A 57,671-nucleotide genomic window follows, 5' to 3' on the forward strand; every position below is an offset into this window, starting at 1 on the left:
GCACCGTCGTGGACGGCCAGCCCGTCGACCTGGGAAGCGTCGGCGAGGTCGTCGACGTCAACAGCGCCGCCGTGGCGGACCTGATCGAGGCCGGCCGCATCCCCGTGGTCGCCTCGGTCGCCCCCGACGCCTCGGGCGCGGTGCTCAACATCAACGCCGACACGGCGGCCGCCGCCCTGGCCGCCGGACTGCACGCCGAGCGGCTGCTGGTCCTGACCGACGTGGAGGGCCTGTTCAGCAACTGGCCCAGCACCGACGAGATCATCGCCTCGATCAACACCACCGAACTCCGGGCGATCCTGCCGAACCTCTCCAGCGGCATGATCCCCAAGATGGAGGCGTGCCTGGCCGCGGTGGAGGGCGGCGTCCCGCTGGCCACGATCGTGGACGGCCGCCGCCCGCACTCGCTGCTGCTGGAGATCTTCACGGACGAAGGAGTCGGAACCATGGTGGTGCCCGCATGACCGGCCAGGCGATGCTCGGCCGCTACGAGACGGCCCTGATGAACACCTTCGGGACGCCGCCGCGCGTCCTCGAGCGCGGCGAGGGCCCCTGGGTCTGGGACGTTGACGGAACCCGCTACCTCGACCTGCTGGGCGGCATCGCGGTCAACGCGCTGGGCCACTGCCACCCGCGCCTGGTGGCGGCGATCGCCGAGCAGGCCGGGACGCTCATGCACGTCTCGAACCTCTTCACGACCGCGCCGCAGATCGAACTCGCCGAGCGGCTGGACGCCCTGGTCGGCGGTTCGCTCCCGGCCCGCACGTTCCTCGCGAACTCCGGCAGCGAGGCGAACGAGGCCGCCCTGAAGGTCACCCGGCTCACCGGCCGCAGCCGGATCGTGGCGATGGAGGGCTCCTTCCACGGCCGGACGCTCGGCGCGCTGTCGCTGACCTCCACCGAGAAGTACCGGGCGCCGTTCGAGCCGCTGCCGGGCGGCCCGGTCGTGTGGGTGCCCTACGGCGACGCCGACGCGCTGCGCGCCGCGGTGGACGACCGGACGGCCGCGGTCGTGATGGAGCCGCTGCAGGGCGAGAACGGCGTCGTCGAGGCGCCCGAGGGCTACCTGGCCCTGGCCCGCGAGCTGTGCGACGCCCATGGCGCGCTGTTGTGGTTCGACGAGGTGCAGACGGGCGTCGGGCGCACCGGCGCCTGGCTCGCGTCCGCGGCCCAGGGTGTCCAGGGCGACCTGGTCACGCTGGCCAAGGGGCTCGGCGGCGGGTTCCCGGTCGGGGCCTGCATCGCCGTGGGTCGGGCCGCGGAGCTGATGAAGCCCGGGCAGCACGGCACGACGTTCGGCGGCAACCCGCTGGCCGCCCGAGCGGCGCTGACGGTTCTCGACATCATCGAGTCCGAGGATCTGCTGGCGCACGCCACCCGGACCGGAGAGTGGCTCGCCGCGGCGATCGAGGGCCTGGGCCTGCCGCAGATCGACCATGTCCGGGGGCGGGGGCTGCTGCGCGGCGTCGTCCTGACCGAGGAGATCAGCGCGCGCGTCGCCGCCCGCGCCCTGGAGGCCGGGTTCATCATCAATGCGCCGCGTCCCGGCGTGCTGCGGCTCGCGCCGCCGCTGATCGTCACCCCCGACGAGCTGCAGACCTTCGTCGACGCGCTGCCCGCGCTCGTCGCGTGAGCGATCGCGCGGTGCCCGGGACGAAGGCCGCCCGGCAGGGCAGGATCGTGGAACTGCTGACGCGGCGGGCGATCCGGTCCCAGACCGAGCTGGCCGATCTGCTGGCGGGCGAGGGCTTCGGCGTCAGCCAGGGCACGCTGTCGCGCGACCTGGTCGACGTCGGGGCGGTGCGGCTGCGCTCGGCGTCCGGCGAGCTGATCTACGCGGTGCGCGACGTCGAGGCAGCCGACGTCGGCCGGGCGCAGGCGCGGCTGGCGCGGCTGGCGTCCGAACTCATGCTGAGCGCGGAGGCGTCGGCGAACCTCGTCGTGCTCAAGACGCCTCCGGGCGCGGCGCAGTTCCTGGCCTCGGCCATCGACCGCGCCGGACTGGACGCGGTGCTCGGTACCATCGCCGGGGACGATTCGATACTGCTGGTGAGCCGCGACCCGCTGGGCGGGGCGGCGCTGGCCGAGGACCTGCTCGCGTTCGGCGCGGGCCAGAAGGGGAGCGACGTATGAGCGAGGCCGGTCAGGGACGGCTGTGGGGCGGACGGTTCGACGGGGGACCCGCCGAGGCGATGTTCGCGCTGTCGAAGTCCACGCAGTTCGACTGGCGACTGGCGCACCTCGACATCGCCGGCTCGCGGGCCCACGCCAAGGCGCTGCACCGCGCCGCCCTCCTCACCGACGCCGAGTTGGCCGACATGCTGGCCGCCCTCGACCGGCTGGACGCCGACGTCGCGTCCGGCGCCTTCGTGGCGGCCGACACCGACGAGGACGTCCACGGGGCGCTGGAGCGCGGCCTGATGGAGCGCGCCGGGCACGAGCTCGGGGGACGCCTGCGCGCCGGCCGCTCGCGCAACGATCAGATCGCGACGCTGATCCGCGCCTACCTGCGCGAGGAACTGCTCGTGGTGGCCGCCGGCGTGGCCGACGTGATCGAGGCTCTGGCCGGGCAGGCGCGCACCCACCTCGGCGTCCCGATGCCCGGGCGCACCCACCTGCAGTCCGCCCAGCCGGTGCTGCTGAGCCACCACCTGCTCGCCCACGCCTGGCCGCTGCTGCGCGACCTGGACCGCCTCCGCGACCTGGACGCGCGGCTGGCCCAGTCGCCCTACGGGTCGGCGGCGCTGGCGGGCACCTCGCTGGGGCTGGACCCGGAGTTCGTCGCCGCCGAACTCGGCTTCGCCGGCTCGGTGCCGAACTCGATCGACGGCACCGCCGCGCGCGACCTCGTCGCGGAGGCGGCCTTCGTGCTGGCGATGATCGGGGTGGACCTGTCCCGCATCAGCGAGGAGGTCATCCTGTGGTCCACGGTCGAGTTCGGCTTCGCCAAGCTCGACGACGCGTGGTCGACCGGCTCCTCGATCATGCCGCAGAAGAAGAACCCCGACGTGGCCGAACTGGCCCGCGGCAAGGCCGGACGCCTCATCGGCAACCTGACGGGCCTGCTCGCGACGCTGAAGGGGCTGCCGCTGGCCTACAACCGGGACCTGCAGGAGGACAAGGAGCCGATCTTCGACGGGCTTGACCAGCTCCGCATCCTGCTGCCCGCCGTCGCCGGCATGGTCGCCACGCTGCAGTTCCAGCCGGAGCGGATGGCGGAGCGCGCCCCGCAGGGGTTCTCGCTCGCCACCGACGTCGCCGACTGGCTCGTGCGGCAGCGCGTCCCGTTCGCCTCGGCGCACGAGATCGCCGGCAAGGCCGTCCAGTACTGCGAGGACCGCGGCATCGAGCTCACCGACCTGACGCCGGACGACCTGGGCGCGATCGACGGGTCCCTGACGCCCGACGTGCTGGGGGTCCTGACCGTCGCCGGCTCGATCGACGCGCGCGACGGCCGCGGCGGCACCGCCCGCGTCCGGGTCGCCGAGCAACTGGACGAGGCGGCCGCGGCGCTGGCCGACCACCGCGCGCGGATCGGCGGCTGACGGGACACCGTTCCGGGCGGGCGCGCACGGGCTCCGATAGGCTCGGGCCCCGTGAACGCACTGATCGACGAACTGCAATGGCGGGGGCTCATCGCCCATTCGACGGACCTGGACGCCCTGGGCGCCCACCTCGACGAGGGACCCGTCAGCGCCTATGTGGGCTTCGATCCGACCGCGCCGTCCATCCACATGGGCAACCTGGTCCAGTTGATGCTGATGCGTGCGCTGCAGCGCGCCGGCCACCAGCCGTTCCTGCTGGTCGGCGGCTCCACCGGCCTCATCGGTGACCCGAAGCAGGCCGGCGAGCGCGTGATGAACGACGCCTCGGTGGTTGAGGGTTGGGTCGAGCGGATCCGCGCGCAGGTCGGCGGCCTCATCGACCTGGACGGCCAGCGCGGTGCCCGGCTGGTGAACAACCTGGACTGGACGGGGCGCATCAGCGCGCTCGACTTCCTGCGCGACGTCGGCAAGCACTTCTCGGTGAACCGGATGCTCGACCGCGAGGTCGTGAAGTCCCGCCTCGACTCCGGCATCAGCTACACCGAGTTCAGCTATGTGCTGCTGCAGTCGCTGGACTTCCGCGAGCTCTACCGCACCCACGGGGTCACCATGCAGACCGGCGGGTCGGACCAGTGGGGCAACATCACGGCGGGCATCGACCTGATCCGCCGGTCCGAGGGCGGCAAGGCTCACGGCATCGGGACGCCGCTGCTGACCAAGGCCGACGGGACCAAGTTCGGCAAGACCGAGTCCGGGACGGTCTGGCTCGACCCGGAGATGACCTCGCCCTATGCCTTCCACCAGTACTTCCTGAACGCCGAGGACGCCATGGTGGTCTCCTACCTCAAGGTGTTCAGCGAGCGCCCCCGCGACGAGATCGACGAGATCGCCCGGCAGCAGGAGGAGAAGCCCTTCCTGCGCGTGGCGCAGCGCGCGCTGGCCGACGACATCACCGACCTCGTGCACGGACGCCCCGAGCGGGAGTCGGCCGAGGCGGCGGCGGCGGCGTTGTTCGGACGCAGCGAACTCGCGGAGCTGGACGACCGCACGCTCGCCGCGGTCGCCAAGGAGCTGGGAGCGGCCACCGTCCCGGCGGGGGAGAGCCTGCCCAGCGTGGTCGACGCGCTCGTGACCGCCGGCGTGGTGCCGTCGAAGTCGGCCGGCCGCCGGGCGATCGACGAGGGCGGGGCGTACGTGAACAACGTCAAGGTCACCGACCCCGACGCGGTGCTCAGCCCCGACGACCTGCTCGGAGGCCGGTACGCGATCGTCCGCCGCGGCAAGAAGACCGTCGGGGCGCTGGAGTTCCAGCGCTGAGGCGTCGCCGCACGGCCGATCGCCCACACCCACGCCAGGGGAGGTTCCACGGGAGCCTCCCCTGACGCATATCCGGACGTCGGCCCGTGGCTCCGGCTACTCGGGCATCGGTGCCGGCTGCGACGCCCGTGCAAGCGCTCACCACCAAGGCTCAGGCACGCCCCGTCCGGGCCGTCAAGAGGCTCGGCAACACCGTTGCCCGCTCCCAACGGCGTTTGGATGAGGAGGGCCGCCGCCCGATTGGTGTTGGCGTCCTGGTTCGTGTAATGTTCCTCAAGCACTCGGGGCACCGAGGACTTCGGTCCGAAGGATCTCCGAGGGTCATCCACACCGACAGTGAGCCCTCCACGGGGGGTCGCCGAACGTGGGATGTGCCGGGATCGAGAAACACCGGATTTGCACCGGGATTCACGGGCTGGTAAGTTAGGTCGAGTGCCTCACCGAGGTTCAGGAGCCCTGAAAGGGCGCTGGAACTGGGTGTGTGTGTCGGAAGTTTGAGAACTCAACAGCGTGCTTAGGTCAATGCCAGTGGCCAGACGATCGACCCTTCTGGGTTGTGGTTTTGGTTCATATTTGTTGCACACAACCTTCATGGTTTGTGTGTCCTCGTTGACCAACCTTTTGTGGTTGGTTTTCTTTTGAGATTGATGTAACAACCTTTTTTAGGGTTGGGTTTCATCTCTCATCGTTTTTCGATGGAGAGTTTGATCCTGGCTCAGGACGAACGCTGGCGGCGTGCTTAACACATGCAAGTCGAACGATGATCCCTTCTTCGGTTGGGTGATTAGTGGCGAACGGGTGAGTAACACGTGAGTAACCTGCCCTCCACTTCGGGATAACTGTGGGAAACTTCAGCTAATACCGGATATTCAGCTTTCACCTCATGGTGGTTGTTGGAAAGATTTTTTGGTGGGGGATGGACTCGCGGCCTATCAGCTTGTTGGTGGGGTAATGGCCTACCAAGGCGGTGACGGGTAGCCGGCCTGAGAGGGCGACCGGCCACACTGGGACTGAGATACGGCCCAGACTCCTACGGGAGGCAGCAGTGGGGAATATTGCACAATGGGCGAAAGCCTGATGCAGCAACGCCGCGTGCGGGATGACGGCCTTCGGGTTGTAAACCGCTTTCACCAGGGGCGAATTTGACGGTACCTGGAGAAGAAGCACCGGCTAACTACGTGCCAGCAGCCGCGGTGATACGTAGGGTGCGAGCGTTGTCCGGATTTATTGGGCGTAAAGAGCTCGTAGGTGGTTTGTTGCGTCGGAAGTGAAAACACAGGGCTTAACTCTGTGCTTGCTTTCGATACGGGCAGACTTGAGGAAGGTAGGGGAGAACGGAATTCCTGGTGGAGCGGTGGAATGCGCAGATATCAGGAGGAACACCAGTGGCGAAGGCGGTTCTCTGGACCTTTCCTGACGCTGAGGAGCGAAAGCGTGGGGAGCAAACAGGCTTAGATACCCTGGTAGTCCACGCCGTAAACGGTGGGCACTAGGTGTGGGGGACATTCCACGTTCTCCGTGCCGTAGCTAACGCATTAAGTGCCCCGCCTGGGGAGTACGGCCGCAAGGCTAAAACTCAAAGGAATTGACGGGGGCCCGCACAAGCGGCGGAGCATGCGGATTAATTCGATGCAACGCGAAGAACCTTACCTGGGTTTGACATATGCCGGAAGCATTCAGAGATGGGTGTGCCTTTTTGGCCGGTTTACAGGTGGTGCATGGCTGTCGTCAGCTCGTGTCGTGAGATGTTGGGTTAAGTCCCGCAACGAGCGCAACCCTCGTCCTATGTTGCCAGCGGGTTATGCCGGGAACTCATGGGAGACTGCCGGGGTCAACTCGGAGGAAGGTGGGGATGACGTCAAGTCATCATGCCCCTTATGTCCAGGGCTTCACGCATGCTACAATGGCTGGTACAAAGTGTTGCGATCCCGTGAGGGTGAGCGAATCACGTAAAGCCAGTCTCAGTTCGGATTGGGGTCTGCAACTCGACCCCATGAAGTCGGAGTCGCTAGTAATCGCAGATCAGCATTGCTGCGGTGAATACGTTCCCGGGCCTTGTACACACCGCCCGTCAAGTCATGAAAGTCGGTAACACCCGAAGCCGGTGGCCTAACCGTTGTGGGGGAGCCGTCGAAGGTGGGATCGGTAATTAGGACTAAGTCGTAACAAGGTAGCCGTACCGGAAGGTGCGGCTGGATCACCTCCTTTCTAGGGAGCCTGTACACTCCACCACCTTCTGGGGTGGGGGGTTGTTGTCTTGTTCGTGCCCGTTCGTGGTGCGCAGGATGCCAGGCGATATTTTGTGGAAGCATTGATCGAGTCTGAGGCTTGTTGAGTCCTCGCCGGCTAGTACTACTCCCTTTTGGGGGTGTGGAACGTGGGTGTGGGGGAGGCTGGTCTTGGGTGTGCACGTTGTTGGGTTCTGAAATTTCCGGCCCTGGGCACTGTTTTTGTGTGTCCGGGTGGGGGTTTCTGGGTTTTTCTGTCTCATGGTCGTCGCCGGCGGTTGTTGGTGGTGATGGTGGTGACGGGGTTGTTGTTTGAGAATTGTATAGTGGACGCGAGCATCTTTAAGTAGATTTTTGTTGTTGATCGTTTTGTTTGGTGACAAGCTACTAAGGGCGATCGGTGGATGCCTTGGCATCAAGAGCCGATGAAGGACGTTGTAACCTGCGATAAGCCACGGGGAGCTGGTAAACGAGCTTTGATCCGTGGATGTCCGAATAGGGAAACCTCGAAGATACCGGAGTTATGTCCGGCGACCTCACCCTGAATGTATAGGGGTGTTGGAGGGAACGTGGGGAAGTGAAACATCTCAGTACCCATAGGAAGAGAAAACAAAAGTGATTCCGTGAGTAGTGGCGAGCGAAAGCGGAAGAGGCCAAACCTGGCGTGTGTGATAGCTGGCAGGCGTTGCATGCTGGGGGTTGTGGGAGCATTCGGATCGGGCTGCTGATCGATCGACGAGTGATAAAGGTTGTGCGAAGTTGAACGGTTTGGGAAGACCGACCATAGTGCGTGATAGTCGTGTAAACGTATGTGCAACCCTCGTGAGTGTATTCCCAAGTAACACGGAACTCCTGAAATTCTGTGTGAATCTGGCGGGACCACCCGTTAAGCCTAAATACTCCTTGATGACCGATAGCGGACAAGTACCGTGAGGGAAAGGTGAAAAGTACCCCGGGAGGGGAGTGAAATAGTACCTGAAACCGGTCGCCTACAATCCGTCGGAGCCCTCTTGTGGGGTGACGGCGTGCCTTTTGAAGAATGAGCCTGCGAGTTAGTGGTATGTGGCGAGGTTAACCCGTGTGGGGAAGCCGTAGCGAAAGCGAGTCCGAATAGGGCGATTTAGTCGCATGCTCTAGACCCGAAGCGAAGTGATCTATCCATGGCCAGGGTGAAGCGACGGTAAGACGTCGTGGAGGCCCGAACCCACTTGGGTTGAAAACCGAGGGGATGAGCTGTGGATAGGGGTGAAAGGCCAATCAAACTTCGTGATAGCTGGTTCTCCCCGAAATGCATTTAGGTGCAGCGTCGTCTGTTTCTTACCGGAGGTAGAGCACTGGATGGTCTAGGGGGCCCACAAGCTTACCGAAATCAGCCAAACTCCGAATGCCGGTAAGTGAGAGGACGGCAGTGAGACTGTGGGGGATAAGCTTCATAGTCGAGAGGGAAACAGCCCAGATCACCAGCTAAGGCCCCTAAGGGACTGCTAAGTGGAAAAGGATGTGGAGTTGCGAAGACAACCAGGAGGTTGGCTTGGAAGCAGCCACCCTTGAAAGAGTGCGTAATAGCTCACTGGTCAAGTGATTCTGCGCCGACAATGTAGCGGGGCTCAAGCAGTCCGCCGAAGCTGTGACATTCGCATGTGTACTTGGCCCTTGTGGTCCAGGTGTGCGGATGGGTAGGGGAGCGTCGTGTGTGCGGTGAAGCGGCGGGGTGACCCAGCCGTGGAGCGCACACGAGTGAGAATGCAGGCATGAGTAGCGAAAGACGGGTGAGAAACCCGTCCGCCGAATATCCAAGGGTTCCAGGGTCAAGCTAATCTGCCCTGGGTAAGTCGGGACCTAAGGCGAGGCCGACAGGCGTAGTCGATGGACAACCAGTTGATATTCTGGTACCGGCGTAACAACGCCCGTGTCGAGCACAGTGATACTAAGCACGCAAGATCAATCGTCGGCCGGCTTTGCCGGTCGTGGTTGGTTGAGTCTGTGACCTGAACTGTTAGTAGACAAGCTGCGGAGGGACGCAGGAAGGTAGCCCATCCCACGCGATGGTAGTCGTGGGCTAAGAGTGTAGGACGTCGTGTAGGCAAATCCGCACGATTCATGTCTGAGACTTGATGGCACTGGCATCTACGGATGTTGGTGTGGGTGATCCTATGCTGCCTAGAAAAGCTTCGTGAGCGAGTTGTTAAGCCGCCCGTACCCCAAACCGACACTGGTGGATAGGTAGAGAATACCAAGGCGATCGAGATAATCGTGGTGAAGGAACTCGGCAAAATACCCCCGTAACTTCGGGATAAGGGGGACCTGATCCGTGACCATCCTTGCGGTGGAAAGCGGTGAGGGTCGCAGAGACCAGGCCCAAGCGACTGTTTACTAAAAACACAGGTCCGTGCGAAGTTGTAAGACGATGTATACGGACTGACTCCTGCCCGGTGCTGGAAGGTTAAGGGGAACTGTTAGTCGTAAGGCGAAGCGGTGAACTTAAGCCCCAGTAAACGGCGGTGGTAACTATAACCATCCTAAGGTAGCGAAATTCCTTGTCGGGTAAGTTCCGACCTGCACGAATGGAGTAACGATTTGGGCGCTGTCTCCACCACGAACTCGGCGAAATTGCATTACGAGTAAAGATGCTCGTTACGCGCAGCAGGACGGAAAGACCCCGGGACCTTTACTATAGTTTGGTATTGGTGATCGGTACGACTTGTGTAGGATAGGTGGGAGACTGTGAAGCTCGGACGCTAGTTCGGGTGGAGTCATTGTTGAAATACCACTCTGGTCGTTCTGGTTATCTAACCTCGGACCATGATCTGGTTCAGGGACAGTGCCTGATGGGTAGTTTGACTGGGGCGGTCGCCTCCCAAAAGGTAACGGAGGCGCCCAAAGGTTCCCTCAGCCTGGTTGGCAATCAGGTGTTGAGTGTAAGTGCACAAGGGAGCTTGACTGTGAGACCGACAGGTCGAGCAGGGACGAAAGTCGGGACTAGTGATCTGACGGTGGCGTGTGGAAGCGCCGTCACTCAACGGATAAAAGGTACCCCGGGGATAACAGGCTGATCTTGCCCGAGCGTCCATAGCGACGGCATGGTTTGGCACCTCGATGTCGGCTCGTCGCATCCTGGGGCTGGAGTCGGTCCCAAGGGTTGGGCTGTTCGCCCATTAAAGCGGCACGCGAGCTGGGTTTAGAACGTCGTGAGACAGTTCGGTCCCTATCCGCTGCGCGCGTTAGAGTCTTGAGAAGGGCTGTCCTTAGTACGAGAGGACCGGGACGGACCAACCTCTGGTGTGCCAGTTGTTCTGCCAAGAGCACGGCTGGTTGGCTACGTTGGGAAATGATAACCGCTGAAAGCATCTAAGCGGGAAGCACGCTTCAAGATGAGGACTCTCACCACCTTGAGTGGGTAAGGCCCCCTACAGACCATGGGGTTGATAGGCCAGACGTGGAAGCACAGCAATGTGTGGAGCTGACTGGTACTAATAGGCCGAGGGCTTGTCACACCACCAAACAAACGGTGTAGACGGGCAAAAATCTACGATGACTACGCGTCCACTATACGATATCTGAAACAACAACCCGAGGCTTCGACCCAGGCGTTGAGGTTCAGAACGATCCCCCACACCCGCGGGTGTGGGAAGACAACTCAAGATTGTTTCGGTGGTCATAGCGTGAGGGAAACGCCCGGTCCCATTCCGAACCCGGAAGCTAAGCCTCACAGCGCCGATGGTACTGCACACGGGAGTGTGTGGGAGAGTAGGACGCCGCCGAACACACCCCCCAAACCTCAGGGTTTGAGGATCAACGGGTGGCAGTGCCCCAAAACCAGCAATGGTTTTGGGGGCACACCCATATCCACCGCCACCCAACGACGGATCAATGGGTATCCCGTTGTTGAACGTCTTCCCAGGCCCGGTGACGTCCACACCAACTCTTGCGAGCGTTCCCGAACCATCGGGAACGCTCGTTCGCGTTCCAGGGCGCCGTCGAACCGTCATGGTGCGGTACCAGCGCAGTTTCGGGGTTTGGCTCAGCTGCGACGGGGGTCGTGGGGAACGGCGAGCATCTGACGGGAGCCGCGGCACGAGTTCGACCCCGCCGGCGGGGGCGACTGCTCCTCTTTCCCATCCTGGATCGCCGGGTCAGCCCGGGCGCTGAGGCACGGTCATACAGAAGGAGTGCTGGGACGCACATTTCCTGGGGCCCGCTGTTGACCCGTGTCCGTCCTCGACGGGTGGCGGGGCACTTCCACTTGGTAGTTGGGGCGCCGGCACCCCCGGACTGGTTCTGTCAGACGGATTCTGAGCGAGGTGGACATCCGACAGTGCTGCGCGAGATCACCTCCTCGTCTCTGGGAGCCGTTGTGGAAAGGCCAGCCCGTGGCCCACGTGGTCCGTGAGGGACCGCAGTTGCTGGTTCTTTGCTCCCCGGGAGGGATAACGGCAGACTGGGACGGTGAACGAAGACAACGACCGACGACGCCCCTCCGACCGCGGGGGAGCGGCGACCGACGGGGTCCTGAGCGCGGGCGCTCGGACGGCCAGCGCGGCGGATACGGCCAGCGCGGCAGCGGCGGAGGTCCGCGTCGTAACAATGATCGCGACGGCGGCTATCAGGGCCGCGGAGCGCGCGACGGCCAGGGCGGACCCCGACGCAACGACGATCGGCCGCGCGGCTCCTGGGGCCGTGACGATGATCGCGGGTCATCCGGCAACCGGTCGGGTTCCCGCCCCGGCGGCGCACGGCCGGCGGGTCGGGGTACCGGGCCGCGCCGCGACGACGACCGTCGCGGCGGCGGGCGCTCGGAGGGCTACACCCCGCGCGAGGGCTTCAAGCGCGACGACCGACGCGACGAGGGTTTCCAGGGCCGTGGGCGCTCGGGAGGCTACGGCCGTGACGATGAGGGCCGCGGCCGCTCCGGCGGGTACCAAGGCCGCGGTGGCGGTGAGCGGCGCTCCGGTGGCTTCTCCGACGAGCGACGCGGTGACCGTCCGTTTCAGGGGCGGCGCGACGACCGGGGCCAGGGCGGACGTTCCTTCGGACGTGACGGCGACGACCGTCGCGGTGGGGCCGGACGGCCGTCCTCTGGCCGGGACTTCGGCGACCGTCGCTCGTTCCAGGGCCGTGATGGCCAGGGGGAGCGACGCTCGTTCCAGGGACGTGACCGGGACGATCAGCGCTCGGGTGGGTCCTTCCAGGGCCGCGGCGGGGGCGACCGAGCGCGTTCGTTCGGCCGTGACGGCGAGCGTTCCTTCGGGAACCGGGGTGGCGACGACCGCCGCTCGGGCGGCCGCCCGTTCCAGGGTGATCGGGACGACCGTCGCCCGTACCAGCGGCGCGAGGGTGACGGCGAACGTTCCTTCGGCGGCAACCGTGGTGGCGATGACCGTCGCCCCTATCAGCGGCGCGACGGTGACGACAAGCGCTCCTTCGGGAACAGGGGGGCGACGATCGCCGCTCCGGCGGACGCCCGTTCCAGGGTGGGGACCGTCGCTCGGGTGGCCGTCCGTTCCAGGGTGATCGCGACGACCGTCGCCCCTACCAGCGGCGCGACGACGACAAGCGTTCCTTCGGTGATCGGGACGACGATCGCCGAGGCGGACGCCCGTTCCAGGGCGAGCGGGACGACCGTCGTCCCCACCAGCGTCGCGACGGCGACGACAAGCGTTCCTTCGGGAACCGCAGTGGCGACGACCGCCGCTCGGGCGGCCGCCCGTTCCAGGGCGAGCGGGACGACCGTCGCCCTTACCAGCGGCGCGACGGCGACGGCGAACGTTCCTTCGGGAACCGGGGTGGCGACGACCGCCGCTCCGGTGGCCGTCCCCCGGGGAACCGCGAAGGCGGGGACCGCCGTTTCCAGGGGCGGGACGACCGCGGGTTCCGGGGCCAGGACGAACGGCGCGGCGAGGGCCGCGGGCCGCGTCCCGACCGTCGTGACGAGGACCGCGAGCCGTACGTCCCGCGACCGGGGCTGGCCCGCAAGCCCGACGAGCCCGACACCCCCGAGGACGTCGACCTGCGCGATCTCCCGCGCGCCGTCCGCGCCGAACTGCGGGGCCTCAGCCCCGAGGGCGCCCAGATCGTCGGCGCTCATCTGCTCAAGGCCGGCGAACTGATCGGCACCGATCCTCAGCTGGCCTACGCCCACGCGGAGGCGGCTCGGCGCCGGGCGGCTCGCCTGTCGGTCACCCGCGAGGCGACCGCCGAGGCGGCCTACGCGGCGGGGGAGTACCAGGTGGCCCTCCACGAACTGCGGGCGCTGCGGCGGATGAACGGCGGCAACGAGTTCGTCGCGGTGATGGCCGACTGCGAGCGGGCCCTCGGCCACGCGGACAAGGCGCTGAAGCTCATCAAGGAGGGGCTGGCCGAGCAGCCGGACTTCGCCCAGCGCGTCGAGCTCCGCCTCGTCGAGGCCGGCGCCCGGTTCGACCTGGGTCAGCAGGCCGAGGCGCTTCGCCTCCTCAAGCACGAGATCGAGGCCTCCGCCGGCCGCGGGTCGCGCGCCGCACGGGCGAGCCTCCGCTACGGCTACGCCGACATGCTCGAGCGCACCGGGGACGCCGACGGCGCCGAGCGCTGGTTCGCCGCCGCCGCAGCGCTCGACGAGGAGGGGGCAACCGACGCGGTCGACCGCATCGCGGCCCTCCAGGGTCTCATCCTGCACGTCGACGAGGACGCCCTGTACGACCCGTCCGACGACGAGGCACAGCCGGCCGACTCCGCCGACGAGGACGGCTCCGACGACGAGGGTGAGTTCGACGACGAGGACGACTCGGATGAGGACGACTCCGACGACGAGGGTGAGTTCGACGACGAGGACGACTCGGATGAGGACGACTTCGACGAGGACGACTCCGACGACGAGGACGACCCCGAGGGGCCCGACTCCGACGACGACGATCCCGAGGAGAGCGAGCCGGCGTGACCGAGTTCATCGAGGGCTACGACGGTGCCTTCTTCGACCTGGACGGGGTGCTGTACCGCGGACCTGAGGCGATCCCCGGCGCGGTCGAGGGCGTGGGCCGCCTGCACGAGCGCGGCCTGCGCACGATGTACGTCACCAACAACGCGGCGCGCAGCACCCGGACGGTGTCGGACCACCTCAGCCGGCTCGGCTTCGACGCGTCCGAGCCCGACGTGGTGTCCAGCGCCCAGGCGATGGGCGCGCTGCTGCGCGAGCGGCTGCCGCAGGGATCCCGGGTGCTCGTGCTGGGCACCGACAACCTCGCCGACCACGTCCGCGAGGCCGGCATGGTCACCGTGGACGGCTTCCGCGCCGAGCCCGCGGCGGTCGTCCAGGGCTACGACCCGGCCATGACGTGGCCGCGCCTGGACCAGGGCGCGTTCTCGCTGCAGCGCGGCGCGCAGTGGTTCGTCACGAACACGGACTCGACCCGGCCCGAACGCGACGGGATCGTCCCCGGCGCCGGGACGCAGGTCGCGTCGCTGCGGGCCGCCGTCGACCACGACCCGCAGGCCGTCGTCGGCAAGCCGCACCGGCCCCTGATGGCCGAGGCGATCCGCCGTTCCGGCGCGCAGAACCCCGTGTTCGTCGGCGACCGGATCGACACCGACATCATGGGCGCGCACGCCGTCGGCATCGACTCCTTCATGGTCTTCACCGGCGCCAGCGGCGTCCGGGACCTGTGTTTCGCACCCTCCAACGGCCGCCCGACCGCCATCGGCTGGAACGTGCTGTCGCTGTTCGAGCCGCGCCGCGTCGCGACCACCGCCGACGGCGTCACCCGGTGCGGCGGCGCGACCGTGAGCGTGGACGCCGGGGGACAGGCCCGCATCGAGGGCGACATGGCCTCCACCGAGGGCCAGTTGGACGCCGCCTGGGCGCTGGCGACCCTGCTGTGGAGCGGTGCCGCTCGCGGCGCCGACGACGCCTGGGCCGAGTTCACGCTGCTGCCCTGAGCGCAGCCGCGCGGCGCCGCCCGCACCGGGACGACCGGCGCGGCCGCGTGACCCTGGGAACGGTCCGCGTCGGCGCCGGGCTGCCGTAGAGTGACCCGAGGAAACCACCGCCGACCGAGGGAACACACCATGCCCGGCCGCAAGCCTTCTTCGCTGACGGATCTCGCGCTCGTCGCCGTGTTCGCCGGCCTCATCGCCGCGTTCACGCTGGCCCCCGCGATCCCGGTCGGCCCCGTGCTGGTGCCCATCACGCTCCAGACCCTCGCGGTCGCGCTCACCGCCATGATCCTCGGCCCCTGGCGCGGCTTCGCCGCCACCAGCCTGTACCTCCTGCTCGGCTTCGTCGGGCTCCCGGTGTTCGCGGGCGGGGCGGCCGGCCTCGGCGTCCTGGTGCGGCCCTCGGCCGGCTACCTGCTGTCGTTCCCGATCGCCGCGCTGGTGATCGGCTACCTCGCGCGCCTGTTCGTGCGCCGCTACGGCACCGCCGGACGCCGCTGGCTGCTGCTCGTCGCGGCCGGCCTGGTCGGCGCCCTGCTCGTCACGCACCCGCTGGGCATCCTCGGCATGAGCATCAACGGCCACCTGCCGCTCGGCACCGCCGCCCTGGCCGACCTGGCCTACATCCCCGGCGACATCATCAAGACCGTCGTCGCGGCCCTCGTCGCGGTCGCGGTGCACCGCGCCTTCCCCGACCTGTTCGCGCGGCCCGCCGCCGCGCGGGACGACCGGCGGGCAGCCAGCCGCATCGGATGATCCGGCTCGAGGACGTCAGCGTCCGGGTCGACGTCCCCACCGCGGCCGGCCACGCGCACGCCTGGGTCGCCAAGACCCTGATCGACCGGGTCAGCCTGGCGCTGCCCGAGCGGCGCATCGCGTTCGTGGGCGCCAACGGCTCCGGCAAGTCGACGCTGCTGCGGCTGCTCAACGGGCTGATCCTGCCCTCGGACGGCCGCGTCGAGGTGGACGGGCTCGACCCCGCCACCGACGGCCGCGCGGTCCGCCGCCACGTGGGCTTCGTGTTCACCGACCCGCTCAGCCAGCTCGTCATGCCGACCCCGGTCGAGGACGTCGAGCTGTCGCTGCGCCGCAGCATCCCCGACCGGAAGGCGCGCCGCGCCCGCGCGCTGGACCTCCTCGAGGAACGCGGCCTCGCCCGCGTCGCCGACCAGAGCATCTACGACCTGTCCGGCGGCGAGCGGCAGCTCGTGGCGCTCACCGCCGTGCTGGCCGTGAAGCCCGGCGTCCTCGTCGCCGACGAGCCCACCACGCTGCTGGACCTGCGCAACCGCCTGCGCCTGTACGCGACCCTGGACGCCCTGCCGCAGCAGGTGATCGTCTCCACCCACGATCTGGACCTGGCGCGCCGCGCCGACCGCGTGCTGGTCGTCGAGGGCGGCCGGATCGCCCACGACGGCGCTCCGGCCGAGGCGATCGCCTACTACGAGGGGTCCCAGCGGTGAGGATGGCGCGCACCCTGCTGGGGGTCCACCTGCCCGGCACCACGATCTGGCACCGGCTGGGGGTCGGCTGGAAGTACCTGGTGTTCCTGGCCCTCATCGTCCCCGCGCTCGTGTTCGGCCGCCCCTGGCTGCTCGGCGCGCTGCTGCTGATCGCCGGGCTGCTCCTGGCGAGCGCGCGGGTTCCGCTCCGGCTGGCCCTCGGCGTCCCCTGGCCCCTCGCCGCCCTGCTGGCCGCGCTGGCGGCCTACCACGCCCTGACGGGGCACCCGGAGACCGGCGTCGCGGTCGCCGGGACGACGCTGCTGGCGCTGTACGCGGGCCGCCTCATCCTGTTCACGACCCCGCTGCCCGTCCTGATCGACGCCCTGGTCGCGGCGGCGCGGCCCTTCCGCCGGCTGGGCGCCCGACCCGAACGGTTCGGCCTCGCCGTCGCAGTGCTCCTGCGCTCCGTCCCGTACATCGCGTCGTCCTTCGGCGAGACCCGGGACGCCGTCCGCGCGCGCGGCCTCGAGCGCGGCCTGGCCACGTCGCTGACGCCCGTGGCCATCTCCGCCGTCGCGTACGCCCGGCGCACCGGCGAGGCGCTCACCGCGCGCGGGCTCGGCGACGACGACTAGGCTGCCCACCGTGGAGGAGCATCGAAGCGTCGAGGAGCCCGACGACCGCGACGCGGCCGCACGCGCCGCCGCGCCGCCCCCGACCACGGGCCACGCGGAGATCGACCGGGCGCTCGCCGACCTGGACCTGGGCGAGGACGTCCACCAGCACCACGACGCCTACGCGGCCGCCGTGGAGGCCGTCCAGCGCGCCCTGAACCCGGCCGCGCAGGGTCCCCGGCCGCAGCCGTGAGGCTCGACGCGGCCCTCGTCGCGCGCGGGCTGGCCCGCTCCCGCGGCCAGGCCCGCGACCTCATCGACGCCGGCCGGGTCCACGTCAACGGGGCGGTCGCCCGCAAGGCGTCCGCGGCCGTCGCGGACGCCGACGCCGTCACCGCCGCCCGCGACCCGTGGGTCTCCCGCGCCGCCCACAAGCTGCTCGGCGCCCTCGCGGCGACCGGGACGCAGGTCGCCGGCCGCCGCGTCCTGGACGCCGGGGCGTCCACGGGCGGCTTCACGCAGGTCCTGCTCGAGCACGGCGCGGCGCACGTCCACGCCATCGACGTCGGGCACGGCCAGCTCGTCGCGTCCCTGCGGGCGGACCCGCGCGTGACCGCCCGCGACGGCCTCAACCTGCGCGACCTCACCCTGGCCGACGTCGGCGGCGTGCCCGTCGACCTCGTGGTCGCCGACGTGTCGTTCATCTCGTTGCGGCTGCTCGTCGGGCCGCTGCGCGCCATCACGCGGCCCGGCGGCGAGGCGCTGCTCATGGTCAAGCCGCAGTTCGAGGTGGGACGCGGCGGCCTGGACTCCCGCGGCGTCCTGGCCGATCCGGCCCTGGCGCCCGGACTGGTGGACGCCGTCGCCGCCGCCGCGCAGGCGGCCGGCTGGCGCGAAACCTGGCGCGGGACCAGCCCGCTGCCCGGGGAGAACGGCAACCGCGAGTTCTTCCTCAGGCTCCTCGCCGAGCCCGTCGGCGACGCGCGTTAGGCTGGCGCGGTGAGTCCACGACACATCGCCCTGGGCGTCCATGACCAGCGTCCCGAGGCCGTCGAGGCCGCCTGCGACTTCATCGAGCGACTCCGCCCCCACGGGTTCGTGTGCTGGGTGCGCCAGAGCTTGTTCCCGGTGCTGGCCGATCGGGTCGCGGACGCCGAGGTGCGCCCCTTCACCGACCGCCCCGACACCGACGTCGAGCTCGTCGTGGTCTTCGGCGGCGACGGCACCATCCTGCGCGCCGCCGAGTGGGCCGTCCCGCTGGGCTTCCCCGTGCTGGGGGTCAACCTCGGTCACGTGGGCTTCCTCGCCGAGCTCGAGCCCAGCCAGGCGCACACGTTGGTCGACCGGGTCGTCCACCGCGACTACCGCGTCGAGGAGCGGCTCTGCCTCGCGGTCGAGTTGCGCGCCGCCCGGGACGGCGAGGTGATCTGGTCGAGCTTCGCCATCAACGAGGTGTCGCTGGAGAAGGCCTCCCGGGAGCGCATGATCGAGGTCGTCGTCGACATCGACGGGCACCCGCTGTCCCGGTGGGGCACCGACGGCGTCCTGGTGGCCACGCCGACCGGGTCGACGGCGTACGCCTTCTCCGCCCAGGGGCCGGTGCTGTGGCCGGACCTCGACGCGCTGCTCGTCGTCCCGCTGCTGGCCCACGCCCTGTTCGCGCGCCCGCTGGTCCTCAGCCCGCGCTCGGTCGTCGACGTCACGATGCTGGAGAACCCGCCGACCGGCGGCGTCCTGTGGTGCGACGGCCGCCGCAGCGTCGCCGTGGCGCCGTTCAACCATGTCACCGTGCGGCGCAGCGACCACACCCTCAAGCTGGCCCGCACCTCCGAGCAGCCGTTCGTGCAGCGGCTGGTCCGCAAGTTCGATCTGCCCATCCACGGCTGGCGCGGCAACGCCGAACGGGAGCGGGGCGACGGCGCGGGGCCGCGCTGATGCTGACCGACCTGCGCATCGCCGGCCTGGGCGTCATCTCGGACGCCGCCATCGAGCTCGGCCCGGGCTTCACCGCCGTCACGGGGGAGACCGGCGCGGGCAAGACCATGATCGTGACGGGCCTGGGGCTGCTCACCGGCGAGAAGGCCGAGAGCCGGCTCATCCGCCACGGGGACCAGCGCGCGCTGGTGGAGGGCCGCCTCAGCGCCGACGACGCCATGGCCGACCAGGTCGCCGACCAGGGCGGCGCCGTCGAGGACGGCGAGGTGCTCATCGCGCGCGTCCTCACCCCTTCGCGCTCCCGGGCGTTGGTCGGCGGCGCGCAGGTGACCGTGCCCGGTCTGCTCGACGTGGTGGGGGAGCGGATCACGATCCACGGCCAGAGCGAGCAGTTGCGCCTGGGCACCGCCGACCGCCAGCGCGAGGTGCTGGACGCGTTCGGCGGCCCTGGGGCGGCGGCCGAGTTGGACGCCTACCGCGCCCTGTGGGCGCGGCACCGGGCCGACCACGACGAACTCACCCAGCTGCGGGCCCGGGCGCAGGAGCGGGCCCGCGAGCTCGCCGTGCTGGAGTTCGGGCTGGCCGAGATCGAGAAGGTCGACCCCCAGATCGACGAGGACACCGCACTGCAGGCCGAGGCGCGGGCGCTGCAGTCGGTCGACGACCTGCGGGTCGCGGCCCGGACGGCCGTCACCGCGCTGGCGGGCGACGACGACGCGTTCGACGACGCCCCGACCGCGCTCGGGCTCGTCGCGCAGGCGCGCAAGGCGCTCGGGGCGGTCGCCGAGGACGACCCGGAGGCGGCGGCGCTCGAGCAGCGGATCGCCGAGGCGTCCTTCCTGCTCACCGACGCCGCGGGCGACGTCTCCTCCTACCTGGCCGGGCTGGAGGCCGACCCGGCGCGCCTGGAGTGGATCGCCGGCCGGCTCGCCGCGCTGCAGGGGCTCAGCCGCAAGTACGGCGCGACCATGGCCGACGTGCTCGCATGGGCGCAAGGCTCGGCCGAGGAGGTCGGACGGCTGCAGGGATCGGACGACCGGATCGCCGAGCTCGCCGCCGCCGTCGCCGAGCAGCGCGCCGAGCTGGAACGGCTGGCCTCCGCCGTGGGCGTCCGCAGGCGGGAGTCGGCGGCGCGGCTCGCGGCTCTGGTGGAGGCCGAGTTGGCCGCCCTTGCCATGCCGCACGCCCGGCTGAGCTTCGACGTGCAGCCGCTGCCCGACCTCGGCCCGCACGGCGCCGACCAGGTGACCCTGCTCTTCGCGGCGAACCCCGGCTCGGCGCCCGCCCCGCTGGCGAAGGTGGCCTCCGGCGGCGAACTGTCCCGCGTCCGGCTGGCGCTCGAGGTCGTGCTCGCGGCCGACTCGGCGGGGCACACGTTCGTCTTCGACGAGGTGGACGCCGGGGTGGGCGGGGCGGTCGCGCTCGAGATCGGGCGCCGGCTCGCCCGGCTGGCCCGCTCCAGCCAGGTGATCGTGGTGACCCACCTCGCCCAGGTGGCGGCGTTCGCCGACCGGCACTTCGTCGTCCACAAGGCTGACGACGGCCAGGTGACCACCTCGGGCGTCGCCGAGGTCGCGGGGGAGGCGCGCGTCGACGAGCTCGCCCGGATGATGGCCGGCCTTGAGGGCACCCGCGCCGCCCGGGCGCACGCCTCCGAACTGCTCGCCCAGGCCCACGCCGACTGAGCCGCGCGGCCGCCGTGGGCGCGAGACGATCGCCGGTGGTGGTAACCGCCGCGCGGGCGCGGGGAGGCGGCCGAAGCGCGCTGCGTCGGGCTTGGAGGGGTTCCGGCACGCCGACTTGACAGGTCCGGCACAATGAAGGCGAGCGCAGGCTCCGTGGCCAGGTGATGCAGGGGAAGGCAGCACCGAAGCCGAAGGAGGAGCGCCGTGACCAGGACCCGCGGGATGCTCGCGATCATGTCCGCACCCTCGCCGCTGTGCCCGCACATCGAATGGGCCATCGGCGGGGTCATCGGCGCGCCCGTGACCCTCGACTGGCGCCCCCAGCCCGCCGAGCGGGGCAGCTACCGCAGCGAGTACGTCTTCGCCGGTGCGCCCGGCACCGCCGCTGCGCTGACGAGCGCGCTCAAGCGGTGGCCGCGGCTCCGGTTCGAGGCGTCCCAGGAGGGCAGCCCCGAGTCCGAGCCCGAGCGCTACGCCTACACACCCACGCTGGGGGTGTTCCACGCGCTCACGACGCTGAACGGCGACGTGCTCGTCGACGAGGACCGGATCCGGCGGGCCATGCTCATGGCCGGGTCGGACGCAGACGCCCTCCGCGTGGCCCTGGACGACCTGCTCGGCGCCCCCTGGGACGAGGAACTGGACGTCTTCCGGCAGGCGGGCGAGGGCGAGAGCCTGCGCTGGCTGCACGAGGTCGGCTGAGACGACGAAGGCCCCGGCGAGCAGCGCTCGCCGGGCCTCGTCGCGTCGTCAGACGCGGGTGGTCGTCGTCACGCGGTGGCGTTGGCGTTGGTCACGGCCACGGCGACGTTGTGGCCGCCGAAGCCGAAGCTGTTGTTCAGCGCCGCCAGGTCGCCCTCGGGCAGGCTCCGGGTCGCGTTGGCCGCGATGTCGATCCCCAGGTCGTCCTCCGGGTCCACCAGGTTGATGGTCGGCGGCACGGTGCGGTCCCGCAGCGCCAGCACCGTCGCGACGGTCTCGAGCGCGCCCGCGGCCCCAGCAGGTGGCCGGTCATGGACTTGGTCGAGGTGACGATCACGTCGTCGGTGGCCGAGCCGAGCGCGCGCCGGATCGAGTGTGCCTCGGTCACGTCGCCCTGCGGCGTGGACGTGCCGTGCGCGTTCACGTGCCTGATGTCGGAGGCCGACAGCCCGCTCTCCCGCAGCGCCTTCAGCATGGCGGAGGACTGGCCGTTGCCCGACGGCTCCGGCTGCACGATGTCGTGGTTGTCGTCGGAGACGCCCGCCCCGGCGATGGTGCCGTAGATCTTCGCGCCGCGCGCCCGGGCGTGCTCCAGGGACTCCAGGATCAGGATCGCGGAGCCCTCGCTCAGCACGAAGCCGTCGCGGCCCTTGTCCCACGGCCGCGAGGCGGTCTCGGGGTCGTCGTTGCGCTTCGACAGCGCCTGCATCTGCCCGAACGCCGCCATGGGCAGCGGGTGGATGGTCGCCTCGGTTCCCCCCGCGACGATGATGTCCGCGCGGCCGAGCCGGATCTGGTCCACCGCCAGTGCGATGGCCTCGTTCGAGGACGCGCACGCAGACACGGGGGCGTGGACGGCCGCGGCCGCGTTCACCATCAGGCCGACGTTCGCCGCCGACGCGTTCGCCATCAGCATCGGGATGGTGAAGGGGCTCACCCGCCGCGGGCCCTTGTCCCGGTAGACGTCCCAGTTGCCCAGCAGCGTGTGGAGGCCGCCGATGCCGGTGCCGAGGCACACCGCGAGGGTCTCAGGGTCGATCTCGTTGGCCTCGCCCAGCCCGAGACCCGCGTCCAGCCAGGCCTCCTCGGCCGCGATCAGCGCGAGCTGGGTGTTGCGGTCCAGGCGGCGGGCCTTGACGCGGTCGATCTTCTCGCTCGGGTCGACGGCGACGTGCCCGGCGATCCGGACCGAGAGGTCCTCGGCCCACTCCTCGGTGAGCGCGCGGACACCCGACCGGCCGGCCAGCATGGCGTCCCAGGTGCTGGCCAGGTCGCCGCCCAACGGCGTCGTGGCACCCATGCCGGTGATGACGATCTGCTTCATCGATGTTCCTAACGGGGCTGGTGGAGGGGCCGACGGCGGGCGCCCGACGCGCGGGCGCCCGGCCGGATCAGCTGTGCTGCTCGATGTAGGCCACGGCGTCGCCGACGGTCTTGAGGTTCTTGCTCTCCTCGTCGGGGATGGTGACGCCGAACTTCTCCTCGCAGCCGACGATGATCTCGACCATCGCGAGGCTGTCGACGTCGAGGTCGTCCACGAAGGACTTGTCGAGCTGGACGTCCTCGACCGGGACGCCGGCGACCTCGTTGACGAGCTCGGCGAGCTGCGAACGGATCTCTTCGGTGGTAGCCATGTTTCTTCTCCTTGGTTGTGGTGGACTGACACCCGACCTGGCGGGCCGGGAAAACGAGGGGATCAGGGGATCGTGATGACCTGACCGGCGTAGACCAGTCCGGCGCCGAACCCGATCATCAGGCAGGTGTCGCCGCTGCGGGCCTCGCCCGACTCGATCATCGAGTTCAGGGCGATGCCGATCGAGGCGGCCGAGTTGTTGCCGAAGTTGACGATGGTGCGCGCCACCTTCACGGTGTCGGGCAGCTTCAGCGTCCGCAGCATCGCGTCGGTGATGCGGTTGTTCGCCTGGTGCGGCACGAACAGGTCCAGATCCTCGGGCGCCAGGCCGGCGGCGGCCAGCGTCCGGGAGGCGGCGTCGGCGATGAACGTGGTGGCCCAGCGGAACACCGGGCGGCCGTCCATCGTGATGTGGGAGGTTTCGCCGGTGGCGACCGCCTCGGGCCAGCTCCGGTCCATCTCGATGACCTCGGCCTGGTCGCCGTCCGAGCCCCAGACCAGCGGGCCCATGGTCGGCACGTCGGAGGGGCCGACGACCGCGGCGCCCGCGCCGTCGGCGAACAGGAAGGCGGTGGAGCGGTCGGACAGGTCGGTCATCTCCGACAGCGTCTCGGCGCCGATCGCCAGCACGTGCGTGGCGGCGCCCGAGCGGACCAGCGACTCGGCCATGCCGACGCCGTAGCAGAACCCGGCGCACGCGGCGGAGATGTCGAACGCGGCGGCGTCCGAGCAGCCCAGCTTGGCGGCGACGACGGCGGCCAGCGACGGCGTCTGTACCAGGTGGCTCACCGTGGAGATGATGACCGCGTCGATGTCGGCGGCGGTGAGGCCGGCGCGCTCGATGGCCTGGCGGGCGGCGTCCAGGGAGAGCGTCTCGACGGTCTCGCCCTCGGCGACCCAGCGGCGCTCGACGATGCCGGTGCGCTGCTGGATCCACTCGTCGGAGGAGTCGATGTAGGTGCACATCTCCTCGTTGTCGACGACCCGGCTGGGGATCGCTGCGCCGATGCCCTCGATGCGGGCGTACGGGGACCCCTTGCTGGCGGTGATGGGCACTCTCAGGCCTCCTGGCTGGTCGCGGACGCGTGTCGGGCCACGAAGGCACGGGCGTCGTCGAGTTGATCGGGTGTGTTGAGGTTGAACAGTTCGACGCCGGACAGGTTGCGCTTGGCGATGCCCGTCAGGGTGCCGGCCGGGGGCAGTTCGAGGATGCCGGTCACGCCCAGGTCGGCGAGCGTCGCCATGCACAGGTCCCAGCGCACGGGCGAGGTGACCTGGGAGACCAGCCGCGCCAGGTAGTCGGCGCCGGCGGCGACGGCGGTGCCGTCGGCGTTGCTGAGGATCGTGACGACCGGGTCGGCGGCGGTGAGGCCCGCCGCCGCGGCGGCGACCCGGACGCGGCCGGGCTCCATGTGTTCGGTGTGGAACGCGCCCGCGACCGCGAGCGGGATGACGCGCGCGCCGGCCGGCGGGGCCGCCTTGAGGGCGGCGATCTGCTCGGCGGTGCCGGCGGCGACGATCTGGCCGGCTCCGTTGTTGTTGGCCGCGGTGGCGCCGACCGCCTCGATCGCGGCCAGGACGACCTCGGGCTCGCCCCGCAGGACGGCCGCCATCGTGGTGGCCCGCGCGGCGGACGCCTCCGCCATGCCCTGGGCGCGCTCGCGCACCAGCACCATGGCGTCGACCGGCGACAGGACGCCGACGCCCGCGGCCGCGGTCACCTCGCCGACGCTGTGCCCCGCGGCGACGTCGGCGCCGGCGAACGGGACCGGGTCGCCGCCGGTGAGGCGGTCGGCGGCGATCAGGCCGGCCGCGACCAGCAGCGGCTGCGCGACGGCGGTGTCCTTGATGGTCTCGGCGTCCGCGTCGGTGCCGTAGTGCGCCAGGTCGAGCCCGGCGGCCTCGGAGAGGCGGGCGAGCAGCGCGGCGGTGTCGGCGTCCTCGAGCCACGGGGCGAGGAAGCCGGGGGTCTGGGCGCCCTGACCGGGCGCGACGATGGTGAGCACGGGTTCAATCCTCCCGGGCGGCGCCGCGCCGCGTCGCCGGAGGGCCCACAGTGTTTGTCGGGCCCGATTGTGGGAATCCTCCAGTCGGGCTACGGGGCGGTCAGGAGCCGACCCAGGGTGCCCGCGAGCCGAAGCACGTAACCGCCGCGGGGATCCGAGGGTGCGTAGCCCGTGAGGTCCTCGATCCGGCCGAGCCGGTAGCGGACCGTATTGGCGTGGATGAACAAACGGCGTGCGGTCGCCTCCACCGACGTGCCGGTCGCCCAGTAGGCGTCCAGGGTCTGCACCAGGTCGCCGGAGTGCTGCGCCAGGGGCAGGTAGATGTCGTGGGCGAGCTCGCGGCGCGCGTGGCCGTCGCCGGCCAGGGCGCGCTCGGGCAGCAGCGCCCGGGCGGAGACGGGGCGGGGCGCGTCGACCCAGGCGGCCGCGGCGCGGCGTCCCGACGTGGCGGCGCGGGCGCTGACCACCGCCTCGACGAGGTCGGGGACCACGGGGCCCACCACAACCGGTCCGTCCCCGAAGAAGGGCGCCAGTTCGGCCGCGTGGGCGAGCGCCTCGTCCTCGGTGGAGAAGTCGCCCCCCAGGAGCACGACCAGCCGCGGCCCCTGCCCGGCGGCCAGCACGTCCAGGTCGCGGCGGGCGGCGGCGGTGCGCAGGTCGCGCAGCGAGGCGTCGTCCTGGGGCAGGTCGCCCAGCACGACCGTCAGGCCGCGGGGGAGTGCCACCCCAGCGTGGAGGCGCGGGAGACCACGGACTCGTCGGCGTCGCCGCGGACGACGGCGTCCATGACGAGCGCCTCCAGCCGGGCGTCCCAGGCGCCGCGCGTCTCGGCGGCGCGGGCGTACACCTCCGCGGCGTCGAAGGCGATCTCGCGGCTGTACTGCAGCACCGCCATCGTCAGGGTGGGGCGATCGGAGCGGGGGAGCTGGGTGTGGATCTGCGCCTCGACGGTCTCCACCGTGGTGCGGATGAGGTCGACGGTCTGCTGCAGCGTCAGCCGCCGCATCAGCGACCGTGGGGCGGCCGCGAAGATGTTGGGCTGCTCGACGTCACCGGCGCCGCCGCGGAACCAGTCCACGAAGCCGTCGACGCCGGCGCGCACCACCAGCGTCACCGAGGCCCGGTTGTTGGCGTCCAGGTCGCCGAACCAGGGGTAGCGCGCGGTGATGTCGGACAGCGCGACGGTCGTCATCGTCGCCGCGGCGCCGGCGAGCCGCCGCGCCATCGCGGCGCGGGCCCGGCCGGTCGGCATCCACTCCGCCACCTGTTCGCGCATCGCTGCCTCCCCTTCGCGGCCGACACTACCGGCGATGCGGGCGCCGGCGGGACGCGCGTGCCAGCATGGGCGGGTGAGCCGACGAGACCCCGTGGTGGACCTGCGCGAGATCGCGCGCCTGCTGGAGCGGCACGGCGGCCAGACGCGGCGGGCGCAGACGTTCCGCCGGGCCGCCGACACCCTGGCCGCGCTGGACGCCGACGTCCGCGCTGACCTGGACGCCCGCCGCGGCTGGGGGACGCTGGCCGGGATCGGGGAGACCACGAACCGGGTCATCGCCCAGGCCCACGACGGACGCGTCCCGGACTATCTGGCCGACCTGCAGGCCGCCGACGGGCCGCTCGCGCCGCCCAACCCGGTGATGGCGGCGCTGCGGGGCGACCTGCACACCCACACCGAGTGGTCGGACGGCTCCAGCCCCCTGGAGGAGATGGCGCTGGAGGCGCTGCGGCTCGGGCGGGAGTACCTGGCGATCACCGACCACAGCCCGCGGCTGCGGATCGCCAACGGGCTGGACCGGGAGCGGCGGCTCGCCCAGTTGGCCGAGATCGGGGCGCTGAACGAGGCGCTCCCCGGCTTCACGGTGTTCGCGGGCGCCGAGGTGGACATCCTCGACGACGGCGCGCTGGACGGCGACGAGGACACCCTGGGCCGGCTGGACGTCGTCGTGGCCAGCGTCCACAGCAAGCTCGCGATGGACGCCGCCGCCATGACCAACCGCATGGTCGCCGCGATCGCCCGGCCGCGCACCGACATCCTCGGGCACTGCACGGGGCGGCTCGTGGCCGGCGACCGCGGCACCCGCGCGCAGAGCGCGTTCGATGCCGAGGTCGTGTTCGAGGCGTGCCGGCACTTCGGCGTCGCCGTGGAGATCAACTCCCGGCCCGAGCGGCGCGACCCCCCGACGACCTGCTGGCGTTGGCCGCCGACATGGGCTGCCTGTTCAGCATCGACACCGACGCGCACGCCCCGGGGCAACTCGGCTTCAGCGAGTACGGGGCCGCCCGGGCGTCCGAGGCGGGGATCGCGCCCGAACGGATCGTCACGTGTTGGAAGTCGGAACGGGTGGCCGAGTGGCTGGCGGAGCGGGCCTCGCGGCGGTGATTCTCTCGGATTTGAGAGATAGGGTGGACGACGAGTCCCGGCGGTGACACCCACACGCCGACGTCCGCTGTAGAAAGGACACCATCCGTGGCATCTCGCGACAACGCGGGCCCCATCCTCAACGGCCTGCCCACGAACCTGCCCGACATCGACTCGGAGGAGACGGCGGAGTGGCTGGAATCCCTCGACGACATGATCGACGAGCAGGGCCGCAACCGGGCGCGTTACATCATGCTCAAGCTGCTCGAGCGCAGCCGTGAGCGTCACCTCGGCGTCCCGTCGCTGACCGCCACCGACTACGTCAACACCATCCCGGCCGAGGCCGAGCCGTGGTACCCGGGCGACAACGATCTGGAGCGCAAGTTCCGTCGCCTGCTGCGCTGGAACGCGGCCGTGATGGTCCACCGGGCCCAGCGTCCGGGTGTCGGCGTCGGCGGCCACATCTCGACCTTCGCGTCCTCGGCGACGCTGTACGAGGTCGGCATGAACCACTTCTTCCGCGGCAAGGATCACCCCGGCGGCGGCGACCAGGTGTTCTTCCAGGGCCACGCCAGCCCCGGCATGTACGCCCGCGCCTTCCTGGAGGGGCGCCTGCAGGAGGCCGACATGGACGGCTTCCGCCAGGAGAAGAGCCACATCGTCGACGGGAAGATCCGGGCGCTGCCCAGCTACCCGCATCCCCGCCAGATGCCCGACTTCTGGGAGTTCCCGACCGTGTCGATGGGCATCGGCCCGATCAACGCGATCTGGCAGGCCCAGTTCAACAAGTACCTCCACAACCGCGGCCTGAAGGACACCAGCCAGCAGCGGGTATGGGCGTTCCTGGGTGACGGCGAGATGGACGAGGTCGAGAGCCGCGGCGCCCTGCAGGTGGCCTCGTACGAGGAGCTCGACAACCTCACGTTCGTCGTCAACTGCAACCTGCAGCGCCTGGACGGCCCCGTCCGCGGCAACGGCAAGATCATGCAGGAACTGGAGTCGTTCTTCCGCGGCGCCGGCTGGAACGTCATCAAGGTCGTGTGGGGCGGCGGCTGGGATCCGTTGCTGGCCGCCGACAAGGACGGCGCGCTGCTCAACGTGATGAACAGCACCTCCGACGGCGACTACCAGACGTTCAAGGCCAACGACGGCGGCTACGTCCGCGACCACTTCTTCGCCCGCGACCCGCGCACCGCGAAGATGGTCGAGGACTGGGACGACGAGCGGATCTGGAACCTGACCCGCGGCGGCCACGACTACAAGAAGGTCTATGCGGCCTACGACGCGGCGACGAAGTTCACCGGCGCGCCGACCGTCATCCTCGCGCACACCATCAAGGGCTACTTCCTGGGCCAGCACTTCGCCGGCCGCAACGCCACGCACCAGATGAAGAAGATGGCGCTGGACGACCTGAAGCAGTTCCGCGATCGGCTCGACATGCCCGTCACGGACGCCCAGCTCGAGGAGAACCCCTACCTGCCGCCGTACATCCGGCCCGACGAGTCCGACCCGCGCATCGCGTACGCGCTGGAGCACCGCCGCAAGCTGGGCGGCCCGATCCCCGAGCGGCGCAACAAGCCCCAGGCTCTCAAGCTGCCCGACGACAAGGCGTACGCCTCGGTCAAGAAGGGCTCGGGCAACCAGCAGGTCGCCACGACCATGGCGTGGGTGCGTCTGCTGAAGGACCTGCTGCGCGACAAGGAGTTCGGCGCCCACGTGGTGCCGATCATCCCCGACGAGGCGCGCACGTTCGGCATGGACTCGCTGTTCCCGACCATCAAGATCTACAACCCGCACGGCCAGAACTACACGCCGGTGGACCACGACCTGATGCTGTCCTACCGCGAGGCCAAGGACGGCCAGATCATCCACACCGGCATCAACGAGGCCGGCTCGGTGGCGTCGTTCACCGCGGTGGGGTCCAGCTACGCGACCCACGGGATCCCGATGGTGCCGGTCTACATCTTCTACTCGATGTTCGGCTTCCAGCGCACCGGCGACGCCATCTGGGCGGCTGCGGATCAGCTCAGCCGCGGCTTCCTGATCGGCGCCACGGCCGGCCGCACCACGCTCACCGGCGAGGGCACCCAGCACATGGACGGGCACAGCCCGGTGCTGGCGGCCACCAACCCGGCGATCGTGCAGTACGACCCGGCCTACGGCTACGAGATCGCGCACATCATGCAGGACGGCCTGCAGCGCATGTACGGCGAGAACCCCGAGGACGTCATCTACTACCTCACCGTCTACAACGAGCCCATGGTGCAGCCGCGTGAGCCCGAGGACGTCGACGTCGAGGGGATCAAGCGCGGCATGCACCTGATCTCGAAGGGCAGCAGCGAGGGCATGGCCGACGACGCCAAGCACGTCCAGCTGCTGGCCTCGGGCGTGGGCGTCACGTGGGCCCTGGAGGCCCAGCAGTTGCTGCACGACGACTGGGGCGTGATCGCCGATGTCTGGTCGGTCACCTCGTGGACCGAGCTGCGCCGCGACGCCATGGCCGTGGACGAGAGCCGCTTCCTGCACCCGGACGAGGAGGTCGCCGACTCCTGGATCGTGCAGAAGCTCGCCGACGCCCCCGGCCCGGTCATTGCGACGTCGGACTACATGAAGCAGAACCAGGATCAGATCGCGCAGTGGGTCCCCGGCGACTTCGCCTCCCTCGGCGCGGACGGCTTCGGCTTCTCCGACACCCGGGCCGCGGCGCGGCGCTTCTTCCACATCGACGGCCCCTCGATGGTGGTGCGGGCGCTGCAGATGCTGGCCAAGAACGACGAGATCGACAAGGCGTGGCCCGGCCAGGCCGCCGAGAAGTACAAGCTGCTGGAGGTCACCGCCGGTGCCTCCGGCAACGCTGGTGGGGAGTCCTGAGCCCCATCCACGAGGCGCGACGCGCGCGGTGGAGCCACGGTTCGTGGCGCCCCGCGCGCGTTTGCGCGTCGAAACACCCTAAGATGGAACTGTGACTCGCACGAAGGAAGGGGAATCCCAGGTGGGCGCCGAACCCGAGACCAAGGGTGGCGTGCCCGCGATGACCGCGATGGGCTTCGAGCCCGGGCAGGTCGTCCAAGAACTCGGATGGGACGCCGACGCGGATGAGAATCTCCGCGAACAGATCATGGACGCCATCGACGCGGACATGATCGAGGACCCGCTCGAGGCCGTGGATTCGGTGGTGTTGTGGTGGCGCGACGAGGACGGCGACGTCGCCGATGGCCTCGTGGACGCTCTGCGTGACCTCTCGCAGCAGGGGCACATCTGGCTGTTGACGCCCAAGGTGGGCAAGGACGGCTACGTGGATCCGACCGACGTCGCCGAGGCGACGCTCGCCGCGGGACTCGTGCTGGCCAACCCGGCGTCCGTCTCGCCCCAGTGGCAGGCGCAGCGGATCGTGCGCCCGAAGGTCGGACGCCGCTGATCCAGGTCCAGAACCTCGCCGGAGCGGAGGACGCGACATGAGAGTGGTCATCTGCGGCGGGGGCATGGGCGGTCTGGTCCTGGCGCACGCCCTGGGCGAGCATGCCGACGTGCTCGTCCTGGATCGCGACGCTTCGGCGTCCGACACGGGCGGCTACCGGATCAGCATCGACGACGCGGCGTGCCGTGCGCTGGGGACGGCGTTGACGCGCTCCCTCCTGGAGGAGGTGCGCGCGACGGCCGACACCGGCGACGCCTACGAGCAGTTCACCATCGCCGACGCCCGACTTCGCCCGCTGATCGTCGCGCCGCTTCCGCCCCACGAGGACCGCATCCTCGCCCACCGTCCGCAGTTACGGGCGCTGCTGGCCCGCGATCTCGGGGCCCGCATCCGGTTCGGGTGCCGGGTGGTGTCGGTCACGCAACACCGCAGCATCGCGCGGGTGACGCTGGCCGACGGATCCGAGTTGGACGCGGACCTCGTGGTCGCCGCGGACGGGGCCGACTCGGTCGCCGCCCGGTCGCTCCCGGGTCGCACCCCCGCGCGTGACCTGGGCCTCGTGGGCGTCGCCGGCTGGGCGCCGCTGGATGGGGTGCCGCCCGCGTTCCTGTTCTCGGGGCCCGCGCTGGCGTTCGGCGCCGAAGGTCTGGGGGTGTTCCTGTCCCTGTCCCGTGGCCCCGCTGCGGCGCAGGGGGCGCGTCCCGGGCTGATCTGGGGCACGATCAGCCGCAGCGAAGCGGCCGGGCCTGCACCCGGCATGCCTCCCGAACAGCTCCGGCGCGCCGCGCTGCGGCTGCTGCGCTCCTGGTCTCCCTGGCTGAACGAGCAGGTCGCCCGTTCCGACCCGGCGCGCACGGCCGCGTTCCGGCTGTGGGCGACCGACCCGGGCGGCGACCTCGGCGGGTGGCCACCCGGCCCCGTCGCCGCGCTGGGGGACGCGGTGCACGCCATGCCACCCACCGGCGGCCAGGGCGCCTCCACCGCGATCCGCGATGCGGTGGAACTGGCGGCGGCTGTGCGCGAGGGCCGGCGCGGTGCCGATCTCGGCCCCGCGTTGGCGGCCTACCAGCGCTCGGTCGCCACCCGCGGCCGGGCGGCGATCCGGGAGTCGCTGGGTCCCGTGCGGGTCCTGCGGGCCTTGGGCCACCGGCCCGCCCAATTGTTGGCCGCGCCGCTGCTTCGACTGGCGGGCGCCGTGGGGATCCGGCTTCATCCGAATCAGGCCTGAGCCGCACGGGGAACGTCCCGGGGCCACGCCGGCCGACTCCCGGAGAGCGGCGATCCGGACGTCCCGGAGCGAACCGCCGCCGGTCGCCGCGTCACCTGCGACTCCCGTCACGCGCAGACACGGCCGGGACGACCACGCCCGGTAAAGTTCTGGTACGGTTCGGCGCGCGGCCGGTCGACGTTCGATTCGCCGGGGCAGGGCGGGCAGCGCACGTCCGCCGTCGCGGTGGTGCCAGATCCCGGGCGCTTGGCCGCAGGCCTTCCCCTCTCGAAGGGGCGCATAGCTCAGTTGGTTAGAGCTCCTGCCTTACAAGCAGGCGGTCGGGGGTTCGAGTCCCTCTGCGCCCACGCCACCACCCGGCTGCCGCGCCGCACGCCGACGGCCACCCCCCATCCCCGCGTCCTGTCGTACCCGGCCGATAGGCTGCGACCGGAGGGGGAACAGTGGAGTTCTTGGGGGTCGCGATCCTGGCGGTGCTGATGTTCGGGCTGGTGCTCGCGCTCGTGCACGCGGACTCCGCGCGGCCCGAACCGGACGCCGAGGAGCCGGCGCCGCAGCGTCCGAGCACCGCGTCCCCCACGCCCGCGCCGCCGCAGCGTCCGCGGATGGATCTGACGGCGGTGCTCGAGGGGGCGTTCACGTGCGAGGTGTGCGGCGAACCGGCCACCATCGCGCTGCGGCAGCCCAGCGGCACGCATCACCCGGCGCTGTGCCAGCGGCCCGCCTGCCAGGATCCTGAGCGCTTCGGCGACCTCTGGGCGCGGGCCACCGCGCTGGTCCCCATCGGCTGGCCCTACGACGAGGAACTGTGGGATTCCGTGCCCTGGGTGCAGGCGGAGGACGCCCTGGTGGGCGAGCACTTCTGCACGTTCTGCGCCGCACCCGCCACGCTCGCGCTGAGGCGGCCCTTCGACGTGTACTTCCCGCTGGTGTGCGACAGCCCGGCGTGCCGCGCCATGGACGTGCTGCGCCCGTACCTGGCGTCGCCCATCGTGGCACTGAGCCCTGTCGTGGCCACGCGCGAGCGTGTCACGCCCTCCCCGTCGGTGCCCGAGACGGCGGAGAACTGCACGGTGTGCGGCGAGCCGGCCACCGTCGTGATGCCCCGACCGGGGGAGTCGGCGCTGGGGGTGTGCGACGCGTCGGCGTGCCGCCGCGCCGTGGGGGACCTGTGGACCGACGCCGCCTTCTGGGTCACTCCCCCCGAAGAGGGCGATCTCCCCGAGCGCGGCCTGCTGTGCTCCCGCTGCGGCGGCCAGGCCGTCGGCGCCGAGTGGACCACCGGGGCGTCGCGTCCCCGGATGTGGTGCGCCGACCCGGCGTGCGGTGGCGCCCAGCGACCGGCGTCGCGCGACGGGCGGGAGGCGCTCAGTTACCACCTGGATCGCCCCGAGTCCATGCTCCCGCCGCACCTGGACGCCTGCCTCCTCTGCGGGGAGCCGACCGCGTACTTCCTCATGGTGCCCGGCGAATGGGTCGCCCGCGGCGTGTGTCACTCCGCCAACTGCGTGTACATCGCCCACGCCCGGTCGTGGTGGCTCGACCCCTCCCACAAGGAGGGCCCCTACGGCCGGCCGGAGGTCGGCTACTTCTGCATGGTCTGCGGCCGGTCCGCCGACCTGGAGATGCGGCAGCGGGACGGTGGCGTCCAGGCGGTGTGCGATGACCCGGCGTGCCAGCAGCATCCCGCGGTGCGCTACCACTGGGCACGTGCCCAGTGGGTCGCCCGCCTCGAGCCGTCCGAGCCGGGACGTCGCTGCTGCGTCTGCGAGGCACCGGCGACGGCCGGCCTGGGTCAGATCGGCGGCGTCACCGTCGACGTGTGCGAGGCGCGGGAGTGCCGTGATCGCGCCGTGGATCAGTCCTGGAACCCCGACGTGCCGCGCCCCCCACGCCCGCCCCTGGTGCCGCTGGTGGCTCAGTTCCTGCCGCGGGAGCCCGCCGCGCGGTGCGACACCTGCGAGGCCTGTCCGGCGGAGCTGTGGTACACCCACACGGGGGACGGCGAGGTTCAGCGCACGACGATGTGCCACGACTGCTTCGAGGACAATCAGGAGGGGTGGGACGGAGCGGTCAGCCGTGGGTTCTTCCTCCTGCTCGGGCAGGTCCACCCGAGGCAACGCGTCTGGCGCGCCCGCAGCGCCTCCTCGACGCCACCAGACGACTTGACCCTGACCCAGGGTCAAGGTTCGACACTGGTTACGTGACCTCGAAGACGACCCTTCCCCTGTACCTGATCGCCACCGGCACGTCGTTGTTCGGCAACGCGTCCATCTCGATCGTGCTGCCGTGGCTGGTGCTCCAGCGCACCGGCGACCCGGCCGTCGCCGGCCTGGTCGCGGCCGTCAGCGCGCTGCCCGCCGCGATCGCCGCCTTTGCGGGCGGCCACCTGGTCGACCGGGTCGGACGCCGCCGGATGACTGTCATCGCCGACATCGGGTCCGCGGTCGCGGTCGCCTCGCTGGCGCTGGTGGACGCCGCCGTGGGCCTCGACGTCGGCTGGTTCATCCTCCTCGGCGTCCTGGGCGCCCTGTTCGACGTGCCCGGGATGACCGCGCGTGAGACCCTGCTCGCCAACGTGTCCCAGACCTCCGGCACGAGCCTGGACCGGATCGCGTCGCTGCGCGGGGCCCTGTTCGGCCTGTCCTTCCTGGCGGGGCCCGCGCTGGCGGGCTGGCTGCTGGCGGTGTTCCCCGCGATCACCGTCGTGTGGATCACCGCGGCCTGCTCCGCGATCGCCGCCCTCGCGGTCGCGGTGATGCCGCTCGACCCGACGCCGCCGGCCGAGCACGCCGACCCCTCGCCGCTCGCCGGCTGGACCCACATCCGCCGCAACAGCGCCCTGTTGGCGCTGCTGACCGTGAGCCTGGCGTCCATGGTGATCGTCGGGCCGCTGCTGAGCATCGTCCTGCCCGCGCACTTCACGGCGCTGGCGGCCCCCGGGCTGCTCGGCCTCACGCTGTCGGCCTACGCGGTGGGCACCATCGCGGGCTCCGGCCTGTACGGCTGGCTCTTCGACGGACGCCGCTGGGCCGCCTGGGTGACCGCCAACGCGCTGTACACGGTCGGGGGCCTGCTCATCGGGACGCTGGCCGGGGTGTGGCCGGTCGCGCTCGGTATGGTCGCGGCCGGGATCGGCTCGGGACTGATGCAGCCCATCACCACGGTCGTGCTGACCGAGCAGGTGCCCGACGCCCTGCGCGGCCGGGTCTTCGGCACGTACGCCGCCCTGCAGATGGCGGTGGCGCCGCTGGGGCTCGGCGCAATGGCCGCGCTCCTCGGTGCCACGAGCCTGGGCGTCGGCGCCTGGGCCCTGGCCGGCGGCTGGGTGCTGCTCGCCGCCTGGTCCGTCGCGCTGCCCGGGCTGCGCGACTACATTCGGGGCGGGAGCGGAGCGCGGGAGGAGGCCCATGCTGACGATCGGCCGGCTGGCTGACTACGTCGGGGTCACGCCGCGCGCCATCCGGCTCTACCATCAGCGCGGGCTGCTGCCCGAGCCCGAGCGGACCGCGTCCGGCTACCGCGTCTACACCGCGCAGGACGTCATCGACCTGCAGCGCATCAAGGTGCTCACCGACGCCGGCGTCCCGCTGGCCCGCGTCCGGGACCTGCTGCACGCCTCGCAGGCAGACGTGGCCGCCGCCGTGGCCGAGGTGGACGCCGACCTGCGCCGCCGGATCGCCGACCTGCGCCGGACGCGCGGCGCGCTCGCGACGCTGGCCCAGGGGGAACCGTTCCTGCCCGCGTCGGTGGCGGCGCTGCACGCCGGGCTGCGGGCCATCGGGGTCTCGGAGGCGACGCTGCTGCGCGAGCGGGACAACTGGGTGCTCATCCACGTGCTGTACCCGGAACTGGTCGACCAGTGGCTGGGGACGCAGGTCGCGATGCTGGAGGACCCGGAGTTCCGCGACCTCTACCTGCTCACCGACGAGGCGTTCGGCTGGGAGCCCGACGACCCGCGCCTGGAGGAGATCGCGCGGCGCACCGTCGCGTGGATGGTCACCCAGACCCCGCCCGACACCGAGGGCTGGGACACCGATCCGGTCGCCTACCAGCTCGTCACCACCTACCGCAGCGACGTCTCGCCGGCGTGGGACGCCCTGATGACGCGGACGCGCGAGCTCGCCCTCGAGGCGGGCTACGTCGAGCCCGGCTCCGGGCCCGGCTGACCCGCCTCGTCCAGGACGAGGCGGTACCCCATGCCCGGCTCGGTCAGCAGGTGGCGCGGAGCGCTCGGCTCGGCCTCGAGCTTCTTGCGCAGCTGGGACAGGTAGAGCCGCAGGTAGCCGGTGTCCTCGACGTGGTCGGTGCCCCAGATCTGCGCCAGCATCGTCTGCCGGGTCACCAGCTTGCCCGCGTTGCGCACCAGCAGGTCCAGCACCTGCCACTCCGTCGGCGTCAGCCGCACCTGCCGGCGCTGCCCGCCCGCGTGGTCCACGACCGAGCGCGAGGCCAGGTCCACCGTGATGTCGCCCAGGCGCACGACCGGCTCGGGGTCCTCCTGGCCGCCGCGCCGGGTGACCGCCCGCATCCGGGCGAGCAGTTCGTCGACCGAGAACGGCTTGGTGACGTAGTCGTCGGCGCCGGCGTCCAGCGCCTCGACCTTGTCGGCCGACCCGGTGCGCCCCGAGATCACGAGGATCGGGGCGCTCGACCAGCCGCGGACGGCGTGGATCACGTCGAGGCCGTCCAGTTCGGGCATGCCGAGGTCGAGCAGGTACAGGTCCGGATGCTCCTCGATCGCCGCGGCGATCGCGTGCTTGCCGTCGGGCACCGCGATGACCTGGTGCCCCGTCGCGGTGAGCGTGATGCGCAGCGCGCGCACCATCTGCGGATCGTCGTCAGCGATCAGGATCTTCATCGCGTCCCTCCTCGGGGCCGTGCTGGTCGTCGGGGCGGGCCAAGGGGAGGGAGACCACCATGGTCAGGCCGCCGCCGGGGGTGGTCTCGGGGCGCAGTTGGCCGCCCATGGCCTCGGCGAAGCCGCGCGACAGCGCCAGCCCCAACCCGAGGCCGGTGGTGTTGTCGGTGTCGCCCAGCCGCTGGAACGGCAGGAAGATGTCCTCGCGCCGGTCCTCGTCCACGCCCGGCCCGTGGTCGATGACGCGCACCTCCACCCGGTCGCCGAACGTGCTGGTCGCGACGCGCACCCTGGTGCCGGGCGGGGAGAACCGCACCGCGTTGGCGAGCAGGTTCGCCACGACCCGCTGCAGCAGCACGGGGTCGGCGGTGACCAGCGCGTCGTCGTGGCGCAGGTCGAGTTCGAGGGCGCCCGGCCCGAGCGCGAGCTCGTCCAGGGCGGGTGCGATCGCCTCGGCGGGGTCGATGCGCCGGGTCGCCAACGACAGGGCGCCCGCCTGGACGCGGCTGACGTCGAGCAGGTCGGTGACCAGCGTCGACAGGGCGGCCAGGCTCTCGTCGGCGGTCTGGAGCAGCTCGGACGCCTCCTGCGGGCGCAGCGACGAGCCCGCCGACCGCAGGCCCCCGACCGCCGCCGTGGCCGCGGCCAGGGGACGCCGCAGGTCGTGGCTGAGCGCGGACAGCAGCGCCCCCCGGGCGCGGTCCGAGGCCGCGATCGGCTCGATGGTCCGGGCCGTCTCGGTCAGCTGCTGGTGCTCCAGCGCCGCGGCGAGCTGGCGGGTGATCACGTCGAACGGGCGCTGGTCGGCGGCGCTGATCGACCCGCCCACGTACGCCAGGGCGGCGTCCTGGCCCAGCGGCACGACGGTGGGCGTCGCGGCGTCGTCCCAGGCGCCGGACTGCGCCACGACCTGGTCGCCCCGCAGCACGCGCGCGCCGGTCAGCCCGAACGCCTCGGCGGCCCGCTCGGTGAGGGCCGCGACGGCGTCCTGGCCACGCAGGACGCTGCCGGCCACCGCCTGCACGAGCTCCGACTCGGCCTGCGAGCGCCGGGCGGCGCGGGACCGGCGCGCGGCCCGGTCGACCACGAAGCTCACCAGCGCGGCGATCACGACGTAGAGCAGGAGCGCCCGGACGTGCAGCGGGTCGGCGATCGTGATGGTGAACAGCGGCTGGATGAAGAAGAAGTCCAGCGTGAGGCCCGACATCACGGCCGCGAACAGCGCCGGCCACAGCCCGCCCACCAGCGCGACGACCACGACGAGCAGCTGGTAACTCAGCACGTCGCTGGTGATCGACTCGGGGCTGCGACCCGCCAGCAGCAGCGCGGTGAGCGCGGGACCGCCGAGCAGGGCCAGCCCGAAGCCCAGCAGCCGACGCCGCGGGGTGAGGGCGCCGCCGAGCGGCGGCAGCTGCATCCTGTCGCCCGCCGCGGCGTGGTTGACGATGTGGACGTCGATGTCGCCCGACTCGCGGATCACCGTGGCGCCGATCCCCGGGCCGGTCAGGGCCGCCTGCCAGCGGCCGCGGCGCGAGGCGCCCATGACGAGTTGGGTGGCGTTCATGGAGCGGGCGAAGGCGACGAGCGTCGAGGGCACGTCCTCGCCGACGAGGGCGTGGTAGGTGCCGCCCAGGGTGTCGACGAGGGCCCGCTGGGCGGCGAGGTCGGAGGTGTGGGTCGAGCGGAGGCCGTCCTGGCTCGTGACGTGGACGGCGAGCAGGTCGCCCCCGCCGCCGGCGCGGCTCACGATCCGGGCGGCGCGGCGCAGCAGCGTCTCGCCCTCGGGGCCGCCGGTGAGCGCGACCACGACCCGCTCGCGGGCCTCCCAGGTGGCGTCGATCCCGTGCTCGTCGCGGTAGTGCTGCAACGCGACGTCCACCTCGTCGGCCAGCCAGAGCAGCGCCAGCTCGCGCAGCGCGGTCAGGTTGCCGAGCCGGAAGTAGTTGGACAGCGCCGCGTCGATGCGCTCGGCCGGGTAGATCAGGCCCTCGGCCAGCCGGCCCTGCAGGGCGCTGGGGGCCAGGTCGATCACCTCGATCTGGTCGGCGCGGCGCAGGAACTCGTCCGGGACGGTCTCGAGCTGCCGCACCCCGGTGATGGTCTCCACCACGTCGTTGAGGGAGGCGATGTGCTGCACGTTCACCGTCGAGATGACGTCGATGCCCTCGGAGAGCAGTTCCTCCACGTCCTGCCACCGCTTGGCGTGCCGCCCGCCGGGCGCGTTGGTGTGGGCGAGCTCGTCGACCAGCACCACGTCCGGATCGCGCTCCAGCACGGCGACGGTGTCCAGCTCGGTCAGCCCGACGCCGCGGTGCTCGACGACGCGGCGCGGCACCTCCGGCAGGCCCTCGGCCATCGCGGCGGTGGCGGCGCGGCCGTGGGTCTCCAGGATGCCGATCACGACGTCGACGCCCTCGCCGCGCAGGCGGCGTCCCTCCTCGAGCATGTCGTAGGTCTTGCCCACGCCGGGGGCCGCGCCCAGCAGGACGCGCAGCTTCCCCCGACCGCTCATGTCACCCCTCCCGTTGCAGCAGGTTGTTCAGCACCACCACGTTGACTCGGGGCTCCCCGAGGAAGCCCGCGTCGCGGCCCTGCATGCTGGCCTCCACCATGGCACGAACCTCGGCCTCGGGCAGCGAGCGGGCCGCCGCGACGCGCGCGACCTGCAGTTCGGCGTAGGCGGGGCTGATGTGCGGGTCGAGGCCCGAGCCGCTCGCGGTGACCGCGTCGGCGGGCACCGCCGCCTCGGGGACGCCGTTGAAGGCGGCCACCTGGGCGCGCCGCTCGGTGATGGCCGCGACGAGGTCCGGGTTCTCGGGCCCGGCGTTGCTTCCCGAGGACGCCGACGCGTCGTAGCCGTCGCCGGCCGCGGAGGGCCGGGGCTGGAAGAAGCCCGGCAGCGGGGCGCCGGAGGCGTCGCTGAACGACTGACCGATCAGGCTCGAGCCGACGACCCGGCCGTCGGGCCCGGTCAGCGCCGAGCCGTTCGCCTGCGGCGCCATCAGCACCTGCGCCAGGCCGGTGACGACCAGCGGGTAGACCACGCCGAGGAGGAGGGTGAGGGCGAGGAGGCTGCGGGCCGCCACGCCGACGGTGCGCCACGTGCGGCGCGTGCTGGAGTTCATGTCGTGTGTCCTTGTCCGAAGGGAGGGGGTCGGCTCAGAAGCCGGGGATGAGGCGGACGAGCAGGTCGATCAGGCCGATCCCGAGGAACGGGGCCACGACGCCTCCCAGTCCATAGATGAGCAGGTTGCGCCGCAGGAGCTGCGAGGCGTCGCCCGCGCGGTACTTCACCCCGCGCAGCGCCAGCGGCACCAGGGCGATGATCACCAGCGCGTTGAAGATGACCGCCGACAGCACCGCCGAGGCGGGGGAGTGCAGCCCCATGATGTTGAGGGCGGCGAGCCCCGGGTAGGCCCCGACGAAGATCGCGGGGATCACCGCGAAGTACTTGGCCAGGTCGTTGGCGATGGAGAAGGTGGTCAGCGCGCCGCGCGTGATGAGCAACTGCTTGCCGATGGCGACGACGTCGATGAGCTTGGTCGGGTCGGAGTCCAGGTCGACCATGTTGCCGGCCTCCTTGGCCGCGGACGTGCCCGAGTTCATCGCGACGCCGACGTCGGCCTGGGCCAGCGCGGGGGCGTCGTTGGTGCCGTCGCCGGTCATCGCCACGAGGCGTCCGCCGGACTGCTCCTGCCGGATGTAGGCCAGCTTGTCCTCGGGGGTGGCCTCGGCGAGGAAGTCGTCGACGCCCGCCTCGGCGGCGATCGCCTCCGCCGTGAGCGGGTTGTCGCCGGTGACCATCACGGTGCGGATGCCCATCCGGCGCAACTGCGCGAACCGCTCCGCCAGGCCGTCCTTGACGATGTCCTTGAGGTGGACCACGCCCAGGACCGCGGGCCGCTCGCCGGGGGCACGGCGCGCGACCACCAGCGGGGTGCCGCCGGAGCGCGAGATGCCCTCCACGAGCTCGTCCAGGTCGGCGCGGGTGCGGCGGGGGACGTCGGCGCCCTCGGACTCGACCCAGGCGACGACGGCCGAGCCGGCGCCCTTGCGGAGCTGGACGCCGCCGGGCAGGTCGAGGCCCGACATCCGGGTCTGCGCGGTGAACGGCACCACGACGCTGCCCTCGGGCTGCTCTGGGACGCCCCCCGACGCGGCGGCGAGCTCGACGATCGAGGCGCCCTCGGGGGTGGGGTCGGCCCGCGACGACAGCGCGGCGGCCTCCATCAGTTCCTGCTCGGGGACGCCGTGCAGCGGCCGGAACGCGACGGCCCGCCGGTTGCCGTAGGTGATGGTCCCGGTCTTGTCGAGCAGCAGGGTGCTGACGTCGCCGGCGGCCTCGACGGCCCGCCCGGACATCGCGAGCACGTTGCGCTGCACGAGCCGGTCCATGCCGGCGATGCCGATCGCAGACAGCAGGGCGCCGATGGTGGTGGGGATGAGGCACACCAGCAGGGCGACGAGCACGGTCACGCTGGCGGGGGAGGCGTCCGCGGACGCGATCGGGTTCAGGGTGAGCACGACCACCAGGAACACGATCGTCAGCGACGCCAGCAGGATGTTCAGGGCGATCTCGTTGGGGGTGCGCTGCCGCGCCGCCCCCTCCACGAGCGCGATCATCTTGTCGACGAAGGTCTCGCCGGGCTTGGAGGTGATCTTCACCACGATCCGGTCCGACAGGACGCGGGTCCCGCCCGTGACCGCGGACCGGTCGCCGCCCGACTCGCGGATGACGGGGGCGGACTCGCCGGTGATGGCCGACTCGTCGACCGAGGCGATGCCCCAGATGATGTCGCCGTCGCCCGGGATCAGGTCGCCGGCCTCGGCCACGACCACGTCGCCCAGCGTCAGCTCCGAGGACGCCACGTCCTCCAGCCGCGCGGTCTCCGCGCCGGGGTCCTCGCTGCGGAAGTCGACGACGCGGTGCGCGGTGGTGGTGGTGCGGGTGCGGCGCAGGCTGTCGGCCTGGGCCTTGCCGCGCCCCTCGGCGACGGCCTCGGCGACGTTGGCGAACACGACGGTCAGCCACAGCCATGCGGCGATGAACCACGCGAACGGCGCCGGTACGGGCGAGCCGCCCGACGTCTCGACCGCGCCGGTCACCGACTGCGCCAGGGCGGACACGGTGGTCAGGGCCGCCCCGACCCACACGAGGAACATGACCGGGTTGCGCCACTGGGCGCGCGGGTCGAGCTTGCGCAGCGCCTCGGGCAGGGAGGCCAGCACCTGGCGCGCCGACAGCGGGCCGGAGCCGTTGGAGGGATGCGGCCGCCGTGGGGCGGTCAGCGGGGTTGCGGTGAGCGTGGACATGTCAGGCGAGTCCTTCTGCGAGCGGACCGAGGGTGAGGATGGGGAAGAACACGAGCGCGGCGACCAGGACGGCCGTCCCGACCACCAGGACCACGAACAGCGGACCGGTGGTGCGCAGGGTTCCGGGGGTGGGTTCGGTGGGGCTCTGCGTGGACAGCGTGCCGGCCAGCGCGAGCACCAGGGCGATGGGCAGGAAACGGCCCCAGAGCATGGCGACGCCGAGGGCGCCCGTGAACCAGGGGTGGGTGGCCGTCAGCCCGGCGAACGCCGACCCGTTGTTGTTGGCCGCCGAGGTGAAGGCGTAGATGACCTCCGACAACCCGTGCGGGCCCGGGTTGGCGAGCGCCCCCTCGACGTCGGCGCGCAGCGCGGGGACGCCGAAGCTCAACGCGATGCCGACCATCACGAGGGCGGGCATCACGAGGATGGCGAGGCTGGCGAGCTTCATGGGCAGCGGGCCGATCTTCTTGCCCAGGTACTCGGGCGTGCGCCCCACCAGCAGGCCGGCGAGGAAGACCGCGATGATCGCGATCACCAGCAGGCCGTACAGGCCTGTCCCCACGCCTCCGGGCGCGATCTCGCCGAGCATCATGTTGAGCATCGTCATCATGCCGCCCAGCGCGGTGTAGGAGTCGTGCATCGAGTCGACGGCGCCGGTCGAGGTCAGCGTCGTCACAGACGCGAAGACCGACGAGCCGACGACGCCGAAGCGCACCTCCTTGCCCTCCAGGGCCGCGCCGGCGAGTTGCGGCGCGGTGCCGCGTCCGGCGAGTTCGAAGGCGGTCAGGGCCGTCGTGGTGAGGAGCGCCAGGGTCGCCATCGCGGCCAGCAGCGCGACGCCCTGGCGGGTGTCGCCGACCATCCGGCCGAAGGTGCGCGGCAGCGAGAACGGGATCACGAGGATCAGCAGGATCTCCAGCAGGTTGGTCCACGGCGTCGGGTTCTCGAAGGGGTGGGCGGAGTTGGCGTTGAAGAAGCCGCCGCCGTTGGTGCCCAGCAGCTTGATGACCTCCTGGGACGCCACGGGCCCGCCGGGCAGCGACTGCGCCCCGCCGGCGACCGTCGTGACCTCCTGCCAGGGCTGGACGTTCTGGATGACCCCGCCCAGCACCAGCAGCAGCGCGCCCGCGACGGCGATGGGGAGCAGGATCCGCAGCGTCGCGCGGGTCAGGTCCACCCAGAAGTTGCCCAACGTCCCGGTGCCGCGCGCCGCCAGCCCGCGGATGAGCGCGACGGCGACGGCGATCCCGGTCGCGGCGGAGACGAAGTTCTGCACGGCCAGCCCCGCGAGTTGCACGGAGTAGCCGAGCGTCGACTCGGGCGAGTAGGACTGCCAGTTGGTGTTGGTGACGAACGAGATCGCGGTGTTGAACGCGATCCCCTCGGGCACCGGCGGCAGGCCGAGCGAGAACGGCAGCCAGGGCTGCAGGCGCTGCAGCGCGTACAGCAGCAGCATCCCCAACAGCGAGAACAGCAGGACGCCGCGCAGGTAGGCGCGCCAGGACTGGCCGCTGCGCGGGTCGACCCCCATGAAGCGGTACAGGACGCGCTCGGCGCGGGTGTCGCGCGGCGAGGTGAACACCCACGCCATGTAGTCGCCGAGCGGGACGTGGATCAGCCCGAGCACCACGATGAGCGTGCCCAGGGTCGCGAGGTAGAACAGCCAGTCCATCAGAACTTCTCCGGGTGCAGGAGGGCGAAGCCCATGTAGACGACGGCGGCGAGGCCGAGGACACCGGCCACGATGGTGAGCGTCATCACAGCCGTTCCACCCCCCTCGCGACGAGCGCGACGACCCCGATCAGGGCGAACAGGGCCGCGATGTAGATCACATCGAGCATGTGGGTCCATCTCCTTCGTTCCCGGCGCGGTGCCGGGTGCCCCGGGCGGGCATCCACGATCAAACTCCCGCCCGCGGCGTCCGGACCGGGCCCTCACGGAATCCATACGGGACCGGTCGGTTTCCTTACGCCGCGCTCATGGGGCGGCGGCCGGCGTCCGCCCCGACTCGGAGCGCAGGTGGCGTGGCGGTAGGCTTGCTCCTCGTGGCCACCGACTTCGCATCCGAGATCTCCGAACTCGACCGCTCCCTGACGAGCATCGAGGTGGTGGTCGACCCCGAGAAGAAGCGGGCGGAGATCGCCGAGCTGTCCGAGAGGGTCGCCGCCCCCGACCTGTGGGACGACCCCGACAACGCGCAGAAGGTGACGTCGCGGCTCTCGGCGCTGAACTCCGAACTCGACCGGGTCGGTTCGCTGCGTTCGCGCCTGGACGACCTGGGCGTGCTGGTGGAGTTGGCGCAGGAGGAGAACGACGCCGACACCCTGGCGGAGGCCCAGAAGGAGATGGCCTCGCTGCACGGCGACATCGCCGCGCTGGAGGTCCGCACGCTGCTGAGTGGCGAGTACGACGAGCGGGACGCCGTCGTCTCGATCCGCGCCGGCGCCGGCGGCGTGGACGCCGCCGACTTCGCCGAGATGCTGCTGCGCATGTACCTGCGCTGGGCCGAGCGACACGGGCACGCGGTGAAGGTGCTCGACACCAGCTACGCCGAGGAGGCCGGCCTGAAGTCGGTCACCTTCGAGGTGAGCGCGCCGTTCGCGTACGGGACGCTGTCGGTCGAGGGCGGCACGCACCGCCTGGTCCGGATCAGCCCGTTCGACAACCAGGGCCGCCGTCAGACGTCCTTCGCGGCGGTCGAGGTGATCCCGCTGATCGAGTCGACCGACCACATCGACGTGCCGGAGGCCGACATCCGCGTGGACGTCTTCCGCAGCTCGGGCCCCGGCGGCCAGTCGGTCAACACCACCGACTCCGCCGTCCGCATCACGCACCTGCCCACCGGGCTGGTGGTCTCGATGCAGGACGAGAAGAGCCAGATCCAGAACCGCGCCGCCGCCATGCGCGTCCTGCAGTCGCGCCTGCTGCTGCTGAAGAAGCAGGAGGAGGACGCGAAGAAGAAGGAACTCGCCGGCGACGTCAAGGCGTCCTGGGGCGACCAGATGCGCAGCTACGTGCTGAACCCGTACCAGATGGTGAAGGATCTGCGCACCGGCTACGAGGTCGGCAACCCCGACTCGGTCTTCGACGGCGAGCTCGACGGCTTCATCGACGCGGGCATCCGCTGGCGCAAGAGCGCGGAGAACGCCGAGGACTGAGGCCCGCCACGCCCGGCGAGGCGCCGGGGCGGGGGAGCCTTGTGGACCTAGGCTGGGTCGCGGCCGGCTGAGAGCTTCTCAGGAACCTTCCCCATCGTCGACTCCGGCCAGCGGATGCCTGTGATCACGTTCGATAACGTCTCCAAGACGTACCCCGGCCAGAAGCGGCCGGCACTGCAACACGTCTCGACCACGATCGAGGACGGCGAGTTCGTCTTCCTGGTCGGGCCGTCGGGTTCGGGCAAGTCGACGTTCCTGCGGCTGGTGCTGCGCGAGTACCGCGCGAGCAGCGGGCAGGTGGTCGTCAACGGCCGCGACGTCGGGAAGCTGCCCAACTGGCGCATCCCGAAGCTGCGCCGCGGCGTCGGCATCGTGTTCCAGGACTTCCGGCTGCTGCCCGGCAAGACCGTCACCGAGAACGTCTCCTTCACCCTGCAGGTGATCGGACGCCCCAGCCGCGAGATCCGCCGTCTGGTGCCCGAGACCCTCGAACTGGTGGGCCTGGAGGACAAGGGCGACCGGCTCCCCGAGGAGCTGTCGGGCGGCGAGCAGCAGCGCGTCGCCATCGCGCGCGCCTTCGTCAACCGGCCCGGCATCCTGCTGGCGGACGAGCCCACCGGCAACCTCGACCCCGCCACGTCGGTCGGGATCATGAAGATCCTCGACCGCATCCACCGCGACGGCACGACGGTGGTGATGGCGACGCACGACGCCACCATCGTCGACCAGATGCGCCGCCGCGTCCTCGAACTCAACGCCGGAGAACTCATCCGCGACCAGGCCCAGGGCGTCTACGGATACCAGTGAGCCGGAGCGGATCAGGAGAGAACACATGCGTCACACACTGAAAGAGACCCTGTCCGGCCTGCGGCGGAACGCGAGCATGAACGTCGCGATCCTCGTCACGATGTGGGTCTCGCTGGCCCTGTTCGGACTCGGGTGCTCGCGACCCAGCAGGTCGACCTCATCAAGGGCCGCTGGTACGACAAGATCGAGCTCACCGCCTTCCTGTGCACCGCCGACACCCAGGGCGGCACGTGCGTCCCGGGCCAGGCGACCACGGACGCCGAGCGGGACGCGATCCGCGCCGCCCTGGAGTCCAACCCGCAGGTGCAGACGGTGTACTACCAGAGCCAGGAGGACGTGTTCGAGGAGTTCAAGGTCACCTACGCCGACTCCCCGATCATCGGATCCCTGCAGGCCACAGATATGCAGGACCTGTTCAGGATCAAGCTGAAGAATCCTGAGGAATATCAGGAAGTCACCGCCCAGCTGTCGGTCATGCCGGGGGTGCAGAGCGTGCAGGACCTGCGTGCATTCCTCGAGCCGTTGTTCGAATGGCTGAACTGGGGCCGCTGGATGGCCGTGGGGGCGTCCGCGTTGCTCCTCCTGGCGGCCGCACTGCAGATCGGCAACGCCATCCGGGTGGCCGCGTTCACCCGCCGGCGGGAGATCGGCATCATGCGCCTGGTGGGCGCGTCCCGGACCTACATCATGTTGCCGAGCCTGCTGGAGAGCCTCGCCGTGGCCCTCGGCGGGGCCGCCCTGGCGTGCGCCACCCTGGCCGCCATCCAGCAGTTCGCCGTGGTCGAAAAGGCTAAACCTGCCCTTCAGGGATTCGTGTGGATCGGCTGGAATCATGTGGCGATAGCCATGCTGGGGGTTGTGGTCGTCGCGGTGCTTCTCTCTATGATCCCGACGTTGGTTGCGACCCGGAGGTTCTTGAAGGTCTGAGCCTTTTCAGGCGGTCGCACGAATCGGATCCGTAGGGAGAACGAGTGAGTGACATGACCGCCCGTCAGGGAAGGTCCTGGGGGACGTGGGGCATCCGTCTGGCCAGCGCGTGCGCTGCAGCGGCGCTGACCACCAGCCTGGTGGCACCCCACGCCATCGCTGAGGATTTGAACACCCTCCGCGGCCAGGTGAAGGCGAATCAGGACAGCCAGGAACAAGCCAAGAACAATGTGTCGGAATCGTCGCAGGCCGTGCAATCCGCGACGAATCAATTGATCGATTCACAGAATCAGCTCGCGGCGGCGCAATCTGCGTTGGCCGACGTGCAGGTTCAATTGTCCGCCGCCCGCGAGAACGACGCGCGGCTGGCGTCGGAACTCGCCACGGCCCGCGCCGAACTCGAGGCGGCCAAGCAGCGCGTCATCAAGGCCCAGGCCGAGGTGGACGCCCAGCTGCGGCTGATCGGCTCGGCGGCGCGCGAGTCCTACCAGCAGCAGACCGACCTGCGCGACCTCACCGTCGTGTTCGGGTCGGAGACGCCGGCCGAGCTCAGCCAGCGGCTGCAGTGGAACACCACGATCTTCGACTCCCAGGCCGCCACCAAGTCCCGCCTGGACGCGGTGCGCGACGAGCTGGAGGGCGCCCGGCAGGCCCAGGCGGCCGCCGAGGCCCGCGTCGCGGCTGAGAAGGCCGACGCCGCCAAGGTCGTGGCGCAGATCGCCCGGCTGGAGCGACAGGCCGAGCAGCAGCGCGCCACCGTCTCGGGCCTGGTGAGCGCCAACGAGCAGGCCCGCGCCGCCGCCCAGGGCGAGCTGGACGCCGACGAGGCGGCCTACCGCACCCTGGTGTCGGACGAGCAGCGCCTCGAGGGCGAGATCCAGGCCGAGCTGGCCCGGATCCGCGCCGAGGAGCAGGAGCGGGCGCGGATCGCCGCCGAGAAGGCGGCCGCCGAGAAGGCAGCCGCCGAGCGTGCGGCGGCCGAGAAGGCCGCCGCTGCCAAGGCGGCCGCTGACAAGGCGGCGGCGTCGAAGAAGGCGGCGGACAGGGCGGCGGCCGACAAGGCGGCGGCCGAGGCGAAGGCCGCGGCGGCGAAGGCGGCGGCGAGCAAGCCGTCGCAGGCAACGGGCTCCGGCTCGTCGGGTGGCACGGGGAAGGCCACCTCGGCGAGCGGGTTCATCCGTCCGATCAACGCCAACCCGGGTTCGCCCTTCGGCAAGCGGTTCCATCCGATCCTGAAGTACTGGCGCAACCACAACGGCAACGACTGGGGCGCCAAGACCGGCACGCCGATCTACGCCGCGAAGGCCGGCACGGTCATGAAGGCGGGGCCCAACGGCGGCTTCGGCAACTTCGTGATGATCGGGCACGGGGACGACGCCCAGGGGCGCTTCGTCACCACCGGCTACGCGCACATGTCGAAGGTCGTCGCCAGGGTCGGTCAGAAGGTGCAGCAGGGCCAGCTGATCGGCTACGTCGGCAGCACCGGCCTGTCCACCACGCCGCACCTCCACCTCGAGGTGCGCCTGGACGGCCGCCCGGTCAACCCGATGCTCTACATCCCCTGACACGGGACGCCACCAGCGCACAGCGCCGCCCGGCCTAGGCTGGGCGGCGCTGCGCGTTCCCGGAAAGGACCCGCCCCCATGCTCCACGACCCGAGACGAGCCCACCCCCGCGCCCGCTCCCGGCGCCGTCGCGTCGGCCTCGCCACCGCCCTCGGGGCGCTGCTCACCGTCGCCCTGTGGTGGCTCGGCCCGGCCAGCGCGGTGGCCGCCGACGACTCCTTCGACCGGTGGGACGTCCGCTACACCGTGACCCACGACGGCACCCTGCAGGTCCGCGAAACCATCACCCTGCGGTTCGGCAGTTCCTCGGGGCGCCACGGCCTGGACCGCTTCCTGGTGACGCGCGAGCCGTACGACGACCGACAGGACATCCGCTACCCGGTGTCCGCCGTCACCGTCGACAGCCCCGACCGCGGGATCTCCACGAAGGTCGACCGATCCAGCTACTCGCCCGCCGCCCGCGAGGAGGTCGAGCGCATCCGGATCGGCAGCGCCTCCCGCACCATCCTGGCCGACACCGCGACGTACGTCATCGACTACAGCGTCCGCGGGGCGCTCCGGGTCGGGGCCGACGAGCGTCCGGAGCTCTACTGGGACGTGACGGGACCCGACATCGCCGGCATCGACGAGATCACCGTCCGCGTGCAGGCCCCGGGCGGGGTCTGGGACACGGCGTGCAGCGTGGCGCCCGACGGCGAGAGTGCCCCCTGCGACAGCGAGGCGCTGGACGGCGAGGACGCGGTCTTCCGGCACGCCGACGTGCCGCGCGGTCACATCATGACGATCGCGGCGCAGTTCCAGCAGGGCGCCGTGACCGACGCGCAGCCGCTGCTCGTGGAGCGGGCGGACGCCGGCGAGATCCTCGCCCGCACGCTCGGCATCGCCGGCGCCGGCGCTGCCCTGGTGGGGATCCCGCTCATCGGATGGATCGTCGTGCGGACGCGGACCGGCGACGACCGCTACCTCGACGTCCCCCCGGGCGTCGTGCCTGTGCCCGGCCAGTCCGACCGGGTCGGCCGGAGCCGGGCGGCCGTGGAGGTGCCCGTCGCGTTCTCGCCGCCGCGCAACGTGCTGATCTCCGACGCGGGGTTCCTGCTCGACGGTCGCTACGACGTCCGGCACCTGACGGCCACCCTCGTCGATCTGGCGGTGAAGGGGGCGATCGACCTCACCAGCGGCGGCGGCGACCAGGCGGCCCTCGTCGACCGCGGCCGTGCCACCGACGACGCCGGCCGGCGGGTGCTCGACGACGTGTTCCGGTCCGCCCGCACCCGGGTGTCGCTGGGCAGCGCCGAGCAGATGCTGCGCGCCTCGGAGAACCTCGCGCTCCGGGAGGAGCGCAACGCCCGGAACAACGGCTGGTTCAAGGCCCTGGGGCTTCGGCCGCGCGACTCGACCTTCCCGCCCAAGGCCCTGTGGGTCGCCGGATGGTTGGTGGTGGTCCTGGTGCTGGCGCCGTCGCTGCGCGGGTTCATCCCGCCCTTGCTGGTGGTGGGCGCGATCGTGGCGGTGTTCGTCATCACGGTCCGTCTCGTCCGGGGCAGGCTGCGGTCGGGGCAGCGCACGGCGCACGGGCGGGCCCTGACCGACCAGATCGAGGGGTTCCGCACCTACATCTCCACCGCCGAGGCCGACCAGCTGCGCTTCGAGGAGGGCGAGGACATCTTCACCAAGTACCTGCCGTGGGCGATCCTCTTCGGCGAGGCGGACCGCTGGGTGCGGGTGTGCCGCCGGGCCGTCGAGCTCGGACGCATCCCCGCCCCGACGCTCGGCGGGCTGGGGACGGGCTCCTGGGAGACCGACGGGTTCAGTCGACGCCTCAACACGCTGGGTCGCTCCGTGCGGTCCGGCAGCCGCCCGACGCAGGTCCACTCAACCGGGCGCAGCTTCCTCACCAGCAGCGGCGGGTCGGGCGGGGGATCGGCGTTCCGCAGCAGGGGCGGCGGGGGCGGCGGCCGCCGCAGCGGGGGCGGATCCTCCCGGTCCGGCGGCGGCGGCGGAGGCGGGGGAGCGAGCAGCTGGTGACGGCCCCGGGCGCCCGGCCGGTCCGCGAGGGCGCCCGGGCGTTATGCTGGCCGCGCCGCGGTCCCGCGGTGACCGTCCTTGGCCGGAAGGAGCCGACGAACATGCCGCGACCCCAGGGCAGGGTTCTGGTCGCCCAGAACAAGAAGGCGCGCCACAACTACCACCTCGGCGAGACCGTCGAGGCGGGCATGGTGCTGCTCGGCACTGAGGTGAAGTCGCTGCGCGCCGGACGCGCCTCGTTGGCCGACGGCTTCGCCACCATCGACGACGGCGAGGTGTGGCTGCGCGGGGTGAACATCCCGGAGTACAAGTTCGGCACCAACACCAACCACCAGGCGGTCCGGAACCGCAAGCTGCTGCTGCACCGCCGCCAGATCGACAAGCTGGAGCGCGAGGTGGCCAACTCGGGCCGCACCCTGGTGCCGCTGGCCATCTACTTCTCCGACGGCTACGCCAAGGTCGAACTCGCCGTCGGCACGGGCAAGAAGGACTGGGACAAGCGCCAGACCATCGCCGAACGGGACGCCAACCGCGAGGCCCAGCGCGCCCTGGCGACCCGGAACAAGGGACGCCACTGACATGGCGCGCCGGTTCGCCGCGCTGCTCGCCGCGCTGGCCCTCGTCCTCATCGGGGCGCTCGCCGCGCCGCCCCGCGCGTTCGCAGCGTCCGACAGCTACGACAGCTTCGACGCCGTCTACAACGTCACGCCCGAGGGGCTGCTGGAGGTGCGCGAGACCTGGGTGCTGCGCTTCGGCTCCAACTCCGGGCGGCACGGCTTCGACCGCCACCTGGTGACCCGGGAGCCCTACGGCACCACCGACCAGGACCAGGTGTACGAGATCGACAACGTGTCGGTGTCCAGCCCCGACCCCGTCTCCACGCAGACCGCCATCACGACCAACGCAGGCTCGACGTCGCGCGAGGAGTCCATCCGCATCCGGATCGGAAGCGGCGACCGCACGATCAGCGCGCCGACCGCCACCTACGTCATCTCCTACGACGTCAAGGGCTCGCTGCGCACCGGCGCCGGCGACCACCCGGAGCTCTACTGGGACGCCACCGGCTCGACCATGGACGCGATCGCCCAGGCGACCGTCCGGACGACGGTCCCCGGCGGCGTCGTGGCGACCCAGTGCTACGCGGGGCCGCCCGGCTCGAGCACGCCATGCACGTCGCAGTCGTTCGAGGGCAACACCGCCACCTTCACCCAGGGCAGGATCGGGTACGGGTCGCTGCTGACGGTGGCCACCCAGATGAACCCGGGAGCCGTGGCGAACGCCCAGCCGATCCTCGTGGAGTCGGGCGAGGCGGCCGCGACCCGCACCGGCTACGCCGTCCTGGGCGCCGCCGCGCTGGGGACCGTCGCCATCCCGATCCTGGGCTGGCTGTGGTACCGGCGCCGCGGGCACGACGAGCGGTACGCGGGCGTGCCGCCCGGCACGGTGCCGCTCAGCGGGCAGGCGTCCCACGTCGTGCGCAACGACCCGCGGATCCCCGTCCCCGTCTCGTTCGCGCCGCCCAAGCTCCCCATCGCCTACGCGGGCTTCCTCCTGGACGGCCAGTACAAGGTGGAGCACCTCACCGCCACGATCGTCGGCCTCGCCACCGCGGGGGCGATCAAGCTCGACAGCTCCGACGGCTCGGTCGCCACGCTGATCGACCCGGCCCGCGCCACCACCAAGCCCGGCCAGCTCGTCCTGGACGACGTCTTCGGCGGCGCGACCAGCGTCGACCTCAGCCGCGCGAGCGAGTTGGCGGGCACGTCCCGCGCGCTGGCGGCCGACGAGGAGGCGGTCGCGATGAGCAACGGCTGGTTCCGGCGCATCTCCCGCGGCCGCAAGTCCATGGCGAGCTTCGGACTGATCTGGGTGGTCGCGTGGATCGCGATCTCGACCGGCGCCCTGGCGTCGATGATCTTCTGGGTGCTGATGCCGATGACCGCCGCCCTGGTGATCACCCTGGCCATCGTCCGGTCGAAGATGGCCAAGGGCCAGCGGACGGCCGTCGGGCGCGCCTGGACCGACCAGGTGGAGGGGTTCCGCACCTACATCGCCACGGCGGAGGCCGACCAGCTCAAGTTCGAGGAGGGCGAGGACATCTTCAGCAAGTACCTGCCCTGGGCGGTGCTGTTCGGGCTCGCCGACCGCTGGGTGCGGGTGTGCGAACAGGCGATCGCGCTGGGGCGGATCCCCGTCCCGACCGGCTACTGGTACGGCGGCGGCTGGAACCCCAACCTCATCCTGTGGAACCTCAACAGCCTGGGCACAAGCGTGAACACGGGGGCCGCGCCGGCGGTCTCGTCGGGCCCGAGCTTCTCCAGCGACACCGGGTTCGGCGGCGGGTCGGCGTTCGGGGCGGCGGCAGCTTCGGCGGCGGCGGGTTCTCCGGCGGCGGTGGCGGAGGCGGCGGCGGGGGCAGCTGGTAGCCGCCCCCGCGCAGCGGTGGCTCAGGCGACCCCGACGAGGTCGCAGACGAACACGAGCGTCTCGTTGGGCTTGATGGCGCCGGCGGCGCCGCGCGACCCGTAGCCCAGGTGCGGCGGGATCGTGATGCGCCGGCGTCCGCCGACCTTCATGCCGACGATGCCCTGGTCCCAGCCGTGGATGACCTGACCGGCGCCGAGGTTGAACACGAGTGCCTGGCCGCGGTCGTAGCTGTTGTCGAACTCGGCGCCGTCGGACCACGCCACGCCGACGTAGTCGACGGCGACCTGCTTGCCGGGGACCGCCTCGGGTCCCGTGCCGACCGTGAGGTCCTCCAGGATCAGTTCGGCGGGCGGGTTGGTGTCAGGGATGTCTACCGTGGGCTTATCCATGGATCCCACCCTAGGGGCAGGGGAAGAGTGAGGGAGTCGCCCGATGGGAGCATTGTCCGGCGTGGGCACACTGGAAGCATGCCGGTTGATCCTTACGCCTCCCCCTCTCTGCGAGTCGGCGACGCCGAGCGTGCGCGTGCCGAAGCGGTCCTCCAGGAGGCCTACTGCACCGGACGCCTCGACGAGGTCGAGCTCGATCAGCGCCTCGGGATGGCCATGAGTGCCCAGACCCGTCGCGACCTGTCGGCGGCCACCGCCGGGCTGCCGGTGCGCCCCGCTCCGCTGGCCGCCTTCACGCGTCCCACGCCCACGATGGCCACCCGCCCGGGCGCCACGCCGCTCGGCGGCATCGCCCACCTCAGCGGCCTGTTCACCTGGATCATCGGCCCGCTCCTCTGCTACGCCGTCGCGACGCCCGGTACGCCGGCGCGGCGTGAGTCGGCCAAGGCGTTCAACTTCCAGGCGATCTCCGGGATCCTCGGGGTGGTCTCGATGGTGCTGGCCTCGCTGCTGCTGCCCGGCTCCATCGGCGGGCCGCTGGTGATGATCGCCTGGGTGACCTACATGATCCTCACGATCGTGGGGAGCGCCCGCGCGTTCAGCGGTCAGCCGTTCGCCAACCCGGTGACGCGCATCATCCGGTGGGAAGCTTTGGACACCTCCGGGCGTTGAAGTAGGTGACCGGCCCCCGCATCGCGTAGGCTGGGGCGTCCCGGCAGCGCCGGGGCACAAGTGAACAGGGGGGTGACTGGTTTCGACTCGGGACGGTAGTCCCAGGAGAAGCGGGCCGAGGATCCCAGAACATCTCGTAAACGAAGCTGGGAAAACCATAACTGCCGACAACCATCGCGCAGACTTCGCTCTCGCTGCCTGATCAGTGATCGAAGGGTCAGCCCGGGTGTAGCCTTCCGCCCGGATCCTGGCCTCATCTAGGAGGCTTGCTGGCTAGCTGACGCCTTGGCGGCTAGCTGGGACTTCACCAGGGCTGGGCCTGTCCGCGACGTGCCGATGACGAGCGCGGGGGCCGAGTAGAACGTCACCATCGGCTGCGCCCGGAGAAGACCTGGGTCGCCTCGTGAGGACGCGGGTTCAATTCCCGCCACCTCCACCCCTGAACGCGCGTGCGCGGCACCCATCACCGGGTGCCGCGCACGTCGCATGTGCGGCCCCTCTGGCAGGATGGAAGCGTGGATCGCCGGCCGAACGCACCGCTGGCGCCGGGCACCCTGCTGGTCGCCGGCGCGGAACTGCGCGACGGCATCTTCGACTCCTCGGTGGTCCTGCTGCTCGACGTGGACGCCACCGGTGCGCTGGGTGTGGTGCTGAACGAGTACAGCCCGCTGCCCCTGGACACCGTCCTGCCGGGCTGGGGCGCGCTCACCACCTGGCCGCACCAGCTCTACGACGGGGGCCCGGTGTCGCAGGAGGGCGCCATCTGCCTCGCCTCGCCGACGCACCCGTCGGAGGAGCCGCCGGGTTGGCGTCCGCTGTTCGACCGCATCGGCCTGCTGCACCTGGACACCCCGCTCGAGCTCGTCGAGGGCGCCTACCGCGACCTGCGGATCTTCGCGGGCTACGCCGGGTGGGCGCCGGGCCAACTCGAGGGCGAGATCGTGCACGGCGCGTGGTTCCCCGTGGCGGCCCGGTACGCCGACGTCTTCGACCCCGATCCGCAGACGCTGTGGCGTCGCGTGCTCGCCCGTCAGGGCGGCGAACTAGGCTGGCTGGCGACGTGGACGCCCACGCCCGAGCTGAACTGAGGAGGCATTGGTGAGCCCGGTGACCGCAGGACGCATCCTGGTGGTGGACGACGACGCCGCCCTGGCCGAGATGCTGCAGATCGTGCTGCAGGCGTCCGGCTTCGACACCTCGTGGGTGGGGCGCGGGGACGAGGCGCTGGCCGAGTTCCGCCGCACCAAGCCCGACCTGGTGCTGCTCGACCTGATGCTGCCCGGACGCGACGGCGTCGACGTGTGCCGCGACCTGCGCGCCGAGTCCGACGTCCCGATCGTGATGCTCACCGCCAAGTCCGACACGCTCGACGTGGTCGCCGGGCTCGAGGCAGGGGCGGACGACTACGTCGCCAAGCCGTTCAAGACCCAGGAGCTGCTGGCCCGCGTCAAGACGCGCCTGCGCCGCAGCGCGCGTCCGGAGGAGGATCCCTCGACCCTGCGGATCGGCGACATCGTCATCGACGTGGACGCCCACACCGTGCACCGCGGCTCCGAGCCGATCTCGCTGACGCCGCTGGAGTTCGACCTGCTGCTGGCGCTCGCGCGCAAGCCGCGGCAGGCCTTCACCCGCGAACTGCTGCTGCAGGAGGTCTGGGGCTACCGCCACCCGGGCGACACCCGGCTGGTCAACGTCCACGTCCAGCGGCTGCGCAGCAAGATCGAGGCCGACCCCGAGCATCCGGAAATCATCGTGACGGTGCGGGGCATCGGCTACCGCGCGGGGACCCCGGCCGCGCCGTGAGCCGCGTGCGATGGCTGCTGGGGGCGCCGTCGCGTTGGTGGTCGCGGTCCCTGTCGATCCGCGTGGTCACCAGCAGCGTCACCGCCGCGCTGGTGGTGTTCGCCGTCACCGGCTGGCTGCTGGTGACGAACTCCTCCCGCGGCATCCTGGAGGCCAAGACCCGCCAGTCGGTCTCCGAGGCGTCCGCGGTGCTGCAGAGCATGCAGAGCAGCCTGCGCGACACCGACCTGCGCACCTCGACGGTGAACGAGCGGCTCACCGAACTCGCCCGCGACGTCGCCAGCCGCGGCAACGTGGGGAACCAGTACGAGGTCGTCATCAGCGGCCCCGTCTCCGACATCACCTCGGCCGGCCTGTCGGTCGCCTCGGTGCCCGAGTCCATCCGGGCGGCGGTCCGCGCCGGTGGCCAGGACCTCTACACCACGCCGACGCTCATCCAGTTCAACGACGGACGCGACGCCAAGCCGGGCCTGATCGTGGCCGGGGCCCTGCTGGCCTCGGGCAGCGGCCGCTTCCCGGTGTACTTCGTGTTCGGGATGGAGCAGGAGCAGCAGACGCTCGCCGTCGTGCAGCAGTCCGCGCTCATCGCCGCCGTGGTCTTCGTGCCGCTCATCACCGGGATCATGTACATCATCTCGCTGCAGGCGCTACGGCCGATCCGGGCGGCGCGCGAGGCGTCCGAGCGGATCGCGGCGGGCAACCTGGACGAGCGGATGACGATCAGCGGCACCGACGACCTCGCCGGGCTGGGACGCTCGATGAACCACATGGCCGACGAGCTGGGTCGCAAGATCCAGCAGCTGGAGAACCTGTCGCTGGTGCAGCGCCAGTTCGTCTCCGACGTCAGCCACGAGCTGCGCACCCCGCTCACCACGGTGCGGATGGCCGCCGACGTCCTGCACGACACCCGCGACCACTTCGACCCGATGACCGCCCGGGCCACCGAACTGCTGCACCGCGAGCTGGACCGGTTCGAGTCGCTGCTCACCGAACTGCTCGAGATCAGCCGCTTCGACGCCGGCGCCGCCGACCTGCAGGTCGACGAGATCGACATGGTCGAACTCGTCACCACCGAGGTCCGCGCCCAGGACCCGCTGGCGGACTCCTACGGCACGAAGGTGGTGCTGGAGGCCCCGCACGACGCGCGGCTGCGCGCCGACCCCCGCCGGGTCCGGCGCATCATCAGCAACCTGGTCTCCAACGCCATCGAGCACGGCGAGGGCCGCGAGGTGCTGGTCCGCGTCGGCGCCTCCGAGGACGCCGTCGCGGTGACGGTGCGCGACCACGGCGTGGGCTTCAGCGCCGCGCAGGCGCACCAGGTCTTCCAGCGGTTCTGGCGGGCCGACCCCTCCCGGCAGCGCACCGTCGGCGGCTCCGGGCTGGGACTGTCGATCGCGCTGGAGGACGCCCAACTGCACGGCGGCTGGCTCAACGCGTGGGGGCGTCCGGGCAACGGGGCCCAGTTCCGGCTCACGCTGCCGATCGCCCCGGGCGAGCCGCTGTCCACCTCACCGCTGCCGGCGGTGCCCGACGACGTGGGGGCGACATGGCGAAGGTCCTGACGGCGCTGCTGGTGGCCGCGTGCCTGCTGCTGACCGGGTGCAGCGGCGTCCCCACGTCGGGCCCGGTCGAGCGGGTCTCGGCCGACCCGGGGCACATCAACTCCGGCGTGGAGATCGCGCCGGCGCCCCCGGCGGGCGA

Annotated in this window: 46 protein-coding genes, 1 tRNA gene, 3 rRNA genes, 1 other RNA gene and 2 pseudogenes (2 of these 53 only partly in view); 39 read left to right on the top strand and 14 right to left on the bottom strand. The window is 71.0% G+C overall.

The features are described from left to right. The 8 genes from argB to rrf form a co-directional block, all read left to right on the top strand. Positions 1-464: the 3' portion of an acetylglutamate kinase gene (argB, locus tag G7070_RS14270; RefSeq protein WP_166234289.1), read on the top strand. The gene continues 439 nt to the left of window position 1, outside the view; 464 of the gene's 903 nt are visible here — the last part of the coding sequence; its start codon lies beyond the left edge, outside the window; its stop codon occupies positions 462-464. Then, on the top strand, positions 461-1,633 hold the full coding sequence (locus tag G7070_RS14275; protein ID WP_166234290.1) for an acetylornithine transaminase: 1,173 nt from the start codon (positions 461-463) through the stop codon (positions 1,631-1,633). Before argB ends, G7070_RS14275 begins: the two co-directional genes overlap by 4 nt. Then, positions 1,630-2,133 carry an arginine repressor gene (locus G7070_RS14280; RefSeq protein ID WP_166234291.1) on the top strand — a complete coding sequence of 168 codons (504 nt, stop codon included), beginning with the start codon at positions 1,630-1,632 and terminating at the stop codon, positions 2,131-2,133. Before G7070_RS14275 ends, G7070_RS14280 begins: the two co-directional genes overlap by 4 nt. Beyond that, positions 2,130-3,545: an argininosuccinate lyase gene (argH, locus tag G7070_RS14285; protein ID WP_166234292.1), complete on the top strand. Its 1,416-nt coding sequence runs from the start codon at positions 2,130-2,132 to the stop codon at positions 3,543-3,545. Before G7070_RS14280 ends, argH begins: the two co-directional genes overlap by 4 nt. 51 nt (positions 3,546-3,596) lie before the next feature. Continuing rightward, complete coding sequence (gene tyrS, locus G7070_RS14290) at positions 3,597-4,862, top strand: tyrosine--tRNA ligase (protein ID WP_166234293.1); 1,266 nt, start codon at positions 3,597-3,599, stop codon at positions 4,860-4,862. Between the two features lie 692 nt (positions 4,863-5,554). Continuing rightward, positions 5,555-7,070: ribosomal RNA gene (locus tag G7070_RS14295) — 16S ribosomal RNA — on the top strand. Between the two features lie 397 nt (positions 7,071-7,467). After that, positions 7,468-10,584, top strand: a 23S ribosomal RNA gene (locus G7070_RS14300). A gap of 153 nt (positions 10,585-10,737) precedes the next feature. Continuing rightward, positions 10,738-10,854, top strand: a 5S ribosomal RNA gene (gene rrf / locus G7070_RS14305). Together the 16S, 23S and 5S rRNA genes form the textbook arrangement of a ribosomal RNA operon. A 1,625-nt stretch (positions 10,855-12,479) precedes the next feature. Here the strand turns inward: rrf and G7070_RS14310 are convergent. Further along, complete coding sequence (locus G7070_RS14310) at positions 12,480-13,409, bottom strand: hypothetical protein (RefSeq protein WP_166234294.1); 930 nt, start codon at positions 13,407-13,409, stop codon at positions 12,480-12,482. Between G7070_RS14310 and G7070_RS14315 the strand changes: the two genes are divergently transcribed. The 10 genes from G7070_RS14315 to G7070_RS14360 all read left to right on the top strand — a co-directional run bounded on the left by G7070_RS14315 (position 13,350) and on the right by G7070_RS14360 (position 21,379). Next, the gene (locus G7070_RS14315) at positions 13,350-14,006 is read left to right on the top strand and encodes a hypothetical protein (protein WP_166234295.1); all 657 of its coding nucleotides are present in this window, start codon (positions 13,350-13,352) and stop codon (positions 14,004-14,006) included. The genes G7070_RS14310 and G7070_RS14315 overlap by 60 nt on opposite strands. Continuing rightward, complete coding sequence (locus G7070_RS14320; protein WP_166234296.1) at positions 14,003-15,001, top strand: HAD-IIA family hydrolase; 999 nt, start codon at positions 14,003-14,005, stop codon at positions 14,999-15,001. Before G7070_RS14315 ends, G7070_RS14320 begins: the two co-directional genes overlap by 4 nt. A gap of 129 nt (positions 15,002-15,130) precedes the next feature. Beyond that, positions 15,131-15,754, top strand: a complete 624-nt coding sequence (locus G7070_RS14325) for a biotin transporter BioY (protein WP_166234297.1) — start codon at positions 15,131-15,133, stop codon at positions 15,752-15,754. Continuing rightward, positions 15,751-16,461 carry an energy-coupling factor ABC transporter ATP-binding protein gene (locus tag G7070_RS14330; protein ID WP_166234298.1) on the top strand — a complete coding sequence of 237 codons (711 nt, stop codon included), beginning with the start codon at positions 15,751-15,753 and terminating at the stop codon, positions 16,459-16,461. Before G7070_RS14325 ends, G7070_RS14330 begins: the two co-directional genes overlap by 4 nt. A gap of 2 nt (positions 16,462-16,463) precedes the next feature. Beyond that, complete coding sequence (locus tag G7070_RS14335) at positions 16,464-17,078, top strand: energy-coupling factor transporter transmembrane component T family protein (protein WP_166234299.1); 615 nt, start codon at positions 16,464-16,466, stop codon at positions 17,076-17,078. Positions 17,079-17,088: 10 nt separating this feature from the next. Further along, entirely contained in the window at positions 17,089-17,310 is a 222-nt protein-coding gene (locus G7070_RS14340) for a hypothetical protein (RefSeq protein WP_166234300.1), read from the top strand. Next, positions 17,307-18,047, top strand: coding sequence for a TlyA family RNA methyltransferase (locus tag G7070_RS14345; protein ID WP_166234301.1), 741 nt, complete (start codon positions 17,307-17,309; stop codon positions 18,045-18,047). The genes G7070_RS14340 and G7070_RS14345 overlap by 4 nt, the downstream gene beginning before the upstream one ends. 9 nt (positions 18,048-18,056) lie before the next feature. After that, positions 18,057-18,992 carry an NAD kinase gene (locus tag G7070_RS14350; RefSeq protein WP_166234302.1) on the top strand — a complete coding sequence of 312 codons (936 nt, stop codon included), beginning with the start codon at positions 18,057-18,059 and terminating at the stop codon, positions 18,990-18,992. After that, a complete protein-coding gene (gene recN, locus G7070_RS14355) occupies positions 18,992-20,677 on the top strand; it encodes a DNA repair protein RecN (RefSeq protein WP_166234303.1) in 1,686 nt (561 codons plus the stop codon). The genes G7070_RS14350 and recN overlap by 1 nt, the downstream gene beginning before the upstream one ends. A 204-nt stretch (positions 20,678-20,881) precedes the next feature. Beyond that, positions 20,882-21,379 (top strand): DUF3145 domain-containing protein, encoded by a 498-nt coding sequence (locus G7070_RS14360; RefSeq protein WP_166234304.1) that lies wholly within the window; start codon positions 20,882-20,884, stop codon positions 21,377-21,379. A 68-nt stretch (positions 21,380-21,447) separates the two neighbouring features. On the opposite strand, the pseudogene fabF reads toward G7070_RS14360, so the two are convergent. The 5 genes and pseudogenes from fabF to G7070_RS14385 form a co-directional block, all read right to left on the bottom strand. Then, positions 21,448-22,703: pseudogene (gene fabF / locus G7070_RS14365) on the bottom strand (beta-ketoacyl-ACP synthase II). Between the two features lie 67 nt (positions 22,704-22,770). Beyond that, positions 22,771-23,013, bottom strand: coding sequence for an acyl carrier protein (locus G7070_RS14370; RefSeq protein WP_166234305.1), 243 nt, complete (start codon positions 23,011-23,013; stop codon positions 22,771-22,773). Between the two features lie 62 nt (positions 23,014-23,075). Beyond that, positions 23,076-24,068, bottom strand: a complete 993-nt coding sequence (locus G7070_RS14375; protein ID WP_246227135.1) for a beta-ketoacyl-ACP synthase III — start codon at positions 24,066-24,068, stop codon at positions 23,076-23,078. 2 nt (positions 24,069-24,070) lie between these two features. Continuing rightward, positions 24,071-25,018, bottom strand: coding sequence for an ACP S-malonyltransferase (locus G7070_RS14380; RefSeq protein ID WP_166234306.1), 948 nt, complete (start codon positions 25,016-25,018; stop codon positions 24,071-24,073). Between the two features lie 89 nt (positions 25,019-25,107). Then, positions 25,108-26,210 (bottom strand): annotated as a pseudogene (locus tag G7070_RS14385) (PucR family transcriptional regulator). Between the two features lie 157 nt (positions 26,211-26,367). On the opposite strand from G7070_RS14385, the gene G7070_RS14390 reads away from it, so the two are divergent. From G7070_RS14390 to G7070_RS14425, 8 genes are all read left to right on the top strand, one after another. Further along, positions 26,368-27,420, top strand: coding sequence for a PHP domain-containing protein (locus G7070_RS14390; protein WP_246227137.1), 1,053 nt, complete (start codon positions 26,368-26,370; stop codon positions 27,418-27,420). A gap of 65 nt (positions 27,421-27,485) precedes the next feature. Continuing rightward, positions 27,486-30,248 carry a pyruvate dehydrogenase (acetyl-transferring), homodimeric type gene (aceE, locus tag G7070_RS14395; protein WP_166234307.1) on the top strand — a complete coding sequence of 921 codons (2,763 nt, stop codon included), beginning with the start codon at positions 27,486-27,488 and terminating at the stop codon, positions 30,246-30,248. 160 nt (positions 30,249-30,408) lie between these two features. After that, positions 30,409-30,795, top strand: a complete 387-nt coding sequence (locus tag G7070_RS14400; protein WP_166235345.1) for a DUF3052 domain-containing protein — start codon at positions 30,409-30,411, stop codon at positions 30,793-30,795. A 37-nt stretch (positions 30,796-30,832) separates the two neighbouring features. Next, positions 30,833-32,023: an FAD-dependent oxidoreductase gene (locus G7070_RS14405; RefSeq protein WP_166234308.1), complete on the top strand. Its 1,191-nt coding sequence runs from the start codon at positions 30,833-30,835 to the stop codon at positions 32,021-32,023. A 273-nt stretch (positions 32,024-32,296) separates the two neighbouring features. After that, positions 32,297-32,370: transfer RNA gene (locus G7070_RS14410), tRNA-Val, on the top strand. A gap of 96 nt (positions 32,371-32,466) precedes the next feature. Further along, positions 32,467-34,230: a hypothetical protein gene (locus tag G7070_RS14415; RefSeq protein WP_166234309.1), complete on the top strand. Its 1,764-nt coding sequence runs from the start codon at positions 32,467-32,469 to the stop codon at positions 34,228-34,230. Beyond that, positions 34,227-35,459 (top strand): MFS transporter, encoded by a 1,233-nt coding sequence (locus G7070_RS14420; RefSeq protein ID WP_166234310.1) that lies wholly within the window; start codon positions 34,227-34,229, stop codon positions 35,457-35,459. Before G7070_RS14415 ends, G7070_RS14420 begins: the two co-directional genes overlap by 4 nt. Next, positions 35,434-36,192, top strand: coding sequence for a MerR family transcriptional regulator (locus tag G7070_RS14425; protein ID WP_166234311.1), 759 nt, complete (start codon positions 35,434-35,436; stop codon positions 36,190-36,192). The genes G7070_RS14420 and G7070_RS14425 overlap by 26 nt, the downstream gene beginning before the upstream one ends. On the opposite strand, the gene G7070_RS14430 is transcribed toward G7070_RS14425, so the two are convergent. Genes G7070_RS14430 through G7070_RS14460 form a run of 7 tightly spaced genes read right to left on the bottom strand, consistent with a single transcriptional unit; the run spans position 36,162 to position 44,095 of the window. Further along, on the bottom strand, positions 36,162-36,884 hold the full coding sequence (locus G7070_RS14430; protein ID WP_166234312.1) for a response regulator: 723 nt from the start codon (positions 36,882-36,884) through the stop codon (positions 36,162-36,164). The genes G7070_RS14425 and G7070_RS14430 overlap by 31 nt on opposite strands. Continuing rightward, the gene (locus G7070_RS14435) at positions 36,865-39,396 is read right to left on the bottom strand and encodes an ATP-binding protein (protein WP_166234313.1); all 2,532 of its coding nucleotides are present in this window, start codon (positions 39,394-39,396) and stop codon (positions 36,865-36,867) included. The genes G7070_RS14430 and G7070_RS14435 overlap by 20 nt, the downstream gene beginning before the upstream one ends. Position 39,397: 1 nt before the next feature. Then, the gene (gene kdpC, locus G7070_RS14440; protein ID WP_166234314.1) at positions 39,398-40,009 is read right to left on the bottom strand and encodes a potassium-transporting ATPase subunit KdpC; all 612 of its coding nucleotides are present in this window, start codon (positions 40,007-40,009) and stop codon (positions 39,398-39,400) included. A 34-nt stretch (positions 40,010-40,043) separates the two neighbouring features. Beyond that, the gene (gene kdpB / locus G7070_RS14445) at positions 40,044-42,197 is read right to left on the bottom strand and encodes a potassium-transporting ATPase subunit KdpB (protein ID WP_166234315.1); all 2,154 of its coding nucleotides are present in this window, start codon (positions 42,195-42,197) and stop codon (positions 40,044-40,046) included. Between the two features lies 1 nt (position 42,198). Beyond that, the gene (kdpA, locus tag G7070_RS14450; RefSeq protein WP_166234316.1) at positions 42,199-43,869 is read right to left on the bottom strand and encodes a potassium-transporting ATPase subunit KdpA; all 1,671 of its coding nucleotides are present in this window, start codon (positions 43,867-43,869) and stop codon (positions 42,199-42,201) included. Further along, complete coding sequence (locus G7070_RS14455) at positions 43,869-43,955, bottom strand: potassium-transporting ATPase subunit F (protein ID WP_246228015.1); 87 nt, start codon at positions 43,953-43,955, stop codon at positions 43,869-43,871. The genes kdpA and G7070_RS14455 overlap by 1 nt, the downstream gene beginning before the upstream one ends. Further along, positions 43,955-44,095: a hypothetical protein gene (locus tag G7070_RS14460; protein WP_166234318.1), complete on the bottom strand. Its 141-nt coding sequence runs from the start codon at positions 44,093-44,095 to the stop codon at positions 43,955-43,957. The genes G7070_RS14455 and G7070_RS14460 overlap by 1 nt, the downstream gene beginning before the upstream one ends. A gap of 147 nt (positions 44,096-44,242) precedes the next feature. Here G7070_RS14460 and prfB point away from each other — a divergent pair, with 147 nt between their 5' ends. From prfB to G7070_RS14495, 7 genes are all read left to right on the top strand, one after another. Beyond that, positions 44,243-45,355: a peptide chain release factor 2 gene (prfB, locus tag G7070_RS14465; protein ID WP_166234319.1), complete on the top strand. Its 1,113-nt coding sequence runs from the start codon at positions 44,243-44,245 to the stop codon at positions 45,353-45,355. 120 nt (positions 45,356-45,475) lie between these two features. Then, positions 45,476-46,162 carry a cell division ATP-binding protein FtsE gene (gene ftsE / locus G7070_RS14470; protein WP_166234320.1) on the top strand — a complete coding sequence of 229 codons (687 nt, stop codon included), beginning with the start codon at positions 45,476-45,478 and terminating at the stop codon, positions 46,160-46,162. Positions 46,163-46,294: 132 nt separating this feature from the next. Continuing rightward, on the top strand, positions 46,295-47,089 hold the full coding sequence (gene ftsX, locus G7070_RS14475; RefSeq protein ID WP_246227138.1) for a permease-like cell division protein FtsX: 795 nt from the start codon (positions 46,295-46,297) through the stop codon (positions 47,087-47,089). 53 nt (positions 47,090-47,142) lie between these two features. Continuing rightward, the gene (locus G7070_RS14480; RefSeq protein WP_166234321.1) at positions 47,143-48,654 is read left to right on the top strand and encodes a M23 family metallopeptidase; all 1,512 of its coding nucleotides are present in this window, start codon (positions 47,143-47,145) and stop codon (positions 48,652-48,654) included. Between the two features lie 78 nt (positions 48,655-48,732). After that, entirely contained in the window at positions 48,733-50,679 is a 1,947-nt protein-coding gene (locus tag G7070_RS14485) for a DUF2207 domain-containing protein (protein ID WP_166234322.1), read from the top strand. 101 nt (positions 50,680-50,780) lie between these two features. Beyond that, on the top strand, positions 50,781-51,257 hold the full coding sequence (gene smpB / locus G7070_RS14490; protein WP_166234323.1) for an SsrA-binding protein SmpB: 477 nt from the start codon (positions 50,781-50,783) through the stop codon (positions 51,255-51,257). A gap of 1 nt (position 51,258) precedes the next feature. Next, on the top strand, positions 51,259-53,208 hold the full coding sequence (locus G7070_RS14495; protein WP_166234324.1) for a DUF2207 domain-containing protein: 1,950 nt from the start codon (positions 51,259-51,261) through the stop codon (positions 53,206-53,208). Here G7070_RS14495 and G7070_RS14500 read toward each other — a convergent pair. Beyond that, positions 53,127-53,495, bottom strand: a complete 369-nt coding sequence (locus G7070_RS14500) for an FKBP-type peptidyl-prolyl cis-trans isomerase (protein WP_166234325.1) — start codon at positions 53,493-53,495, stop codon at positions 53,127-53,129. The two genes, G7070_RS14495 and G7070_RS14500, sit on opposite strands and share 82 nt — an antisense overlap. Before the next feature lie 78 nt (positions 53,496-53,573). On the opposite strand from G7070_RS14500, the gene G7070_RS14505 reads away from it, so the two are divergent. The 6 genes from G7070_RS14505 to G7070_RS14530 all read left to right on the top strand — a co-directional run. Next, positions 53,574-54,167 carry a DUF1707 and DUF4870 domain-containing protein gene (locus G7070_RS14505; protein ID WP_166234326.1) on the top strand — a complete coding sequence of 198 codons (594 nt, stop codon included), beginning with the start codon at positions 53,574-53,576 and terminating at the stop codon, positions 54,165-54,167. A gap of 68 nt (positions 54,168-54,235) precedes the next feature. Then, positions 54,236-54,606, top strand: a transfer-messenger RNA (tmRNA) gene (gene ssrA, locus G7070_RS14510). Positions 54,607-54,682: 76 nt separating this feature from the next. Next, positions 54,683-55,255, top strand: a complete 573-nt coding sequence (locus G7070_RS14515) for a YqgE/AlgH family protein (RefSeq protein ID WP_166234327.1) — start codon at positions 54,683-54,685, stop codon at positions 55,253-55,255. Between the two features lie 10 nt (positions 55,256-55,265). Next, complete coding sequence (mtrA, locus tag G7070_RS14520) at positions 55,266-55,970, top strand: MtrAB system response regulator MtrA (protein ID WP_431977900.1); 705 nt, start codon at positions 55,266-55,268, stop codon at positions 55,968-55,970. Beyond that, a complete protein-coding gene (gene mtrB, locus G7070_RS14525; RefSeq protein WP_206079819.1) occupies positions 55,967-57,532 on the top strand; it encodes an MtrAB system histidine kinase MtrB in 1,566 nt (521 codons plus the stop codon). The genes mtrA and mtrB overlap by 4 nt, the downstream gene beginning before the upstream one ends. Next, positions 57,517-57,671: the 5' portion of an LpqB family beta-propeller domain-containing protein gene (locus tag G7070_RS14530; RefSeq protein ID WP_166234328.1), read on the top strand. It continues 1,546 nt past the right edge of the window; the window shows 155 of its 1,701 coding nt (coding positions 1-155); its start codon is at positions 57,517-57,519; its stop codon lies off the right edge, out of view. The genes mtrB and G7070_RS14530 overlap by 16 nt, the downstream gene beginning before the upstream one ends.

The sequence above is a fragment of the Propioniciclava coleopterorum genome, from assembly GCF_011393335.1.
Classification (GTDB): Bacteria; Actinomycetota; Actinomycetes; order Propionibacteriales; family Propionibacteriaceae; genus Propioniciclava; species Propioniciclava coleopterorum.

Excerpts from the sequence above, each read along its gene's own strand:
- G7070_RS14275 (WP_166234290.1), top strand. The coding sequence starts at position 461 with ATGACCGGCCAGGCGATGCTCGGCCGCTACGAGACGGCCCTGATGAAC.
- argH (WP_166234292.1), top strand. The coding sequence starts at position 2,130 with ATGAGCGAGGCCGGTCAGGGACGGCTGTGGGGCGGACGGTTCGACGGG.
- G7070_RS14315 (WP_166234295.1), top strand. The coding sequence starts at position 13,350 with ATGAACGGCGGCAACGAGTTCGTCGCGGTGATGGCCGACTGCGAGCGG.
- G7070_RS14325 (WP_166234297.1), top strand. The coding sequence starts at position 15,131 with ATGCCCGGCCGCAAGCCTTCTTCGCTGACGGATCTCGCGCTCGTCGCC.
- G7070_RS14330 (WP_166234298.1), top strand. The coding sequence starts at position 15,751 with ATGATCCGGCTCGAGGACGTCAGCGTCCGGGTCGACGTCCCCACCGCG.
- G7070_RS14335 (WP_166234299.1), top strand. The coding sequence starts at position 16,464 with ATGGCGCGCACCCTGCTGGGGGTCCACCTGCCCGGCACCACGATCTGG.
- recN (WP_166234303.1), top strand. The coding sequence starts at position 18,992 with ATGCTGACCGACCTGCGCATCGCCGGCCTGGGCGTCATCTCGGACGCC.
- G7070_RS14370 (WP_166234305.1), bottom strand. The coding sequence starts at position 23,013 with ATGGCTACCACCGAAGAGATCCGTTCGCAGCTCGCCGAGCTCGTCAAC.
- G7070_RS14400 (WP_166235345.1), top strand. The coding sequence starts at position 30,409 with ATGACCGCGATGGGCTTCGAGCCCGGGCAGGTCGTCCAAGAACTCGGA.
- G7070_RS14405 (WP_166234308.1), top strand. The coding sequence starts at position 30,833 with ATGAGAGTGGTCATCTGCGGCGGGGGCATGGGCGGTCTGGTCCTGGCG.
- G7070_RS14425 (WP_166234311.1), top strand. The coding sequence starts at position 35,434 with ATGCTGACGATCGGCCGGCTGGCTGACTACGTCGGGGTCACGCCGCGC.
- G7070_RS14430 (WP_166234312.1), bottom strand. The coding sequence starts at position 36,884 with ATGAAGATCCTGATCGCTGACGACGATCCGCAGATGGTGCGCGCGCTG.
- G7070_RS14435 (WP_166234313.1), bottom strand. The coding sequence starts at position 39,396 with ATGAGCGGTCGGGGGAAGCTGCGCGTCCTGCTGGGCGCGGCCCCCGGC.
- kdpC (WP_166234314.1), bottom strand. The coding sequence starts at position 40,009 with ATGAACTCCAGCACGCGCCGCACGTGGCGCACCGTCGGCGTGGCGGCC.
- kdpB (WP_166234315.1), bottom strand. The coding sequence starts at position 42,197 with ATGTCCACGCTCACCGCAACCCCGCTGACCGCCCCACGGCGGCCGCAT.
- kdpA (WP_166234316.1), bottom strand. The coding sequence starts at position 43,869 with ATGGACTGGCTGTTCTACCTCGCGACCCTGGGCACGCTCATCGTGGTG.
- G7070_RS14455 (WP_246228015.1), bottom strand. The coding sequence starts at position 43,955 with ATGACGCTCACCATCGTGGCCGGTGTCCTCGGCCTCGCCGCCGTCGTC.
- G7070_RS14480 (WP_166234321.1), top strand. The coding sequence starts at position 47,143 with ATGACCGCCCGTCAGGGAAGGTCCTGGGGGACGTGGGGCATCCGTCTG.
- G7070_RS14485 (WP_166234322.1), top strand. The coding sequence starts at position 48,733 with ATGCTCCACGACCCGAGACGAGCCCACCCCCGCGCCCGCTCCCGGCGC.
- smpB (WP_166234323.1), top strand. The coding sequence starts at position 50,781 with ATGCCGCGACCCCAGGGCAGGGTTCTGGTCGCCCAGAACAAGAAGGCG.
- G7070_RS14495 (WP_166234324.1), top strand. The coding sequence starts at position 51,259 with ATGGCGCGCCGGTTCGCCGCGCTGCTCGCCGCGCTGGCCCTCGTCCTC.
- G7070_RS14500 (WP_166234325.1), bottom strand. The coding sequence starts at position 53,495 with ATGGATAAGCCCACGGTAGACATCCCTGACACCAACCCGCCCGCCGAA.
- G7070_RS14505 (WP_166234326.1), top strand. The coding sequence starts at position 53,574 with ATGCCGGTTGATCCTTACGCCTCCCCCTCTCTGCGAGTCGGCGACGCC.